The sequence below is a fragment of the Lysobacter enzymogenes genome (genome assembly GCF_017355525.1).
GTDB classification, from domain to species: Bacteria; Pseudomonadota; Gammaproteobacteria; order Xanthomonadales; family Xanthomonadaceae; genus Lysobacter; species Lysobacter enzymogenes_C.
On sequence record NZ_CP067395.1, the window covers coordinates 2,287,261 to 2,342,784 of the forward strand.

The 55,524-nt window shown below is 68.7% G+C and carries 55 protein-coding genes (2 of these 55 cut by a window edge); 18 read left to right on the top strand and 37 right to left on the bottom strand.

Translation table 11 applies throughout. From position 1 onward, the window contains the following. Positions 1-3,391 carry the 5' end (the start) of a CARDB domain-containing protein gene (locus JHW38_RS09440; protein ID WP_207525687.1) on the bottom strand. Its footprint begins 7,595 nt before the window's first position, so the window shows 3,391 of its 10,986 coding nt (coding positions 1-3,391); it begins with the start codon at positions 3,389-3,391; its stop codon lies beyond the left edge, outside the window. 1,087 nt (positions 3,392-4,478) lie between these two features. Between JHW38_RS09440 and JHW38_RS09445 the strand changes: the two genes are divergently transcribed. Continuing rightward, a complete protein-coding gene (locus JHW38_RS09445) occupies positions 4,479-5,477 on the top strand; it encodes a polyprenyl synthetase family protein (RefSeq protein ID WP_207525688.1) in 999 nt (332 codons plus the stop codon). A 226-nt stretch (positions 5,478-5,703) separates the two neighbouring features. On the opposite strand, the gene JHW38_RS09450 is transcribed toward JHW38_RS09445, so the two are convergent. The 4 genes from JHW38_RS09450 to JHW38_RS09465 all read right to left on the bottom strand — a co-directional run bounded on the left by JHW38_RS09450 (position 5,704) and on the right by JHW38_RS09465 (position 12,114). After that, on the bottom strand, positions 5,704-6,504 hold the full coding sequence (locus JHW38_RS09450; RefSeq protein ID WP_207525689.1) for a dienelactone hydrolase family protein: 801 nt from the start codon (positions 6,502-6,504) through the stop codon (positions 5,704-5,706). Positions 6,505-6,691: 187 nt separating this feature from the next. Continuing rightward, positions 6,692-8,104: a UDP-N-acetylmuramoyl-L-alanine--D-glutamate ligase gene (murD, locus tag JHW38_RS09455; protein ID WP_207525690.1), complete on the bottom strand. Its 1,413-nt coding sequence runs from the start codon at positions 8,102-8,104 to the stop codon at positions 6,692-6,694. Then, entirely contained in the window at positions 8,085-9,443 is a 1,359-nt protein-coding gene (murL, locus tag JHW38_RS09460; RefSeq protein WP_242691301.1) for a UDP-N-acetyl-alpha-D-muramoyl-L-alanyl-L-glutamate epimerase, read from the bottom strand. Before murL ends, murD begins: the two co-directional genes overlap by 20 nt. 70 nt (positions 9,444-9,513) lie before the next feature. After that, positions 9,514-12,114, bottom strand: a complete 2,601-nt coding sequence (locus JHW38_RS09465) for a bifunctional aspartate kinase/diaminopimelate decarboxylase (RefSeq protein ID WP_207525691.1) — start codon at positions 12,112-12,114, stop codon at positions 9,514-9,516. Between the two features lie 354 nt (positions 12,115-12,468). Here JHW38_RS09465 and JHW38_RS09470 point away from each other — a divergent pair, with 354 nt between their 5' ends. Next, entirely contained in the window at positions 12,469-13,350 is an 882-nt protein-coding gene (locus JHW38_RS09470; protein ID WP_207525692.1) for a PhzF family phenazine biosynthesis protein, read from the top strand. Positions 13,351-13,465: 115 nt separating this feature from the next. On the opposite strand, the gene JHW38_RS09475 is transcribed toward JHW38_RS09470, so the two are convergent. After that, positions 13,466-14,356, bottom strand: a complete 891-nt coding sequence (locus JHW38_RS09475) for a bile acid:sodium symporter family protein (protein ID WP_207525693.1) — start codon at positions 14,354-14,356, stop codon at positions 13,466-13,468. 140 nt (positions 14,357-14,496) lie between these two features. Here JHW38_RS09475 and JHW38_RS09480 point away from each other — a divergent pair, with 140 nt between their 5' ends. After that, a complete protein-coding gene (locus tag JHW38_RS09480; RefSeq protein WP_207525694.1) occupies positions 14,497-15,201 on the top strand; it encodes a Crp/Fnr family transcriptional regulator in 705 nt (234 codons plus the stop codon). 108 nt (positions 15,202-15,309) lie between these two features. Here the strand turns inward: JHW38_RS09480 and JHW38_RS09485 are convergent, their stop codons facing one another. Then, on the bottom strand, positions 15,310-17,655 hold the full coding sequence (locus tag JHW38_RS09485; RefSeq protein WP_207525695.1) for a TonB-dependent receptor: 2,346 nt from the start codon (positions 17,653-17,655) through the stop codon (positions 15,310-15,312). 391 nt (positions 17,656-18,046) lie between these two features. On the opposite strand from JHW38_RS09485, the gene JHW38_RS09490 reads away from it, so the two are divergent. The 4 genes from JHW38_RS09490 (at position 18,047) to JHW38_RS09505 (ending at position 24,956) form a co-directional block, all read left to right on the top strand. Beyond that, complete coding sequence (locus tag JHW38_RS09490; RefSeq protein WP_207525696.1) at positions 18,047-19,330, top strand: MFS transporter; 1,284 nt, start codon at positions 18,047-18,049, stop codon at positions 19,328-19,330. 54 nt (positions 19,331-19,384) lie between these two features. Beyond that, entirely contained in the window at positions 19,385-20,713 is a 1,329-nt protein-coding gene (locus JHW38_RS09495; protein ID WP_207525697.1) for a dicarboxylate/amino acid:cation symporter, read from the top strand. Between the two features lie 171 nt (positions 20,714-20,884). Then, the gene (locus JHW38_RS09500) at positions 20,885-22,096 is read left to right on the top strand and encodes an OprO/OprP family phosphate-selective porin (protein WP_207525698.1); all 1,212 of its coding nucleotides are present in this window, start codon (positions 20,885-20,887) and stop codon (positions 22,094-22,096) included. Positions 22,097-22,286: 190 nt separating this feature from the next. Next, on the top strand, positions 22,287-24,956 hold the full coding sequence (locus JHW38_RS09505; protein WP_207525699.1) for a hybrid sensor histidine kinase/response regulator: 2,670 nt from the start codon (positions 22,287-22,289) through the stop codon (positions 24,954-24,956). Positions 24,957-25,162: 206 nt separating this feature from the next. Here JHW38_RS09505 and JHW38_RS09510 read toward each other — a convergent pair whose 3' ends face one another. The 4 genes from JHW38_RS09510 to JHW38_RS09525 all read right to left on the bottom strand — a co-directional run bounded on the left by JHW38_RS09510 (position 25,163) and on the right by JHW38_RS09525 (position 28,694). After that, positions 25,163-25,837, bottom strand: coding sequence for a LuxR C-terminal-related transcriptional regulator (locus JHW38_RS09510; RefSeq protein WP_207525700.1), 675 nt, complete (start codon positions 25,835-25,837; stop codon positions 25,163-25,165). A gap of 160 nt (positions 25,838-25,997) precedes the next feature. Then, positions 25,998-26,984 (bottom strand): malate dehydrogenase, encoded by a 987-nt coding sequence (locus tag JHW38_RS09515; RefSeq protein ID WP_207525701.1) that lies wholly within the window; start codon positions 26,982-26,984, stop codon positions 25,998-26,000. A 72-nt stretch (positions 26,985-27,056) separates the two neighbouring features. Continuing rightward, on the bottom strand, positions 27,057-27,449 hold the full coding sequence (locus JHW38_RS09520; RefSeq protein WP_207525702.1) for a glutaredoxin family protein: 393 nt from the start codon (positions 27,447-27,449) through the stop codon (positions 27,057-27,059). A 39-nt stretch (positions 27,450-27,488) separates the two neighbouring features. After that, the gene (locus JHW38_RS09525; RefSeq protein WP_207525703.1) at positions 27,489-28,694 is read right to left on the bottom strand and encodes a pyridoxal phosphate-dependent aminotransferase; all 1,206 of its coding nucleotides are present in this window, start codon (positions 28,692-28,694) and stop codon (positions 27,489-27,491) included. 393 nt (positions 28,695-29,087) lie between these two features. Between JHW38_RS09525 and JHW38_RS09530 the strand changes: the two genes are divergently transcribed. The 3 genes from JHW38_RS09530 to JHW38_RS09540 are packed head-to-tail and all read left to right on the top strand — an operon-like array spanning position 29,088 to position 31,647. Then, a complete protein-coding gene (locus JHW38_RS09530; protein WP_207525704.1) occupies positions 29,088-29,840 on the top strand; it encodes a hypothetical protein in 753 nt (250 codons plus the stop codon). Continuing rightward, positions 29,837-31,072: a M48 family metallopeptidase gene (locus JHW38_RS09535; RefSeq protein ID WP_207525705.1), complete on the top strand. Its 1,236-nt coding sequence runs from the start codon at positions 29,837-29,839 to the stop codon at positions 31,070-31,072. The genes JHW38_RS09530 and JHW38_RS09535 overlap by 4 nt, the downstream gene beginning before the upstream one ends. After that, positions 31,069-31,647 carry a hypothetical protein gene (locus JHW38_RS09540; RefSeq protein ID WP_207525706.1) on the top strand — a complete coding sequence of 193 codons (579 nt, stop codon included), beginning with the start codon at positions 31,069-31,071 and terminating at the stop codon, positions 31,645-31,647. The genes JHW38_RS09535 and JHW38_RS09540 overlap by 4 nt, the downstream gene beginning before the upstream one ends. Before the next feature lie 192 nt (positions 31,648-31,839). On the opposite strand, the gene JHW38_RS09545 is transcribed toward JHW38_RS09540, so the two are convergent. Further along, the gene (locus JHW38_RS09545) at positions 31,840-32,346 is read right to left on the bottom strand and encodes a peptidylprolyl isomerase (RefSeq protein ID WP_207525707.1); all 507 of its coding nucleotides are present in this window, start codon (positions 32,344-32,346) and stop codon (positions 31,840-31,842) included. Positions 32,347-32,811: 465 nt separating this feature from the next. Between JHW38_RS09545 and typA the strand changes: the two genes are divergently transcribed. The 8 genes from typA to JHW38_RS09585 all read left to right on the top strand — a co-directional run bounded on the left by typA (position 32,812) and on the right by JHW38_RS09585 (position 41,258). Then, complete coding sequence (gene typA, locus JHW38_RS09550; protein ID WP_207525708.1) at positions 32,812-34,641, top strand: translational GTPase TypA; 1,830 nt, start codon at positions 32,812-32,814, stop codon at positions 34,639-34,641. Between the two features lie 443 nt (positions 34,642-35,084). Next, positions 35,085-35,558, top strand: a complete 474-nt coding sequence (locus JHW38_RS09555; protein ID WP_207525709.1) for a DUF2127 domain-containing protein — start codon at positions 35,085-35,087, stop codon at positions 35,556-35,558. Positions 35,559-35,869: 311 nt separating this feature from the next. Further along, positions 35,870-35,953 (top strand): pyrroloquinoline quinone precursor peptide PqqA, encoded by an 84-nt coding sequence (gene pqqA, locus JHW38_RS25910; RefSeq protein ID WP_206411203.1) that lies wholly within the window; start codon positions 35,870-35,872, stop codon positions 35,951-35,953. Between the two features lie 70 nt (positions 35,954-36,023). Continuing rightward, entirely contained in the window at positions 36,024-36,953 is a 930-nt protein-coding gene (gene pqqB / locus JHW38_RS09565; protein ID WP_207525710.1) for a pyrroloquinoline quinone biosynthesis protein PqqB, read from the top strand. Then, positions 36,950-37,735: a pyrroloquinoline-quinone synthase PqqC gene (gene pqqC, locus JHW38_RS09570; protein WP_207525711.1), complete on the top strand. Its 786-nt coding sequence runs from the start codon at positions 36,950-36,952 to the stop codon at positions 37,733-37,735. The genes pqqB and pqqC overlap by 4 nt, the downstream gene beginning before the upstream one ends. Further along, on the top strand, positions 37,732-38,031 hold the full coding sequence (gene pqqD / locus JHW38_RS09575) for a pyrroloquinoline quinone biosynthesis peptide chaperone PqqD (protein WP_207525712.1): 300 nt from the start codon (positions 37,732-37,734) through the stop codon (positions 38,029-38,031). Before pqqC ends, pqqD begins: the two co-directional genes overlap by 4 nt. Then, on the top strand, positions 38,028-39,140 hold the full coding sequence (gene pqqE / locus JHW38_RS09580; protein WP_207525713.1) for a pyrroloquinoline quinone biosynthesis protein PqqE: 1,113 nt from the start codon (positions 38,028-38,030) through the stop codon (positions 39,138-39,140). The genes pqqD and pqqE overlap by 4 nt, the downstream gene beginning before the upstream one ends. A 465-nt stretch (positions 39,141-39,605) precedes the next feature. After that, positions 39,606-41,258, top strand: a complete 1,653-nt coding sequence (locus JHW38_RS09585) for an amidase (RefSeq protein ID WP_207525714.1) — start codon at positions 39,606-39,608, stop codon at positions 41,256-41,258. Between the two features lie 46 nt (positions 41,259-41,304). Here JHW38_RS09585 and JHW38_RS09590 read toward each other — a convergent pair whose 3' ends face one another. The 25 genes from JHW38_RS09590 to rpsS form a co-directional block, all read right to left on the bottom strand. Beyond that, the gene (locus JHW38_RS09590) at positions 41,305-41,721 is read right to left on the bottom strand and encodes a hypothetical protein (RefSeq protein WP_242691303.1); all 417 of its coding nucleotides are present in this window, start codon (positions 41,719-41,721) and stop codon (positions 41,305-41,307) included. Positions 41,722-41,776: 55 nt separating this feature from the next. Then, a complete protein-coding gene (locus JHW38_RS09595) occupies positions 41,777-43,168 on the bottom strand; it encodes a class II 3-deoxy-7-phosphoheptulonate synthase (protein WP_207525716.1) in 1,392 nt (463 codons plus the stop codon). 79 nt (positions 43,169-43,247) lie between these two features. After that, positions 43,248-43,757, bottom strand: coding sequence for a disulfide bond formation protein B (locus JHW38_RS09600; RefSeq protein WP_207525717.1), 510 nt, complete (start codon positions 43,755-43,757; stop codon positions 43,248-43,250). A 365-nt stretch (positions 43,758-44,122) separates the two neighbouring features. Next, complete coding sequence (gene rplQ, locus JHW38_RS09605) at positions 44,123-44,497, bottom strand: 50S ribosomal protein L17 (protein ID WP_207525718.1); 375 nt, start codon at positions 44,495-44,497, stop codon at positions 44,123-44,125. Positions 44,498-44,704: 207 nt separating this feature from the next. Then, on the bottom strand, positions 44,705-45,703 hold the full coding sequence (locus JHW38_RS09610; protein ID WP_207525719.1) for a DNA-directed RNA polymerase subunit alpha: 999 nt from the start codon (positions 45,701-45,703) through the stop codon (positions 44,705-44,707). Between the two features lie 158 nt (positions 45,704-45,861). Continuing rightward, a complete protein-coding gene (rpsD, locus tag JHW38_RS09615; protein ID WP_074872160.1) occupies positions 45,862-46,491 on the bottom strand; it encodes a 30S ribosomal protein S4 in 630 nt (209 codons plus the stop codon). 14 nt (positions 46,492-46,505) lie between these two features. Then, positions 46,506-46,898 carry a 30S ribosomal protein S11 gene (rpsK, locus tag JHW38_RS09620; RefSeq protein ID WP_057948535.1) on the bottom strand — a complete coding sequence of 131 codons (393 nt, stop codon included), beginning with the start codon at positions 46,896-46,898 and terminating at the stop codon, positions 46,506-46,508. 13 nt (positions 46,899-46,911) lie between these two features. Next, positions 46,912-47,268 (bottom strand): 30S ribosomal protein S13, encoded by a 357-nt coding sequence (gene rpsM / locus JHW38_RS09625; protein WP_057948536.1) that lies wholly within the window; start codon positions 47,266-47,268, stop codon positions 46,912-46,914. A gap of 231 nt (positions 47,269-47,499) precedes the next feature. Continuing rightward, positions 47,500-48,873, bottom strand: coding sequence for a preprotein translocase subunit SecY (secY, locus tag JHW38_RS09630; RefSeq protein ID WP_207525720.1), 1,374 nt, complete (start codon positions 48,871-48,873; stop codon positions 47,500-47,502). A 7-nt stretch (positions 48,874-48,880) separates the two neighbouring features. Beyond that, a complete protein-coding gene (rplO, locus tag JHW38_RS09635; RefSeq protein ID WP_207526318.1) occupies positions 48,881-49,324 on the bottom strand; it encodes a 50S ribosomal protein L15 in 444 nt (147 codons plus the stop codon). Beyond that, entirely contained in the window at positions 49,324-49,521 is a 198-nt protein-coding gene (gene rpmD, locus JHW38_RS09640; protein ID WP_057948539.1) for a 50S ribosomal protein L30, read from the bottom strand. Before rpmD ends, rplO begins: the two co-directional genes overlap by 1 nt. Next, positions 49,514-50,053 (bottom strand): 30S ribosomal protein S5, encoded by a 540-nt coding sequence (rpsE, locus tag JHW38_RS09645; RefSeq protein WP_207525721.1) that lies wholly within the window; start codon positions 50,051-50,053, stop codon positions 49,514-49,516. The genes rpmD and rpsE overlap by 8 nt, the downstream gene beginning before the upstream one ends. A 209-nt stretch (positions 50,054-50,262) precedes the next feature. Beyond that, positions 50,263-50,616 carry a 50S ribosomal protein L18 gene (rplR, locus tag JHW38_RS09650; RefSeq protein WP_207525722.1) on the bottom strand — a complete coding sequence of 118 codons (354 nt, stop codon included), beginning with the start codon at positions 50,614-50,616 and terminating at the stop codon, positions 50,263-50,265. Between the two features lie 66 nt (positions 50,617-50,682). Continuing rightward, on the bottom strand, positions 50,683-51,210 hold the full coding sequence (gene rplF / locus JHW38_RS09655; protein WP_207525723.1) for a 50S ribosomal protein L6: 528 nt from the start codon (positions 51,208-51,210) through the stop codon (positions 50,683-50,685). A gap of 15 nt (positions 51,211-51,225) precedes the next feature. Further along, positions 51,226-51,624, bottom strand: coding sequence for a 30S ribosomal protein S8 (gene rpsH / locus JHW38_RS09660; RefSeq protein ID WP_040390006.1), 399 nt, complete (start codon positions 51,622-51,624; stop codon positions 51,226-51,228). 178 nt (positions 51,625-51,802) lie between these two features. Continuing rightward, positions 51,803-52,108, bottom strand: coding sequence for a 30S ribosomal protein S14 (gene rpsN, locus JHW38_RS09665; protein ID WP_207525724.1), 306 nt, complete (start codon positions 52,106-52,108; stop codon positions 51,803-51,805). A gap of 15 nt (positions 52,109-52,123) precedes the next feature. After that, the gene (rplE, locus tag JHW38_RS09670; protein WP_057948545.1) at positions 52,124-52,666 is read right to left on the bottom strand and encodes a 50S ribosomal protein L5; all 543 of its coding nucleotides are present in this window, start codon (positions 52,664-52,666) and stop codon (positions 52,124-52,126) included. Between the two features lie 11 nt (positions 52,667-52,677). Continuing rightward, on the bottom strand, positions 52,678-52,992 hold the full coding sequence (gene rplX, locus JHW38_RS09675) for a 50S ribosomal protein L24 (RefSeq protein WP_057948546.1): 315 nt from the start codon (positions 52,990-52,992) through the stop codon (positions 52,678-52,680). Positions 52,993-53,008: 16 nt separating this feature from the next. Beyond that, positions 53,009-53,377, bottom strand: coding sequence for a 50S ribosomal protein L14 (rplN, locus tag JHW38_RS09680; RefSeq protein WP_031373826.1), 369 nt, complete (start codon positions 53,375-53,377; stop codon positions 53,009-53,011). A gap of 14 nt (positions 53,378-53,391) precedes the next feature. Further along, positions 53,392-53,661 (bottom strand): 30S ribosomal protein S17, encoded by a 270-nt coding sequence (rpsQ, locus tag JHW38_RS09685; RefSeq protein ID WP_207525725.1) that lies wholly within the window; start codon positions 53,659-53,661, stop codon positions 53,392-53,394. Between the two features lie 9 nt (positions 53,662-53,670). Further along, positions 53,671-53,856 (bottom strand): 50S ribosomal protein L29, encoded by a 186-nt coding sequence (rpmC, locus tag JHW38_RS09690; protein WP_207525726.1) that lies wholly within the window; start codon positions 53,854-53,856, stop codon positions 53,671-53,673. Continuing rightward, a complete protein-coding gene (rplP, locus tag JHW38_RS09695) occupies positions 53,856-54,269 on the bottom strand; it encodes a 50S ribosomal protein L16 (protein ID WP_207525727.1) in 414 nt (137 codons plus the stop codon). Before rplP ends, rpmC begins: the two co-directional genes overlap by 1 nt. 6 nt (positions 54,270-54,275) lie before the next feature. Beyond that, positions 54,276-55,037, bottom strand: a complete 762-nt coding sequence (gene rpsC / locus JHW38_RS09700; RefSeq protein ID WP_207525728.1) for a 30S ribosomal protein S3 — start codon at positions 55,035-55,037, stop codon at positions 54,276-54,278. Positions 55,038-55,050: 13 nt separating this feature from the next. Further along, positions 55,051-55,386 carry a 50S ribosomal protein L22 gene (gene rplV / locus JHW38_RS09705; protein WP_055902442.1) on the bottom strand — a complete coding sequence of 112 codons (336 nt, stop codon included), beginning with the start codon at positions 55,384-55,386 and terminating at the stop codon, positions 55,051-55,053. Positions 55,387-55,396: 10 nt separating this feature from the next. Beyond that, positions 55,397-55,524 carry the 3' portion of a 30S ribosomal protein S19 gene (gene rpsS / locus JHW38_RS09710; protein ID WP_207525729.1) on the bottom strand. The gene runs 142 nt beyond the window's last position, so only the last 128 of its 270 coding nucleotides appear in the window; its start codon lies off the right edge, out of view; it ends in the stop codon at positions 55,397-55,399.

Consider the following 55,524-nt stretch of genomic DNA (forward strand, 5'->3'; position numbering starts at 1 on the left):
GGTCGCTCGTGGTCGAGGTCGCCGTCGCGGTGTTCGCGTACGGGCCGGTCGGCAGCACGGTCGCGACGATCTGCAGCGTCTCGCTCGCACCGTTGGCCAGCGCGCCCACCGCCCACACGCCGGTGCCGTTGTTGTACGTGCCCACGCTCGGCGTCGCCGAGACGAAGGTGTAGCCGGCCGGCAGCTGATCGTTGACGTTCACACCGGCCGCAGCGGACGGGCCGTTGTTGGTCAGCGTGATGGTGAAGGTGACGTTGGTGCCGACCGTCGGCGTCGCGCTCGACGCGGTCTTGACCACGGCCAGATCGGCCGAGGCCACCGGCACCGGCGTGTTGGTCGCGGTGTTGTTGCCCGGGGTCGGGTCGCTGGTCGGCGAGGTCGCCGTCGCGGTGTTCGCGTACGGGCCGGTCGGACGCACGGTCGCGACGATCTGCAAGGTCGCGTTGGCGCCGTTGGCCAGCGCGCCGACCGCCCAGGCGCCGGTTCCGGCGTTGTAGGTGCCCACGCTCGGCGTCGCCGAAACGAAGGTATAGCCCGCCGGCAGCGGATCGTTGACGACGACCGCCGCAGCCGCAGACGGACCGTTGTTCGCCACCGTCACGGTGAAGGTGACGTTGGTGCCGACCGTCGGCGTCGCGCTCGACGCGGTCTTGGTCACGGCCAGATCGGCCGAGGCCACCGGCACCGGCGTGCTGGTCGAGGTGTTGTTGCCCGGGGTCGGATCGCTGGTGGTCGAGGTCGCCGTCGCAGTGTTCGCGTACGGGCCGGTCGGCAGCACGGTCGCGACGATCTGCAACGTCTCGCTCGCGCCGTTGGCCAGCGCGCCCACCGCCCACACGCCGGTGCCGTTGTTGTACGTGCCCACGCTCGGCGTCGCCGAGACGAAGGTGTAACCGGCCGGCAGCTGATCGTTGACGTTCACGCCGGCCGCAGCGGACGGGCCGTTGTTGGTCAGCGTGATGGTGAAGGTCACATTGGTGCCGATCGCCGGCGTCGCGCTCGAGGCGGTCTTGACCACCGCCAGATCGGCCGAAGCCACCGGCACCGGCGTGTTGGTCGCGGTGTTGTTGCCCGGGGTCGGGTCGCTCGTGGTCGAAGTCGCCGTCGCAGTGTTCGCGTAGTTGCCCGTCGCCAGCACGGTCGCAGTGACCGTCAGGGTCGCGCTGGCGCCGTTGGCCAGCGCACCGACCGCCCACACGCCGGTGCCGGCGTTGTAGGTACCGGTGCTCGGGTTCGCCGAAACGAAGGTGTAGCCGCTCGGCAGCTGATCGTTGACGTTGACGCCGGCCGCCGCAGACGGGCCGTTGTTGGCGACGGTGATGGTGAAGGTGACGTTGGTGCCGACCGTCGGCGTCGCGCTCGATGCGGTCTTGGTCACGGCCAGATCGGCCGAGGCCACCGGCGTCGGCGTGCTGGTCGACGTGTTGTTGCCCGGGGTCGGGTCGCTCGTGGTCGAGGTCGCCGTCGCGGTGTTCGCGTACGGGCCGGTCGGCAGCACGGTCGCGACGATCTGCAGCGTCTCGCTCGCACCGTTGGCCAGCGCGCCCACCGCCCACACGCCGGTGCCGTTGTTGTACGTGCCCACGCTCGGCGTCGCCGAGACGAAGGTGTAGCCGGCCGGCAGCTGATCGTTGACGTTCACACCGGCCGCAGCGGACGGGCCGTTGTTGGTCAGCGTGATGGTGAAGGTGACGTTGGTGCCGACCGTCGGCGTCGCGCTCGACGCGGTCTTGACCACGGCCAGATCGGCCGAGGCCACCGGCACCGGCGTGTTGGTCGCGGTGTTGTTGCCCGGGGTCGGGTCGCTGGTCGGCGAGGTCGCCGTCGCGGTGTTCGCGTACGGGCCGGTCGGACGCACGGTCGCGACGATCTGCAAGGTCGCGTTGGCGCCGTTGGCCAGCGCGCCGACCGCCCAGGCGCCGGTTCCGGCGTTGTAGGTGCCCACGCTCGGCGTCGCCGAAACGAAGGTATAGCCCGCCGGCAGCGGATCGTTGACGACGACCGCCGCAGCCGCAGACGGACCGTTGTTCGCCACCGTCACGGTGAAGGTGACGTTGGTGCCGACCGTCGGCGTCGCGCTCGACGCGGTCTTGGTCACGGCCAGATCGGCCGAGGCCACCGGCACCGGCGTGCTGGTCGAGGTGTTGTTGCCCGGGGTCGGATCGCTGGTGGTCGAGGTCGCCGTCGCAGTGTTCGCGTACGGGCCGGTCGGCAGCACGGTCGCGACGATCTGCAACGTCTCGCTCGCGCCGTTGGCCAGCGCGCCCACCGCCCACACGCCGGTGCCGTTGTTGTACGTGCCCACGCTCGGCGTCGCCGAGACGAAGGTGTAACCGGCCGGCAGCTGATCGTTGACGTTCACGCCGGCCGCAGCGGACGGGCCGTTGTTGGTCAGCGTGATGGTGAAGGTCACATTGGTGCCGATCGCCGGCGTCGCGCTCGAGGCGGTCTTGACCACGGCCAGATCGGCCGAGGCCACCGGCACTGGCGTGCTGGTCGCGGTGTTGTTGCCCGGGGTCGGGTCGCTCGTGGTCGAGGTCGCCGTCGCGGTGTTCGCGTACGGGCCGGTCGGACGCACGGTGGCGACGATCTGCAGGGTCGCGTTGGCGCCGGAAGCCAGCGCACCCACCGCCCACACGCCGGTACCGTTGTTGTACGTGCCCACGCTCGGCGTCGCCGAGACGAAGGTGTAGCCCGCCGGCAGTTGGTCGTTGACGTTCACGCCCGCGGCCGCGGACGGGCCGTTGTTCGCCACCGTCACGGTGAAGGTGACGTTGGTGCCGACCGTCGGCGTCGCGTTGGACACCGTCTTGGTCACCGCCAGGTCGGCCGAGGCCACCGGCACCGGGGTGCTGGTAGCGCTGTTGTTGGCCGGGTTGGAGTCGGTCGAGGACGAGGTGGCGGTCGCGGTGTTGGCGTAAGGCCCAGTCGGGCGCACCGTGGCCACGATCTGCAGCGTGGCGTTGGCGCCGGTAGCCAGGGTGCCGACCGCCCAGGCGCCGGTGCCGTTGTTGTACGTGCCCACACTGGGCGTGGCGGAAACGAAGGTGTAGCCGGCCGGCAACGCATCGCTGACCACGGTGCTGATCGCCGCCGACGGGCCGTTGTTGGTCACGGTCACGGTGAAGGTGACGTTGGTGCCCACGGTCGGAGTCGCGTTCGAAACCGTCTTGGTCACGGCCAGATCCGACACCGCGGCCAGCGTGTTGCGGTCGGTCGACGAACACGTGCCGGTGCCACCGTTGAACACGCCGCCGTTGCTGGTGCACGCCGTATCGACGTTGGTCACGCCGCTCGGCGGCGCGATCGTGGCGGTGTTGTCCAGCTGCGCCGGGAAGGTCTGCGCGAACGCCGGCAACTGCGCCAAGGCCAGCGCGGCGGCGAACCACATCCTCATCCCATTGCGAGTTTTGCGCGGGCCGGCATCGGGAACGCGAGTGCGCGGCGGCTGACTGGACGGGAAAAGGATGTTGGCGATTTTCATGCGGTAGCCCAAACAGGAGTTCGGTAAGCGCCAGGACGCGCCGACGCCGCCTCGCGGCGCTGCGTCTGCGTGCGTCTTCCGGCTGGTCGACGTGCTTACTGCGGGTTTTTGCCTTGCAAATGCGGGTCGTGCGTTACGACGAATGCGAATGCCGCGGCGAACGCGAGCGCGCTCGAGCCTTGGCGGCCCTGCCCCCGACGCAACGCCGCGGCAAGCCGCGCGTGTGCGTCGAAGTCAGTCGGGCGTTGCCTGCCGGCGCGTCGGACGCATGCGTCTACGCGCCAGCCGGTACCGCTCGGCTGTCGATTTGCTTACGGCAGGAGCCGTTCGCCGCACGCCCCGTTCGGGCCACTGCGCGACGCTCGGAAGGAAACCGTCCAATAGACGGCAGAAGCAGCGATATCCGGACGGACACCGATGTTGGATCTCTGACACGTCATACGTGCCCCCCTTGCTTCCACCCCCCTGTGCGATCGGACGCGTCTGTGAGACCCGCCTTTTGCGCACCCCTGAGTGGAACCCCTACCGCCAATACGTGATTCGTACTGCCTTACAGGACAGGACCGCAAATATTGTGCCACTCGTCACATTGTTATTGCAATGTAGATCACAGCAACTACGAGATGGAAGAAGCACAAATTGCGCCCTTTTGGACCTGAAACTGACGCCTCGCGACAGTTTTTGACCCGCGTCCTGCGGCCATGCCGAACCGCCCGAACCGCATGCAAAGCAAGTCGAAAGAACGAACTAAAAGTGGTTTTTCGGGTCGAAATTAGCGAGTTGGACGCAGAAGTCTTGTGAAAGCTCGATGCGAACTTGATCGCAAAAAATCAATAAAAAAGCGTAAAAATCCTGTTCAGAGCGTTTTTAGTTCAGCCTGTTCAGCTAAAAGCCCTTCACAGGCGAGGGGCGTCCGGCTGCGCCGCTGCTCGCGGCGGGCTGAGATGCCCACCGCCCAAGCCCTATAATTTCCGTTTTCCAAAACCGACCGCCCATGCCTCCGAGCGCTACGACCTTGTCCGTCCCCGACCTGGCGAACATCCAATCCCTGGCCCGCGACGACATGGCGGCGGTCGACGCCCTGATCCGCCGCCGCCTGGCTTCGGACGTGGTGCTGATCAATCAGGTGGCCGAGTACATCGTCGGCGCCGGCGGCAAGCGCCTGCGGCCGATGCTGTTGCTGCTGGCGGCCGGCGCGCTCGGCCACCGCGGCCCGCAGGCGCACCAGCTCGCCGCGGTGATCGAGTTCATCCACACCGCCACCCTGCTGCACGACGACGTGGTCGACGAATCCGACCTGCGCCGCGGCCGCAAGACCGCCAACGCGGTGTGGGGCAACGCCGCCAGCGTGCTGGTCGGCGACTTCCTGTATTCGCGCAGCTTCCAGCTGATGGTCGAACTGGAACGGTTGGAGGTCATGAAGATCCTCGCCGACACCACCAACCGCATCGCCGAGGGCGAAGTGCTGCAGCTGCTGCACGTGCGCAACCCCGACACCGACGAGCCGGCCTACCTGCGCGTGATCGAGCGCAAGACCGCGGTGCTGTTCGCCGCCGCGACGCGTCTGGGCGCGCTGCTGGCCGGCGGCGACGAGCGGATGCAGCAGCGCCTGCACGATTACGGCATGGCGCTGGGCTACGCGTTCCAGATCGCCGACGACGTGCTCGACTACGCCTCCGACGCGCAGACGCTGGGCAAGAATCTCGGCGACGACCTGGCCGAGGGCAAGGCGACGCTGCCGCTGATCCACGCCATCGCCCACAGCGACGACGCCGTGCGCGCGCGCCTGCGCGCCGCGGTCGAGCACGGCGACAGCGATGCGATGCCCGAGGTGCTGGCCGCGATCCACGCCACCGGCGGCCTGGCCTACAGCCGCCGGCGCGCGCAGGACTACGCCGACGCGGCCGAGGCGGCGCTGGACGGGTTGGACGACAACGATTACGTGGCGGCGCTGCGCGGGTTGGCGCGGTATGCGGTGAGCCGCGATCACTGAGGATTGCGCGCGGATCGCGCGAAAGCATCGGGGCCGGAACGTTTCCTGCGCAGTCGCGGGAGGTTCCGGCCCCGATTCGTTTGTATCGCCGCGTTGTCGCGATCGCTGCCTGCAGGAGCGGCGCGAGCCGCGACCGCGACAAGGCAACTACGCCGAAACTCTCGCACTAGCTGCGTTGCCGCAGTCGCGGCTCGCGCCGCTCCTACAGGAAGATCGCCCGCATGCGTCAGTCGCGGGCGCCGAAACGTTCGACGAAGAACCCGCGCATCGCCGCGAACGAGCGCTTGGCCGCGCGAGCGTCGTAGCGGCAGTTGTCTTCGGGCGCGTTGCCGGCGTTCTCCGACTCGGCGAAGCAATGGCGCGCGCCGCTGTAGTTCACCAGCTGCCAGTCGGCGCCGGCCTCGTCCATTTCCTTTTCGAACGCGACCACGTCCTCGTTCGGCACCGACTTGTCGGCGGCGCCGTTGAGCACCAGCACCGGCGCGTTGACCTTGACCCCATTGGCCGGCAAGCGCGCCTTGAGCCCGCCGTGGAAGCTGACCACGCCGGCGAGGTTGGCGCCGGTGCGCGCCAGTTCCAGAACGCTGGAGCCGCCGAAACAAAAGCCCAGCGCGCCGATGCGAGCAGCGTCGAGCGGCGCGGTCTTGTCCTGTGCCTTCAACGCCGCCAGTGCCGCGCTGGCGCGCTGGCGCAGGCTCACGCCGCCGTCGGCGTAGACCTTGCCGACCGCGGCCTTGGCTTCGTCCTTGTTCTTCGGCCGCACGTCCTTGCCGTACATGTCGGCGACCAGCACCACGTAATCGTCGCCGGCGATTTCGCCGGCGCGCTTGATCGCGGTGTCGGTCACGCCCACCCAGTTCGGCACCATCAGCAGGCCCGGGCGCTTGATCGCGTTGACATCGTCGTAGACCAGCACGCCGCTGAAATTGTCGTCGCCGACTTTCCATTCCACCGGCCGGGTCTTGATCGCGGCGAAGGCGGGCGAGGCGCACAGGGCGAGCAGCAGGACGGCGGCGGGACGGCGCATGGCGGGGCTCCGGAAGGGTGTCGGCGCAGGGTAGCGCGGCCTGGGCAAACCGGTGTGACGGCCGCTGCGTCGGCGCGATGGGCTTCCTGTAGGAGCGGCGCGAGCCGCGACTGCGACAATGCAACTGCGGCGCAAGTTTCGTCGTAGTTGCGTTGTCGCAGTCGCGGCTCGCGCCGCTCCTGCAGGGTCAAGCGATGCCGATGCCGGCGATCGCGCTGATCGCTTCCGGGTCGAACCCCGCCAGCTCGGCGAAATGCCGGCCGCGGGCGACGTAATCGCGATACGGGCCGAAACTCGGCGCGCCCGGCGACAGCAGCACCACGCCGCCCTGAGCGCCGAGCGCGGCGCGCGCCTGCTGCATGGCGTCGGCGAGATCGCGCGCCGCGCTCAGGGCGAAACCGCCCTCGCCCGCCACCGCTTCGAGCAAGGCGTGGATGCGCGGCCCGTTCTCGCCCATCGTCACGATCGCCAGCGGCGCGCGCGTGCGCATCGCCTCGGCGAAGCCCTGCCAGTCGATGCCGCGGTCGTGGCCGCCGACCAACAGCGCGATGCGCCGCCCGGCATAGCAATCCAGCGCCGCCAGCGTGGCGTGCGGGGTGGTGCTGATCGAATCGTTGACGTAGGCGACGCCGTCGTTCTCGCCGATCGGCTGCAAGCGGTTCGGCAGCGGCCGGAAGCTCGCCGCCGCCGGCGCCAGCGGCGCGGCGTCGAGGCCGAGCGCTTCGATCGCGGTCAGCACCGCGCACAGATTGCCGCGGTTGTGCCGGCCCGGCAGCGGCAGCGACGCGGTGTCCATGACTTCGCGCTCGCCGCGCCACAGCGCGTCGCCGCGCAGATGCCAGCCGGCGGCGTCGCCGAACCAGCGGATCTCGCTGTCGGGCAGGCGCAGCGCCGACAGCACCGGATCGGCCGCGTTGAGCACGGCGATGCGCGGCCGCGCCTGGGTCAGCAGGCGCAGCTTGTCTTCGACGTAGCGCGCCTGCGAGCCGTGCCAGTCCAGATGTTCGGGATAGAGGTTCAGCGCCACCGCCACGTCGGGCCGCGCGCCGCTGACGCCGACGTCGCCGGTCTGGTAGCTCGACAGCTCGATCGCCCAGAACTGCGGCGGCTGCGGCGATTCCAGCGCGTCCAGCGCTTCCAGCAACGGCAGGCCGATGTTGCCGGCCAACGCGGTGCGGTGGCCGCCGGCGCGCAGCAGATGCGCCAGCAGCGAGGTGGTGGTGCTCTTGCCCTTGGTGCCGGTGACGCAGACGGTGCGGCCGCCGGCGCGCGTTGCGGCCTGCTCGCCGAACCACAGCGCGGTGCCGCCGATCAGGCGCGCGCCCTGCTCCGCCGCGGCCAGCGCTTCGGCGCGGTACGGGCTGATGCCGGGCGATTTGACGATCCATTCGAACCCGCCCAGGCGCTCGGCGGTCGCGGCGGTTTCCACCAGCAGGCGCGCATCGTGCAGGCCGCGCGCGTCGGCGGCCTCGTCGGGCGAACAGAACAGGGTCAGTTCGAGCTGCGGCAGGCGCGCGCGGATCGCGTGGTAGGCGGCGCGGCCTTCGCGGCCCCAGCCCCACAGCGCGACGCGCTTGCCGTCAAGCTGCGAGATACGCACGCAGACGCTCCCACAGCGCGGGCGGCACGCGGTGTTCGCCTTCCAGCGCCAACAGCGGCTCGATGCGCAGTTCCTCGCCGCTCAGCTGCGGACGGATCTCGCGGGCGAAGCGCTCGACCAGCGCGTCCTCGCGCCACTCGGCGCGCTCGGCCAGCGCCGCCATCGCCGCGCGCGATTCGCGGCCTTCGCCGACGCATTCGAACGGCTTGTGGTTGCGGTACTCCAGCAGCGCGTCGAAGCCGTCGGTCTGGGCCGGATCGTCGAGCAGGTTGCGGCCGAAGATCGACACCAACCGAGGCTTCGTCATGAACGGCGCCAACGCCAGGAACACGAAGTGGCATTTAGGACACACCCCGCACCACCGACTCGCCGGCCGCTCGCCGAGAATATGGAAATTGCGATTGCAGCTGCTGAAATGCGCGTCGTAGCGATCCCCGCGCGCGAACTGCCGCGCCACCGCCAGCTCGCTCAACGGCCGCAGCAGCGAGTAATAGCGCAGGTCCGCGGCCACGTGCTTCTGCAGGTACTCGCCGAACGCGCGCTCGCAATCCCAGCCCTTCGACCACTGGTGGTTCACCTCGCCGGTGCCCTCGATCATGCTGCCGTAGCTGGCCGAGCGCTCGTTGGAGAACACCACCTGGTCGACGCCGCGCAGCAGCGCGGCCAGGGCCATGATCGCCGAGTTCACCACCGTCACCGGGATGTGGCCGTTGTACGCGCCCTGGCGGTTGTACTCGAACAACTGCGGCGCCAGCGCGCGGCCGAGGTTCAGCGTGGGCAGGCCGGTGCGCGCGGCGCAGGCGGCGATCAGTTGCGAGCCGCCGATCCAGGTCACGGTCTGCTCGACTTCGAGCGCGCGCAGCGCTTCGATGCTGACCAGCGAGTCCTTGCCGCCGCCGATGGCGACGAGCGCGTGTTCGCTCAAGCCCAGCGCCGGCGCCGCCGGATCGGCCGCGGCCGCTACCGGGAACTTGATCTTGCCGTGCAGGTTCAAGCCGTTGCGATAAGCGAACTCGCCCAGGCCGTTGACGTAGATCAGCTCCAGCAAGGACGCAGTGTCGGCGTCGATGGCGTACGAGTCGATGCGGATCTGTTCCGGCACCGCCGCCTTGTAATAGCTGACGCCGGCGATCAAATGCAGCAGCCGCAGCATGCGTTCGACCGCGCCGGCGCGCTGAGCGTCCAGCGCGAACGGCGCGCCGGGCACGGTGACGGTTTCGACCAGTTCCGCACCGTCGTCGAAGGCGTAGACCAGTTCGGCCACGCCGCTGGCGGCGTCCAGGCCGCAGCGCACGAAACGGAAGGCGCGCACGGCGTCGCGTTGGAATTGATCGCTCACGGGTTCACTCTCGAAATCGAAACGGTCGCGCGCGGCGGGCGTTTGAGCGCCGCGGAGTTCGGGACGGCGCTCATCCGAGCACCTCCTCGACCGGCAGCGCGCGCAGGTTGTAGGTGTTGGCCATCGCCATGCCGTAGGCGCCGGCGTCGGCGACCAAGACGACGTCGCCTTCTTCGGTCGCCTTCGGCAGCAAGCGCGCGCGGCCGAGCACGTCGCTGCTCTCGCACACCGGCCCGACCACGTCGAACGCGGCGGTGTCGGCGTCGCCGAAGCGGCTGAGGTTGTGGATGCCGTGGTAGGCCTCGTACATGGCCGGACGCATCAACGCGTTCATGCCCGCATCGCAGCCGATCCGGCGCACGCCGTCCTTCTCGACCACTTGAGTGACCGACAGCAGCAGCACGCCGCATTCGGCGACCAGATAGCGGCCGGGCTCGATGATGAGGCCGTAGCGCGGGTACGCGGCCTTGATCTCGTCGAGGCCGGCGCGCCAGGCGTTGAGGTCGAACTCGCGCGCTTCCGGCGTGTACGCCACCGGCAGGCCGCCGCCGATGTCGATGGTCTCGATGGTGCCGACGCTGTCGGCCAGGCCGGCGAGGCTGGCGTAGACGCCGCGCCAGTGCTGCGGATCGTCGATGCCGCTGCCCAGGTGCGCGTGCAGGCCGCTGATGCGGATGCCGAGCTTGCGCGACTCCTCGACGAAGGCGTCGAAGCGCGCCAGCGGCAGGCCGAACTTGGCCGCGACGCCGCCGGTGCGGACTTTCTCGTGATGGCCTTCGCCGTGGCCGAGATCCAGGCGCAGCCACAGGGTGCGGCCGCGGAACACTTCGGGCCAACGCTTGAGCGCTTCGACGTTGTCGACGGTGACGATCACCCCGCGCGCCAGCGCCGCTTCGTACTCGTGGCGCGGGGCGAAGCTCGGGGTGAACAGCACGCGTTCGGGCGCCATGTGCGGCACGGCCTGGAACACCCGCTCGATTTCGGCCAGCGACACGCATTCCAGGCCGAAGCCTTCGCCGACGATGGCGCGCAGCACCGCCGGGTGCGAATTGGCCTTCATCGCGTAGAAGCAGCGGTCGACCGCGGCGGTGCCGATCAGGGCGCGGGCGCGTTCGCGCACCGTGGCCAGATCGTAGACGTAGCGCGGGGTGCCGGCTGCGGCCGTCGCCAGCAGGCGCGAACGCTGCGCCTGCCACCACGGCGCGCTGCGCTGCGGCTTGCCTTCGGAAATCTCGCGCCAGCTCGGGCCGAACACGCTGTCGTCGCGCACCGGCATGGCGCCGCCGCGGATCAGTTCGTGGTGCAGGTGCGGGAGCAAGCCGTCGGCGTCGGCTTCGTCGATGACGAAGGTCAGGTTCAGGTCGTTGGACGACTGCGAGATCAGGTGCACGCGCTCGCGCCCGAACGCCGCCCAGATGTCGGACAGCCGGTGCAGCAGCGAGCGCATGCCGCGGCCGACCAGGGTGATCGCCGCGCACGGCGCGATGACCTTGACCCGGCACACCTCGGCCAGATCGGCCGACAGCGCTTCGAGCACGTTGCTGTTGACCAAATTCTCGCTCGGATCCAGCGACACGGTGACGTTGGTTTCCGACGAACCGATCAAGTCGATGGAAAGCCCATGCCGCTTGAACCGCTCGAACACGTCGGCGAGGAAGCCGACCTGCTGCCACATGCCGATGCTTTCCATCGACACCAGCACGATGCCGTTGCGGCGGCTGATCGCCTTGACCCCGGGCACCGTGGCGGCGCTGGCGTCGATGCGGGTGCCGGGCAGGTCGAAGCGCTCGGTGTCGAGGATCGCCATCGGCACGCCGGCGTCGCGGCACGGCGCGATCGAGCGCGGGTGCAGGACCTTGGCGCCGGTGGTGGCGATTTCCTGCGCTTCGGCGTAGTCCAGCCGCGCCAGCAGGCGCGCATCGGGCACTTCGCGCGGGTTGGCGCTGAACATGCCGGGCACGTCGGTCCAGATTTCGACCCGCTGCGCCTTCAGCAGCGCGCCGAAGTAGGCGGCCGAGGTGTCGGAGCCGCCGCGGCCGAGAATCGCGGTGCCGCCGTCGCCGTGGCGGGCGATGAAGCCCTGGGTCAGCAGCATCTGCGTCGGCTGCGCGCTGAAGCGCTCGACGAAGCCGGGTTCGGCGTGGTGGCGGCAGTTCACCGACAGGCGCTGCGCCCACTCGCTGGCGTTCGGCAGCGACACCGCGTCGAGCCATTCGCGCGCGTCGCACCAACCGAAGTCGAGCCCCTGCGAGCGCAGGTAAGCGGCGCCCAAGGTCGACGACAACAGTTCGCCCTGCCCCAGCACTTCGGCCTGCCAGTCCAGCGCGCGGCTCGCCGCGCGCGGATCGGTTTCCAGCGCAACCAGTTTCGCCAGGCGCTCGCCGAGCACGCTGTCGGGATCCAGGCCGAGCTCGGCGCAGAAACCGCGGTGGCGTTCGACCAACCCGGCGAAACGCGCCGGAAGGCCGCCGTCCTCGCCGGCCGGCGCGTAGGCGATGGCCTGCAGCTCGTTGGTGACGCCCGACAGCGCGGAGACCACCACCAGCACGCGGCGGCCGTCTTCGCGCAGACGTTTTCCAGCCAGACGTCCGATCGTGTCCCAACGGTTGCGGCGGGATACCGAAGTACCGCCGAACTTGAGCACCACCCAGCCTGTCTGTTGCGTCTCCACGTCTTCCTCGGTTGTCGATTCCACTTGATGGGCCCGGCGCGCGGCCGGGGCAGGTCGATCCGCCCGCTGCGGCCGATGAACGGACGCGGCGGGATTCCACACTTGCGAGTCTTGCGTGCCTAAAATCACGTCCTTCGAATCGGGCTGCCGGTCGAAACCGCCGCCGGCAACGCCGGCGCCGGCCCGGCAGCCGGGCACGAATCAGCGATTCTAGTCCAACCCGAGCGTCGCCGAACCACTGGCGCGCAAGTCTGTCGCCACCCTGTCGAAACCGCGCCCGCGCACCGCCCCGCTCCCGCCTTTGGCCCCGCCCTTGTACGCCACCTGCACGGGCCTCATGGAACTCCCCTGGAAATGACGCAACGCCGCTATCTGCAACTGGACGTATTCGCCGACCGCCCCGGCGCCGGCAACCCGCTGGCCGTGGTGCTCGACGCCGAAGGCCTCGACGATGCCGCCATGCAGGCCATCGCCCGCTGGACCCGGCTGCCGGAAACCACCTTCGTATTTCCGCCGAGCCAGCCCGGCGCCAGCTACCGCATCCGCATGTTCAGCCCGCGCCGCGAAGTGCCGTTCGCCGGCCATCCCAGCGTCGGCACCGCCTGCGTGGTGCTCGAAGCCGGACTGGCCGCGCCGGTCGACGGCGTGCTGGTGCAAGAAGGCGTGGCCGGGCTGCTGCCGCTGGCGGTGTCCGGCGACGGCGAGGCGCGCACGATCGCGGTGCGCACGCCGCGCGCGCGCGTGGTCGAAACCGCACGCGCCGACGACCCGCGCCTGAGCGCGGCGTTGCGCGATCTGCCGTTGGGCGCGCTGCCGCCGGCGCTGATGGACGGCGGCCGCCGCTGGTGGCTGGCGCAGCTGCGCGACGAAGCCGCGCTGCGCGCGGCCCAGCCCGACTGGGCGGCGATCGGCCGTCTGGCCGAAAGCACCGAAACGATGGGCCTGTGCGCGTTCGCGCGCGCGGACGCCGGCCAGGACTACGACCTGGTCGTGCGCGCCTTCGTCGGCGCGCCGGCGCAGTTCGAGGACGCCGCCTCCGGCGCCGCCAACGCCACCCTGGCCGCGTGGCTCAAGCACAACGACGCCCTGCCCGGCCGCGACGGCCGCTACACCGTCAGCCAGGGCCGCGAAGTCGGCTTCGACGCGCGCCTGGAGCTGCGCGTGGACGGCGACGGCGAGGTCTGGTCCGGCGGGCGGGTCAGCAACGTGGTGCGCGGGCAGATCGACTGGCGCTGAGCGCGCCGCGCGGGCTGCGGCGGCCAACGCCGCCGTCGCCCGCGCCGATGCGGCTGTCGCTGCGCTGCGTCTGCCACGGCGCTTCGACCGCACCGCTCCACTCGCGGCGCCTCGCTCAGGCCGCTGCGGCCCGCGCCACCGCGCGCCGCCCCAGCCACGCCGCGACGAACGCCGGGACATACATCAACAGCCCATAGATCGCCGCCGGCACCGCGATCGCCGGCGAATTCAACAAGGTCAGCGCGATCACGATCGCCAGGGTGCTGTTCTGCACCCCGACTTCCATGCCGACCGTGATCGCATCGCGCAGCCCGAGCCGGCTGGCGCGCGCGAGCGCGAAGCCGCCGCCGATGGCCGCCGCGCCCATCGCCAGCGCAGCCGGGCCGAGTTCGCCGAGGCTCTGCGTCAACACCGTGCGCTGGGTGATGCAGATCGCCACGATCAGCAACAACAGCAGGCCCAGCGCGAACCGGCTCACCCACGGCTCGATGCGCAAAGCGAAGGCGGCGGCGTAGCGCCGCACCGCCATGCCGATCAACACCGGCGCCAGCACCAGCGCGGCCAGATGCAGCACGGTCTGCGCGAACGGCAGGCGGATGCTGCGCGCTTCGCCGCCGAACGCGCGCAAGGCCAGTTCGACCAGCAAAGGCACGCTGAGGAAGGTGACCAGCGCGCTGATGACCGTCAGCGTGACCGCCAGCGCGACGTTGCCGCGGGCCAGATACGTCAGCGCATTGGAGCTGCTGCCGCTGGGGCAGGCGGCGACCAGCACGAAGCCAACCGCGAATTCCAGCGCATGCGGCCCGCCCGAGCGCGCCACCAGCCAGGCGGTGGCGAAGCCGAGCGAAGGCAGCAGCAGGTAATGGCCGAGCAGGCCGACCGCGACCGGGCGCGGCTCGCGCGCGATGCGGCGGAAGTCCTCGCCGCGCAGGGTCAGGCCGATCCCGCACATGATGATGGCGATGGCCAGCGGCAGGCCGATCTTGAGCAACAGGCTGTCCTGCACGAACGTCTCCTTGCCGGCGGCGGTTCGGTCCGATCCTAGCCGCTGCCGCGCGGCCGCGCCCGAACGAGCGGACAGCGGCCGCGACCTGGGCCACAATCGGCCGAACCCGGCCCGCCGCCGCTGCCGCCGTCACCGTCCGCATGACCGAGCCCCTCCCCCTGCCCGCCGATCCGTGGCTGCGCGACCTCTCGCCGAAGCTGGTCGCGCACTTGCAGGCCATGTCGGTGCGGCGCCGGCTGCGCGACGGCGAATTGCTGTACGCGCGCGGCGACGCTGCCGAAGGGCTGTACGGCGTGGTGTCCGGACGCATCCGCCTGAGCGTGCCGACCGCGGGCGGGCGCGAGATGCTGATCGTGCAGTTCGAACCCGGCAGCTGGTTCGGCGAGGTGTCGATCTTCGACGGCCAGCCGCGCCCGCAGGACGCGCGCGCGTCCGGCGACAGCGAGATCCTGCTGCTGCCGCGCGCGCGTTTCCTGGCGTTGCTGGACCAGCATCCCGAGCTGTACCGCGGTTTCACCCGGCTGCTGTGCCGCAAGCTGCGCACCGCGCTGGAATACGTCGAGGACGCGCTGACCCTGCCGCTGGCCGCGCGGCTCGGCAAGCGTCTGCTGGAACTGGCCCGAGTCTACGGCGTCGACCGCGCCGAAGGCCGCCTGATCGACCTGCCACTGCCGCAGGACGACCTCGCCAACATGCTTGGCGCGACCCGGCAGAGCGTCAGCAAGCAGCTCAAATCCTGGGAACAGCGCGGCTGGATCGCGCTGCGATACCGGCACGTCGCGGTGCGCGACGCCGGCGCGCTGGAACGCGCGGTGGCGCGTTGGTCGCAGGGCGCGGCGGATTGAACGAAACTCGCAGCCGCTCGCTCCCTGTAGGAGCGACGCGAGTCGCGACCGCGAAACCACGCCGACGACGCAAGCGTGGTTCGCGGCCGCCCCCCGCTGCGCGCCCGATCAGAACCGCGCGTCGATCGTTAAAAACACCTGTCGCGGCGCATTGGCATGGAACGCATACGTCTTGCCCTGCGGATCCGACGCGCTGAACGCGGTCAGGTTGCTGGCGGTGCGCTTGTCGCTCAGGTTGGTCGCGTTGAGCGAAACCGACCACTGCCGCAGCGGGCCGACCGGTTCGAAGGTGTAGCGCAGCGCCGCGTCGAAGGTGGTGTAGCCGCCGAAGCCGTTGTCGTTGAGGTAGGTGTAGTACCGCTTGCCGGTGTACTTGCCGCTGACGCTGGCCAGCCACGCGCCGCGGCTGTAGCTGACTTCGCTGGAGAACATGGTGTCGGGCACGTCGACCACGCGCTTGCCGCTGGTCGGCACGGTCTTGCCGCCGTCGATGTAGTTGTCCTCGTAGGTCGACTTGTTCCACGACAGCGCGTTGTACCACTGCAGGCCGTCGACGGGCTTCCAGATGAAGACCAGTTCGCTGCCGTAGCTGTCGACCGAACCGACGTTAAAGAACTTGGTGATGCACTCCGGACGCGTGCCGGCCTCGATGCTAGAACACGGGTTCAGCGACAGCAGGCGGTTGTCGAAGCGCACCTTGTACACGCTCAGCGACGCCTGATAGGTCTCGCCGACCTGACGGTAGCCGGCTTCCAGCGTCTTCGACGATTCCGGCTTGAGGTCGGCCTTCTGCGCATCGAACGCGGCCTGGCCGATCGCCAGCGGGCCGCCGGCGCCGCCGCCGACGAAGGCGGCGACGTTCTCGGTGTAGGCGGCGAACAGCTCGCGGCCTTCGCCGAGCTTGTAGCCCAGGCCCAGCTGCGGCAGGAAATGGTCCTTGGTTTCCAGGCGGCCGGTCGCGTTGGGCACTTCCATCATCTTCGACGGCACCTGGGTCGCGCGCATGTCGACCTGGGTGCTCTTGGCGCCGACGTCCAAAGTCATGCGGCCGTCGAGCAGGCTCATCGTGTCCTGCAGATAGAACTGGCGGGTGGTGATGACGTACTTCTGGAAGAACAGGCGGCGGTCGGGATCGTTGAGGAAGCGGTCGTCGTCGACCGGTCCGTCGATGAAATAGAAATTGCGCTGCACGTCGTGGTGGTTGCGCTCGTACCAGAACCCGCCCTGGATGCGGTGGATGCCGAGTTCCCAGTTCAACGAGGCCATCGCGCCGGCGCGGTTGATGCCGTAGTTGGTGCTGCGGATCGAGATCGGGATTTCCTTGGCCGTGTTCGGGTACGACCAGTTGCCCGGCGACCACCAATGGCCCTGGCCGCGGTCGTCGTGGTAATAGGTCTGCGCGTTCAGGCGCAGGCCTTCGCCGAGGTTGAACTCGCCGGCCAGCGCGGCCAGATGGTCGGTGCGCAGCGCGCGGCTGGCGTAGTAGGCGTCGTCGATGGTCGCCGCCGGCGATTCGAACTTGCAGCGCCGGTCGCCGACCTTGTTCGCCGGCCACGGCTTCGGCGCGCAGTACGCGGCGTTGAGCGCGCGCTGCCAGTCCGGCTTGTACAGGTTCCAGTCCCAGTCCGCGCCGCGCGCGAGCAGGGCCTTGGACAGGTACGCATAGTTGGCCTGGCTGGTTTCGGCGCTGGAGACGAACGCGCTGAGGCGGTTGCCGTCGCCGAAGTTGTAGACCGCCTTGAGGTTGACCTGGCTCTGGTCCTGGTTGTCGTGCGGACGCGACCACATGTCGGCGTTGAGCAGCGAACCGGACAAATACATCGAGAAGCCGCCGTGGTCGCCGGTGTCCAGGCGCGCGTAGGTGCGGCGGGTGTTGTCGCTGCCGAAGGTCTGGGCCACGCGCAGGCCGAATTCGGCTTCCGGATCGGCCGAGAAGTACTGTAGGGTGCCGCCGAGGTTGCTGGTCGAGGCGGTGCCGAGCGAGCCGATGCCCGCGGCCAGTTCGGCGCCGGCGAGGTTCTCGCCGATCAGCGCGCGGCTGATGCCCAGGCCGTTGTAGTTGCCGTAGCTGTTGTCGCCGAGCGGAATGCCGTCGAGGGTGTAGCCGAGCAGACGCTGGTTGAAGCCGCGCAGGCTGATGGTCTGCGATTCCTCGTTGGCGCCGTAGGCGTCGTTGGACTGCACCGAGATGCCGGGCAGCTTGTTGAGGATCTTCTGCGGGCTGGTGCCGGCGACGGTCTTCTCGATGTCGGCGAGCTTGACCCGCTGCACCTGGCGGGTTTCGCCCAGGCCGATGACCGAAACCGCATCGAGCGTGGTGGCGTCGCGGGCCTCGCCGGCGGCGGCGGCATCGGCGGCGACGTCGGCCGCTTCGTTGGCGGCATGGGCGGGCGCGGCGGCCAGCGCGGCGGCGATCGCCAGCGTCAGCGCGGCGAGGGTGCAAGGGGACTTCATGGTCGATCTCCGGGGGAGCAGGGCAAAAATCCGCGCAAGCATGGGCAACGCAGATGACGCGCTGATGGCGGCGGGCCCGCCGCGGCGGCCGCGCGCGGCGCGGCTACGACCAATTGGCTAAGCCGCCGCGGCCCGCACGGACCGGCCGAAAACCCTTGTTTTGCGGCATGAACCGGCGATTTCGCGGCAGCGCGGCGTGCCCGCGGCCGGCCCTAACCCTAAGGTGCTATTGGCCCTCCCCGCCCCGCCGCCCACCATCGGCGCCGGGTGTGGGGACGCCCTTGCGCGCCATCGACGACGCGGCGCGCGCCGCCTACCCACCCCGATCTTCGCGACAGGAGCCGATGTGAGCGCCATTACGTCCGACCCAGCCCCCGCCACGGCGCCCGTCATGACCCCGGGCCAGCGCCTGAAGTCGATCTTCTCCGGCTCCGTCGGCAATCTGGTCGAGTACTACGACTGGTACGTCTACAGCGCGTTCTCGCTGTACTTCGCCCATGTGTTCTTCCCGTCCGGCGACCGCATCTCGCAGGCGCTCAACGCCGGCGCGATCTTCGCCGTCGGTTTCCTGATGCGCCCGCTCGGCGGCTGGGTGTTCGGCCGCTACGCCGACCGCCACGGCCGCCGCGCCGCGCTGATGCTGTCGGTGCTGCTGATGTGCGCCGGCTCGCTGATCATCACCTTCACTCCCGGCTACGACACCATCGGCGTGTTCGCGCCGGTGCTGCTGGTGCTGGCGCGGCTGATGCAGGGCCTCAGCGTCGGCGGCGAATACGGCAGCTCGGCGACGTATCTGAGCGAGATGTCCTCGCGCGAGAACCGCGGCTTCTGGTCGAGCTTCCTGTACGTGACCCTGATCCTGGGCCAGTTGCTGGCGCTGACGGTGCTGATCGTGCTGCAGCAGTTCGTGCTCAGCGAAGACCAGCTCAAGGCCTGGGGCTGGCGCATCCCGTTCGCGATCGGCGCGATCGCCGCGATCACCGCGCTGTACCTGCGCCGCAACATGCAGGAAACCGAGTCGTTCACCAAGCTCAAGAACAGCGATACGCCGGCCAAACGCGAAGGCTCGCTGAAGACGCTGATGCAGCACCCGCGCGCGGTGCTGACCGTGGTCGGCCTGACCATGGGCGGGACGCTGGCGTTCTACACCTACACCAACTACATGCTGAAGTTCCTCACCATCAGCACCGGCTTCGACAAGGAAACCGCCTCGCTGATCAACGCCGGCACCTTGTTCGTCTACATGCTGATGCAGCCGCTGGTCGGCGCGCTGTCCGACCGCATCGGCCGGCGCCCGATCCTGATCGCGTTCGGCGTGCTCGGCACCGTGCTGACCGTGCCGGTGATGCACTGGATCCGCGGCGCGCAGACGCCGATGGAAGCGTTCTGGCTGATCATGATCCTGCTCAGCGCGGTCAGCGGCTACACCGCGATCAACGCGGTGGTGAAGGCCGAACTGTTCCCGGTCGAGATCCGCGCGCTCGGCGTCGGCCTGCCGTACGCGCTGACCGTCGCCCTGTTCGGCGGCACCGCCGAGCCGGTGGCGCTGTGGTTCAAGAAGATCGGCATGGAAACCGGATTCTTCTGGTACGTCAGCGCCTGCATCCTGTGCTCGCTGCTGGTCTACGCGCTGATGCCCGACACCCGCAAGCATTCGGCGATCGACCGCGACTGAGCCCGGTCGCGCGCATCCCCTTCCTTTCGCTCACTCCTCGCTCCGGTGCACTCCATGAAAAAGTCCGGCTCGTACTTCTACCTCTGGGTGGTCGGCGCCATCATTCTCGGCGGCCTGATCGGGCATTTCTTCCCCGAGTTCGGAGTCAAGCTCAAGCCGCTCGGCGACGGTTTCATCGCGCTGATCAAGATGCTGATCGGCCCGATCATCTTCCTGACCGTGGTGCTCGGCATCGCCGGCGTCGCCGACGTCAAGAAGGTCGGACGCGTCGGGGTCAAGGCGATCCTGTACTTCGAAATCGTTTCGACCATCGCCCTGGTGATCGGCCTGGTGGTGGTCAACACGCTCAAGCCGGGCGCCGGCTTCAACGCCGATCCGGCCAAGCTCGACCCGGCGCTGGTGGCCAAGGCCACCGACTACGCGCACAAGGCCGAGCAGCAGAGCACGGTCGACTTCCTGCTGCACATCATCCCCAAGACCTTCACCGACGCCTTCACCGGCGATGGCAGCCTGCTGCAGGTGCTGCTGCTGGCGGTGCTGTTCGGCTTCTCTTTGCTGCACATGGGCAAGACCGGCGAGAAGGTCATGGACCTGCTGGAGCCGCTGTCGAAGGCGTTCTTCGGGATCATGAGCATGATCATGAAGCTGGCTCCGATCGGCGCCGGCGCGGCGATGGCGTTCACCATCGGCGAATTCGGCGTCGGCGCGCTCGGCCCGCTGATGAAGCTGATGGGCAGCTTCTACCTGACCTGCGCGCTGTTCGTGCTGATCGTGCTCGGCCTGATCGCGCGCTTCACCGGCTTCAGCATCGTCCGCTTCATCTACTACATCCGCGACGAACTGCTGCTGGTGCTGGGCACCTCGTCGTCGGAATCGGCGCTGGTGCCGCTGATGCGCAAGCTCGAGCGGCTCGGCTGCTCCAAGCCGGTGGTCGGCCTGGTCGTGCCCAGCGGTTATTCGTTCAACCTCGACGGCACCAACATTTACCTGACGATGGCGGCGATCTTCGTCGCCCAGGCGCTCGGCGTGGAGCTGACCCTGACCCAGGAAATCACCTTGCTGGCGGTGGCGATGCTGACCTCGAAGGGCGCCTCGGGCGTCACCGGCGCCGGCTTCATCACCCTCGCCGCGACCCTGCACGTGGTCCCGGCGGTGCCGGTCGCGGGTCTGGCGCTGATCCTCGGCATCGACCGCTTCATGAGCGAAGCGCGCGCGCTGACCAACATCATCGGCAACGGCGTGGCCACGGTGGTGGTCGCGCGTTGGGAGAACGAGCTCGACCGCGAACAGCTCAACCGCGAGCTGCTGAATCCGCCGAGCGCGACCGATCTCGACGTCGACCTGCCTTCCGACCATCACGGTCCGCTCGGCGAAAAGGCCTGAGCCGTCGCGCACCAGAGGTTTCGAACGAGCCGCTGCGACTGATCCGCTTCAACTGATCCATTGAGGCGGCCCCTCGGGCCGCCAGCCGACCCTTCCCTCGGCCGGACGCCACGCGCGCCCGGCACGGAGCCCTGCTGCCAGGACGGCGCCGACGAACCTGGAGCCCCAACCATGCGCAACGCCCGCTTCGCCTTCTCCGCCTTCGCCGCCTCCCCGCTCGCCCTCGCCCTGTACGCGCTGTCGCCGGCCGCGGCCGCCGCCAGCTTCGACGACTGGCCGACCAAGTACGCCTTCGCCGACGGCACCGAAATTTCCGCGACCGCCAACTGGGCCTACGACGTGGTCGACTTCGACGGCGACGGCTACGGCACCGCCGCGACCCGGCTCAAGGACGACGGCCATTACCGCCGCCGCGAGTTCGGCGTGAATCTCAAGAAGAAGGACGTCTACGACTTCACCGCGGTGTTCGACTTCGAATCCAAGCTGTGGCTCGACGTGGCGCTGCGCATGGAAACCAAGGCCTGGTTCGGCGCCGACTACGGCAAGGTCCGGGTCGGTTACTTCAAGACGCCGGTCAGCATGGAGAGCGTCGCCGCTTCGCGCACCGCCAGCATGATGGAACTGTCCGCCGCCTCGCAGGCGATCTTCGAAGGCCGCCGCACCGGCGTGGAGTGGTCGATCGAACGGCCGCGCTATGCGTTGAACGCAGGCTACTTCTTCGGCCACGACCTGCAGGGCGACAACCCCGGCACCACCGCCGCCGGGCGCGCGGTGTGGACGCCGGTCAAGGACAAGGACCGCGTGCTGCACCTGGGCCTGACCGGCTCGGTCGAGAATCCGCACGGCTTCCGCGACGGCCGCGGCGCCTACTTCGGCCCGGCCGCGCGCTTCCGCGCGCGTCCGCTCAACGGCCTGACCGGCGTGCGCCTGGTCGATTCGGGCAGCCTGCGCGAGACCGACAAGATCGTGCGCAACGGCCTGGAAGCGCTGTGGATCGACGGCCCGTGGTCGGTCCAGGCCGAATACCTGCGCGCCACCGCCGAACGCGACAACGGCCAGCGCGATTTCACCGCCGCCGGCTACTACGTCACCGGCAGTTGGGTCGTCACCGGCGAAACCCGCCCGTACAGCGGCAACAACGTCGCCAACATCAAGCCCGCGCACGGCTACGGCGCGGTCGAACTGCTGGCGCGCTACGGCCAGCTCGACCTCGACGACGGCGGCATCGCCGGCGGCAAGCAGCGCGACTGGACCGTCGGCGCGAACTGGTACCTCACCACCCACTTCAAGTTCCAGGCGAACTATGCGCATGTGAAGGCGGACAAGGGGCTGTTGGCGGCGGATCCGGATCTGGTCGAGGTGCGGGCGCAGGTGCAGTTTTGAGTGGAGCGGGGTTGGGGGTTGGGGAACTGGAGAAGCGTCTGGAGTGCCGAAGCGCGGCGCGCATCACGATCATCGCGATCGGCGCTCGTTCGCTTGACCGCCATCTCACCCCAGTCCCGCTAGTCTCCCCAAACCCCCGCGCCTCCCCAGTTCCCCAACCCCTAACCCCCAAATCCCGCTTCAACGCCCCATGCATCCCCCCCGCCGCCAACTGCAAACCGCCGCCTGGATCGCCCTGATCCTGGCCGGCATGCTACTGTCGGCGCTGGTCGCGGGACGCATCGCCTATTCGCAGGCGCTGCAACGTCAGGCCGGCGAGGCCAGCGCGCTGTTGGCGCAGCGCGCGCAGGTGATCGAGCAGCACATCGACCGCTACCGGATCATGCCGGCGGTGCTGTCGCTGGACCCGCAACTGCGCGCGACCCTCGCCAATCCCGGCGACACCGTGCAGCGCCAGCGCGCCAACGAGCGGCTGGTCCAGCTCAACTTCGCCAACCGCACCAGCACCCTGACCCTGATCGACCGCAACGGCACCGGGCTGGCCGCCAGCAACTGGGACCAGCCCAACAGCAACGTCGGCTATTCCTACGCGTTCCGCCCCTACTTCCAGCTGGCGATGGCGGCCGGCGCCGGCGAGTTCTACGCGATCGGCGTCACCACCGGCGTGCCCGGCCATTTCATCGCCCGCGCGGTGCGCGACGAACGCGGCGGCGCGATCGGCGCGGTCGCGGTCAAGGTCGAACTCGAAGACATCCGCTCGGACTGGAGCGAACGCGGCGACCTGGTCCTGCTCAGCGACAACCACGGCGTGGTGTTCCTGTCGGCGCAGCCGCTGTGGCGCTACCGCATGCTGCATCCGCTGTCGCCGGCGTGGCAGCGCGAGCTGCGCGACACCCGCCAGTACCAGAGCCAGCGCCTGCGCCCGGTCGCGTTCGACGTGCAGCGCGAAGTCGCCGGCGGCGCGCGCGTGGTGCGTCTGCGCGAGCCGCGCCTGCGCGAACCGATGCTGTGGCAGTCGCTGCATCTGGCGCGCGAGGACTGGACCTTGCACCTGCTGCGCGACGTCACCCCGAGCATCCGCACCGCCTGGATCGCGCGCGCGGTCGCCGCCGGCGCGTGGCTGCTCGCGGTCGCGGTGGCGCTGCTGCTGATCCAGCGCGGCCGCATCGCCGCGCTGCGCCTGCGCAGCCGGCAAGAGCTGGAGAAGATGGTCGAACACCACGCCGAAGCGCTGCGCAACGCGCAGGACGGGCTGGTGCACGCGGCGCGGCAGGCGAGCATGGGCGAAGGGCAGAGCCTCGAACATCTGCCCCAAGGCGTCAGCGTGGTGGATTCGCAGCTGCGCTTGGTCGCCTGGAACCAGCGCTACGGCGAGTTGTTCCGATATCCACCGGAGCTGTTGCAGGTCGGCCGGCCGATCGAAGACCTGATCCGCTTCAACGCCAAGCGCGGCCTGCTCGGCGCCGACCCGGAAGACGCGATCAAGCGCCGCCTCGACCATCTGCTGCGCGGCCAGCCGTACCTGCACGAACGCGAGCGGCCCGACGGCACGGTGATCGAGATCCGCGGCAACCCGATGCCCGACGGCGGCTTCGTCACCAGCTACGCCGACATCACCGCGTACAAACAGGCCGCGCGCGACCTGCGCACGCTGGCCGACAGCCTGGAGCGCGGGATCGAGCAGCGCACCAGCGACCTGCAAGCCGCCAAGGGCGAGGCCGAGCGCGCGAATCGCTCCAAGACCCGCTTCGTCGCCGCCGCGGTGCACGACCTGCTGCAACCGCTCAACGCCGCGCGCATGTACCTGTCGTCGCTGCGCCGGCGCGTCGACGACAACGAAGGGCGCGAGCTGGCCGATCACATCGAGGCGGCGCTGGCGGCGCAGGACGACATCCTGTCGAGCCTGCTCGACATCTCGCGCCTGGAATCGGGCGCGCTGGAAGTGCGGCGCGCGGCGCTGCCGCTGGCGCGGGTGTTCGCCGCGATCGACAGCCAGTTCCGCATCCTCGCCCAGGCGCGCGGGCTGCGCCTGCACGTGATCGCGACCCGCGCGGTGGTCGACAGCGACGAGGTGCTGCTGCGGCGGATCGTGCAGAACTTCGTTTCCAACGCGATGCAGTTCGCGCCGCGCGAGGGCCGCATCGTGCTCGGCGCGCGGCGCTTGCGCGACGGCGTGCGGATCGAGGTGTGGGACAGCGGTCCGGGCATTCCCGAGAACAAGCGCGAACTGATCTTCGAAGAATTCCAGCGCCTGGACACCGGCATCGACGCGCCGCAGCGCGGCGCCGGCCTGGGCCTGGCGATCGTGCGGCGGGTGGCGCGCCTGCTCGGCCATCGCGTCGCGGTGCGCTCGTGGCCGGGGCACGGCAGCGTGTTTTCGGTCGAGTTGCCGTATGCGACTGCGACGCCCGCGACGGCCGAACCGGCGCCGTCCGCGCCGCCGGCGGCGAGCCGCGCGAGCGCGACCGCCGATCCGGATTCGCCGCTGCGCGGCCGCAGCGTGTGGGTCATCGACGACGACCTGCATTCGCGCCAGGCCGCGCTGCACCTGCTCGGCGACTGGGGCTGCCAGGCCGACGGCGCCGCCAGTGCGGCCGAAGCGCTGACCCGCGCCGATGCGCAGGCGCCGCCGGATTTGCTGCTGCTGGATTACCGCCTCGGCGAAAGCACCGGCTTCGAGCTCGGCACGCAGCTGGAAGCGAAGTGGAAACGGCTGCCGCCGGTGGTGCTGATGTCGGCCGACGCCGACCCGACCCTGCGGCCGCGCGCGGCCGAACGCGACTGGCATTTCCTGCCCAAGCCGCTGAAACCGGCGGCGCTGCGCGCGCTGGCGTCGCGGTTGTTGGCGCATGGCGAATGAGGCGGGGTTGCGGCGCGATCTGAGGCTGCGCGGTCGCGGCTTGCGCCGCTCCTACAGTCGCTGCGTTGGGGCGGCGCGGTGGGTGCGTTGACGCGGTCGCGGCTTGCGCCGCTCCTACAGGGGGTTCGATGCCGCGGCGTGGCGACTGTAGGAGCGGCGCGAGCCGCGACCGCGCCAACGCAACGACGACGCAGGCATCGACGCCGCTACGCCAATCCGCCGACGCCGTCGTGCAGATCGCCGCCTTCGTCGTCCAACGCCAGCCCCTTCACCAACACCGCCGCCTGCGTGCGCGAATGGCAGCCGAGCTTGCGCAGGATCGCGGTGACATGGATCTTCACCGTGTTCTCCGCCAGCGACAGTTCGTAAGCGATCTGCTTGTTGAGCAACCCATCGGCCAGACGCAGCAACACCCGCATCTGCTGCGGCGTCAGCTGCGCCAGCCGGTCGGCCAGTTGCGCGTCGCCTTCGTCGCGTTCGGCCTGCTGCGGGGGGAACCATACGTTGCCGGCGAGCACCGCGCCGAGCGCTTCGCCGAGCACCGCCGCCGGCGCCGACTTGGGCACGAAGCCGGACGCGCCGAACTGCTGCGCGCGGCGGATCGTGCGCGGGTGTTCGTTGGAGGAGATGATCACCACCGGCAACTCGGGCCGCTCGCCGCGCGCGTACACCAGCGAGGAGAAGCCCATCGCGCCGGGCATCATCAGGTCGAGCATGGCCAGGTCGAACGCGTCGCTGCCGATCGCGGCTTCCAACGCGCTTTGGCTGGCGACTTCGACCACGTGCGCGTCCGGCGCGATCTCGCCCAACGCATAACGCAGCGCCGCCCGGAACATCGGGTGGTCGTCGGCGATCAGGATGCGCAAGGCGGGGTCGGCCATGAGGGGTCCCTGTGGAAAGCGGGTCCGATCCTACACGCTCCGCCGCGGGCCGGGGCGGCGGCTGCGCGGGCGGGCGGCCCTCGCCGCGCAACCCGCGGCACCGCAAAAACGAACGGGGCGGCCGAAGCCGCCCCGTTCATGCATCGCTGGCGCGAGCCGCTCAGCCCAGCAGGTGGGCGACGCCGGCGCGCTCTTCTTCGAGCTCGGCCAGGGTCTTGTCCATCGCCTTACGGCTGAACTCGTCGACGTCCAGGCCTTCCACGCGGGTGTATTCGCCGTTCGCGGTGATCACCGGCACGCCGTACATCACGCCTTCGGGAATGCCGTAGCTGCCGTCGGACGGCACGCCCATCGTCACCCACTTGCCGTCGCTGCCGAGCACCCAGTCGCGGATGTGGTCGATCGCGGCGTTGGCGGCCGAAGCGGCCGAGGACAGGCCGCGCGCTTCGATGATCGCCGCGCCGCGCTTGCCGACCTGCGGGATGAAGGTGTTGGCGTTCCAGTCGGCGTCGTTGATCTTGTCCTTCAACGAAGCGCCGCCGGCCTTGGCGAAGCGGTAGTCCGGATACATGGTCGGGCTGTGGTTGCCCCACACGATCAGGTTCTCGATGTCGCCCACGGCCACGCCGGCCTTGGCGGCGAGCTGGCTCAGCGCGCGGTTGTGGTCCAGGCGCAGCATCGCGGTGAAGTTCTTCGCCGGCAGGTCCGGCGCCGACTTCATCGCGATGTAGGCGTTGGTGTTGGCCGGGTTGCCGACCACCAGCACCTTGACGTTGCGCGAGGCGACCTTGTTCAGCGCGGCGCCCTGGGCGGTGAAGATCTTGGCGTTCTCCAGCAGCAGGTCCTTGCGCTCCATGCCCGGGCCGCGCGGACGCGCGCCGACCAGCAGGGCGATGTCGGCGTCCTTGAACGCGACTTCCGCGTCGTCGGTGCCGACGATGCCGGCCAGCAGCGGGAACGCGCAGTCTTCCAGTTCCATGATCACGCCCTTGAGCGCGGCCTGGGCCTTCTCCAGCGGCAGTTCCAGCAGCTGCAGGATCACCGGCTGGTCCTTGCCGAGCATTTCGCCGGAGGCGATGCGGAACAGCAGCGAGTAGCCGATCTGGCCGGCTGCGCCGGTGACGGCAACGCGGACGGGAGTCTTCATCGAGGTGTTTCCTTCGCTAGTGAACGTTGGGGCGGGCGCGGGCCCGCGAGTAGGTAAACAGGACGCGCGCGGTCACAGCCGGTAGCCGAGCGGCGCGAGCTTGTCCTTGATCTGATCGGGGTTGTAGCCGTAGACGATGTCCTGGCCGACGATGGTGACCGGCACGCCGCGCGCGCCGACCGCGGCCATCGCGCGCTGGCCCTGTTCGGTGTCGACGTCGATCAGGGTGTAGCGCACGTCGGCCAGTTCGAAGTCCTTGCGCAGCTTTTCGCAATAGCCGCACCACTGCGCCGCGAGCATGACGATGCGTTTGTCGCCGGTGCTGTGGCGCGGATCGTCCGGCGCGAGCTGCGGCGGACGCGGAGCGGACGCGTACTGCGCCCAGCCGCCGGACATCGCGAACTTGGCCCCGACCGCGCCCACGGCGAGCGCGGCCACGACGCACAACACGGTGCTTACGCGCATGACATCGCTCCTGGACGCGGGCGGGCGGCTTCGCCGGGCTCAGCCGAGCTCGGCGAAGAACTCCTGGAACCGCTGCAGGCCCGGGGCCAGCTGCGGGGTCGGGCAGGTGTAGCTGATGCGCAGCGAACGCGGCTCGCCGAACGCCGAGCCCGGCACGCAGGCCACGCCCTTGGTTTCCAACAGGGCGTTGCAGAAGTCCATGTCGTTGCCGATCTTGGTGCCGCTGGGCTGATGGGTCTTGCCGTAGGCGACGCTGATGTCGGGGAAGACGTAGAACGCGCCCTGCGGACGCGGGCAGATCACCCCCGGAATCGCCTCCATCACCGCCATGACCTGGTCGCGCTTGGCCTGGAATTCGGCGCACTTCTGGGTCGGCACGTCCTGCGGGCCCGACAGCGCGGCGACCGCGGCGGCGGTGACGATTTCCGGAATGTTGGTGATGTGGTTCGAGTTCATCGTGGTCAGGGCCTGGGCGACCGATTCCGGCCCGGCCATGAAGCCCACGCGCCAACCCGGCATGCCGTAGGTCTTGGACAGCGAGTCCAGGAAGATCACCCGGTCGCGCAGTTCGGGCCGCGCGTGCACGAAGTTGTGGTAGCCCAGGCCGTCGAACACCATGCGGTTGTAGATGTCGTCGGTGATGACCCAGGTGTCCGGGTACTTGGCGACCACATCGGCGAGCGCGTCGATCTCCTCCTTCGAATAGACCATGCCGGTCGGATTCGAGGGGTTGTTGAACAAGAACACCTTGGGCTTCTTCGCCAGCGCGGCGTCGAGCTGCTGCGGGGTGAGCTTGTAGTCCTGCGAGGCCGGGCACGGCAGCAGGTCGATCTTGGCGTTGACGATCTCGGCGATGTCGAGATAGCTGGTCCAGTACGGGGTCGGGAAGACGATGGTGTCGCCTTCGTCGAGCAGCGCCTCGGCGATGTTGTAGATGACGTGCTTGGCGCCGATGCCGGTGGCGCAGTTGACCCGGCCGTAGCCGGTCAGGCCGATCTTGCCCATGTGCTCGATGAACGCGTCCAGCAGCGCGTCGGCGCCGCGGTTGCTGCCGTACTGGCCGCTGTCTTTGGCCAGCGCTTCGCGCACGGCGGCGTAGACGTGCTCGCCGGGCAGGAAGTTGGGGACGCCGATGGAGAAGCTGATGATGTCGCGGCCTTCGGCCTTGAGCCGCTTGGCCTTTTCGGCAACCTGCATGATCGCGCTGGGCTTGGCGCGACCGATGCGCCGGGCGAGCTGGGGCATCGTGTAAACCTCGTGGGGTGATGTACGGCAGAGCGAGGATGGACGGCGCCGGAAGCAGCGGCGCGGCGCGCGGGCGCGCCGCGCGGCGGCTTGCGTAAAGCGCCGCGATTACCGCTGGTTCGAGCCGCAGAATGGTATCACAGCGGTCGCCGCGGACCGGCCCGCGCGCGGCCGCGGAGCGACCGCGCGGGCGCCGCCGGCCGTGCCCGGACGGACGGTCGGCTTTGCGCGATTCGGCTCTTGAAAACGCGACGGCGTTCGGGTTTAGTGTGCCGGCTCGAATCGCCCGCGGACGCAGGCAAGCAGCGGACGCGGGGGACGCGGCCGCCGCCGCTCGGGCCACTCAAGGATTCCAACTTTCGTCAGGGACATCGGCATCAGGGGGCCGATTCGATGAAACCATTCGCCAGCAAGCTGGCCGGCGCCGTCGTGGCGCTGGCGATCGCGTGCGCGCCGCTGTCGGCCGCCTACGCCCAGAACCGCACCGCCACCGACGCCCAGGGCCAAGCGCTCAAGGTCCAGGGCAGCGTGGTGCTGATCGAACCGGACATCGAGCTGAGCCTGGTCTCGGCCGGCGGGCTCGCCGAGCCGCGCAAGGAGTGGTCCGAGGCCGCGCGCAAGCTGTACCCGCAGGCCGTGCGCGAACTGCTGGCCGGCTCCAAGGCCGAGCGCCGCGACGATTACGACGTGCCCGACGACCTCGACCCGAATTCGCAAATGGGCCAGATCGTGCGCCTGAACCAGGCGGTGGCGCTGAGCATTTCCCAGTACAACCTCGGCGGCGCGCTGGCGACCAAGAAGGACGCCCACACCGGCAAGCCGCGCATGGACTGGAGCCTCGGCCCCGGCGTGGCCGGACTGCGCGAGGCCACCGGCGCCGACTACGCCCTGTTCACCTACATCCGCGACTCCTACGCCACCGGCGGTCGCACCGCGGTGCGGGTCCTGACCCTGCTCGCCGGCGCGGCGCTCGGCGCCTACATCGACGTCGGCGGCGGCTCGCAGGTCGGCGTGGCCACGCTGGTGGACCTGCGCACCGGCCAGGTGGTGTGGTTCAACCAGATGGTCAAGGGCAGCGGCGACCTGCGCGACGAAAAAGGCGCCAAGGGCACCGTCGCCAGCATGCTCAAGGGCATTCCGCTGTGAGCCGCGCGGCGCTGCGTCCGCCGCGCCGGTCCGCCCCCGCCCTGCTCCGCTTCGTCCCGCCGCGCCTGGCCTGCCTGCGCCTGGCGCTCGCCTGCGCGCTCGCCGCGCCGGCGCTGGCCTGCGCCGCCGCGCCGGTCGAGCCGATCCGGCCCGGCGAACGCCCCGCCGCCGGCAGCACCGAGGCCGAGCTGTGGTACGGCATGGAGCAGGCCGAGCGCGACATCAAGACCGCGCCGGCGCTGGTGCGCGACCCCGCCCTCAACGCCTACGTGCACGGCGTAGCCTGCAAGGTCGCCGGCGAGCATTGCGCCGACCTGCGCGTCTATATCGTCGACGTGCCGGTCTTCAACGCCTCGATGGCGCCCAACGGCGCGATGCTGGTGTTCACCGGCGCGCTGCTGCGGATGCAGGACGAATCCGAACTGGCGCTGGTGCTGGGCCACGAGTTCGCCCACTACCGCCAGCGCCACGGCCTGCAAGGCTGGACCAAGGCCAAGAGCACCACCGCGGTGATGGCGTCGATCGCGATCATCCCCAGCGTGGTCGCGCTGGCCGCCTCGCTCGGCGGGCTGGCCAGCGTCAGCAAGTTCTCGCGCGACATGGAGCGCGAGGCCGACCGGATCGGTTTCGACCGCGTGGTCGGCCTGGGCTACGACCCGCAGGCCGGCGCGCAGGTGTGGGGGCGGATGCTGCGCGAGGAAAAATCCAGCAAGCGCTCCAAGCCGTGGCCGGTGTTCGCCAGCCACCCCAACACCGCCGAACGCCTGGAAGACACCGCCGCCGCGGCCAAGGCCCACGCCGGCGCGCCCGGCGACGTCGGCCGCGCGCCGTACCAGGCGGCGATGCGGCCGTGGCTGGACCGCTGGCTGGCCGCGGAGCTGTCGCGGCGCACCTACGACACCTCGATCCAGGTCATCGCCGACCTGCGCGAGGAAGCACAGCGCGCCGGCGACCAAGGCAACCAGGGCCTGTACGGCTACTACCTCGCCGAAGCCTACCGTCGCCGCGGCAAGAACGACGACCGCCAGCGCAGCGCGCAACTGCTGAGCGAGGCCGTCGCCCACGCCGACGCGCCGCCCGCGGCCTGGCGCGAACAGGCCTACGCGCTGCGCGAACGCAAGGACGCGGCCGCGGCGATCGACGCGTTCCGCCGTTATCTCGCCGCCGCGCCCGACGCCGAAGAACGCCCCTTCATCGAAAAAACCATCGCCGAACTGGAGACCGCCCCGTGACTTTGCGCCTCAAGACTTTCGCCGCGGCCCTGGCGGTCCTCGCCCTGGCCGGCTGCGCCGCCAACACCCTGCAGCGCGCCGGCGCCTCGACCGTGTTCGACCTGCGCCTGGACAGCACCCTCGACTGGGCCCGGATCAAGGGCGCGCGCCAGGAAACCTGGACCATCGACGGCACCCGCCTCAACCAGTTGCGCATCTACTCCAACATCAAGCCCGGCGAGCATGTGTTCATGGCGCGCAAGGAAAAGGCGTCCAAGCCCGACGGCCCGTGGTTCCGCAGCGGCATGCGCCCGGACGAACTGCGCGACCTGGTGCTCGACGGCCTGCGCGAGGAAGGCGCGGTCAACCTCGACAGCGGCGAACTGCGCCCGCACCGCTTCGGCGCCGTCGACGGCCTGCGCTTCGACTTCGCGATGAGCAACGCCGACGGCCTGAACTACAAAGGCACCGTCGCGGCGGTGGAGCGCGAGGGCAAGCTGACCTCGCTGGTGTGGATGGCGCCGAGCGAGCACTACTACCGCCGCGACGCCGACGCGGTCGGGCGCATGCTCGACACGATGCAGTTCGTGCGCTGAGGCGCGCTGCCCCCGCCCGAAGACCGGTCGGGCCTTGCGGCCCGACGATCTGCGCGAAGGCCTTCGGGCCCGAAGCTCTCGACTCGGGCCGCCACGCCCCCGGCGCGATCCACGAGCCACGCCCAAAAAAAAGACGGCCTCGCGGCCGTCTTTTTCGTTCGCCCGCCGCGCAAGCGCGGCGACCGCGGATGCTTACGGACGCGCGTTCGCGTCCAGCACCTTGTTCCACTCGGCCACGCGCTCGGCCTTGGCGGCCAGCACCGCGGCGGTGTCGCCTTCGATCTTGACCGAGTTGAGCTTGTCGCCCTGCTGCACGGTGTCGACGATCTGCTGGCCTTCCAGCACCTTGCCGAACACGGTGTGCTTGCCGTCGAGCCAGTCGCAGACGATGTGGGTGATGAAGAACTGGCTGCCGTTGGTGCCCGGGCCGGCGTTGGCCATCGACAGCACGCCGCGCTCGTGGCCCAGGCCGTTGCGGGTCTCGTCTTCGAAGCGGTAGCCCGGGCCGCCGGTGCCGGTGCCCTGCGGGCAGCCGCCCTGGATCATGAAGTTCGGGATCACGCGGTGGAAGTTCAGGCCGTCGTAGAAGCCGCGCTGGGCCAGGTTGACGAAGTTGGCGACGGTCAGCGGCGCCTTCTCGGCGTTGAGTTCGACGCGGATCGGGCCGCGCGAGGTGTCGAAGGTGGCGATCAGGCTCATGCAACGTGCTCCAGATGGTGCGATGGGGATAGGTAAGGCGTCGCCGGCCGAGATGGCGACGGCGGGGGCAATCCACAAGGGTACCGAAGCGACGGTCCACGCGCCGCCCCCCGAAGCCCGGCAAAACCGGCCGCCCTGCCCGAAGCCCGGCCCAGCCGACCGCTCCAACCGCATCGAGGCTCCGGGCCCCTGCCGGCACCCGATTTTCGCGCCGGCTGGCGAGATTCCAGGCCGCGCCAGCCGCACCGGCGCGCCGGAAAGACCGCGTTTTACGCTGGATTCTGTCGGCTTCGCGGGCTCGCGGCCCGCGCCGCCCGTGCATGGCGAGCCCGAAACCGCGCCCTCCCCGTTCAGGCTCCTGAGCGTTCGAACAAAAATCCCCGCCCGCACAGGCGCTTGCCGCATTTGCCCCGTATAATGGCCGGCTTCCTTCCAACGTCTAGGCGCCTTACGGCGTCCTCCCGCATGTCCATCGAACGCCTGCGCAATATCGCCATCGTCGCTCACGTCGACCACGGCAAGACCACCCTCGTCGACTGCCTGCTGAAGCAGTCGGGCACCCTGTCCGAGCGCACGGTGCTGGCCGAGCGCGCGATGGACAGCAACGACCAGGAAAAGGAACGCGGCATCACCATCCTGGCCAAGAACACCGCCATCACCTGGCAGGGCAACCGCATCAACATCGTCGACACCCCGGGACACGCCGACTTCGGCGGCGAGGTCGAGCGCGTGCTGTCGATGGTCGACTCGGTGCTGATCCTGGTCGACGCGATGGACGGCCCGATGCCGCAGACCCGCTTCGTCACCCAGAAGGCCTTCGCGATGGGCTTCAAGCCGATCGTGGTGGTCAACAAGATCGACCGCCCCGGCGCGCGTCCTGACTGGGTCATCGACCAGGTGTTCGACCTGTTCGACAAGCTCGGCGCGACCAACGAGCAGCTCGACTTCCCGATCGTCTACGCCTCGGCCCTGCACGGCTACGCCAGCCTCGACGACGCCGCGCGCTCGGGCGACATGACCCCGCTGTACGAAGCGATCATGAAGCACGTGCCGCCGCCGGAAGTCGATCTCGACGGCCCGTTCCAGATGCGCATCAGCCAGCTCGACTACAGCAACTTCGTCGGCCTGATCGGCATCGGCCGCATCCAGCGCGGCAAGGTCCGCCGCAACATGCCGGTCAGCGTGGTCGACCGCGAAGGCAAGAAGCGCCAGGGCAAGGTGCTGCAGGTGCTCGGCTTCATGGGCCTGGAGCGCATCGAGGCCGAGGAAGCCGAGGCCGGCGACATCATCGCCATCTCCGGCGTCGCCGACCTGTCGATCTCCGACACCGTATGCGCGCTCGACGCGCCGGAAGCGCTGCCGGCGCTGACCGTCGACGAGCCGACCATCAGCATGACCTTCCAGGTCAACAACTCGCCGTTCGCCGGCAACAAGGACCTCAGCGGCGGCAAGTTCCTGACCAGCCGCCAGCTGCGCGAGCGCCTGGTCCGCGAGACCCTGCACAACGTCGCGCTGAAGGTCGAAGAAGGCTCCGACCCGGACAAGTTCCTGGTCTCGGGCCGCGGCGAACTGCACCTGTCGGTGCTGATCGAGAACATGCGCCGCGAAGGTTTCGAGCTGGCCGTGTCGCGTCCGGAAGTCATCGTCAAGGAAATCGACGGCAAGCTGATGGAGCCGGTCGAGCAGCTGGTGGTCGACATCGAGGAGCAGCACCAGGGCGGCGTCATGGAGAAGCTCGGCACGCGCAAGGCCCAGTTGAAGGACATGGTGTCCGACGGCAAGGGCCGCGTGCGCCTGGACTACATGATCCCGGCGCGCGGCCTGATCGGCTTCCAGAACGAGTTCCGCACCCTGACCCAGGGTTCGGGCCTGCTGTTCCACGTGTTCGACCACTACGGTCCGAAGGAACAGGGCGCGATCGCCAAGCGCATCAACGGCGTGATGATCGCCAATGCGCCGGGCACCACGCCGGCCTATTCGCTCGGCCCGCTGCAGGAGCGCGGCCGGCTGTTCGCCGCCGAAGGCGACAACGTGTATGAAGGCCAGCTGGTCGGCATCCACTCGAAGGACAACGACCTCACCGTCAACGCGATCAAGACCAAGCCGCTGACCAACATGCGCGCTTCGGGCAAGGACGATGCGATCCAGCTGAGCCCGGCGATCAAGTACACGCTGGAGCAGGCGCTGGACTTCATCGAGGACGACGAGCTGGTCGAAGTGACGCCGAAGGAAATCCGCCTGCGCAAGAAGTTCCTGACCGAAAGCGACCGCAAGCGCGCCTCGCGCGCCGCGTAAGCCGGAACCAATCGGGCAAGCCGAAACCAAACAGGGCGCCGCGAGGCGCCCTGTTTGTTTTGCGGGGTATGCCGCCGGACTCGGCCGGCGCATGGCCCGGCGCCGATCGCCGGCCGACGCGAAGCGCCCGCCGCAGCAAGCGCCTGAACGCCCTGCCCGCTTCATCGGCCGCGCCGACGCCGCGCCGGCTTGAACCGCGCCGCCGCCGCCCCAAGTCTTGCGATTCCGCCGCCGCGCTTCCGGCGCGGCGCGGGATCGCGGACACTGCCTCCGCCCGGCGCACCGCGTCCGGCGCAGGCCCGCCGCTCCCGCACGGCACGGCCGGAATCCCCGGCGCCCGATGAGGATCCAAGCCGCATGCGTCCGCTTCCCCCGCTCCGTCTGCCCGCTGCCGCAACGTCCCGATCGCGCGGCGCCGCGTCCGCGCCCGGCGCCGGTCCGCGATGAATCCGGCCGATCCGCACTACAACGCCGACCCCAAGGCCCATCCGGGCCTGCACGTCATCGCGATGGTCGAGTTGGTCAAGGGCCTGCTCGCCCTGTCCGCCGCCAGCGGCCTGGAACTGCTCGGCCCGGCCCCGCTGCAACGCTGGATCGAAGAACTGATCCGCCGCTTCCACCTCGACCCCGAGCACGGCTCGATGGCCTGGCTCGCGCACAGCATCAGCCCGGGCTCGGTGCATCTGGCCGCCGGCATCGTGTTCGCTTACGCCGCCTTGCACCTGTTCGAAGCCTGGGGCCTGTGGAAGGCCAAGGCCTGGGCCTCGTGGCTGGGTTGCGTCGGCGCCGCGCTGTACCTGCCGTTCGATATTTTCGCGATGGTCCGGCACCCGGGCTGGCTCGCCAGCGCCGTTCTCATAATCAACGTGATCGTGGTTTGGGTTCTCGCCCGCGACATTCTCAAGCGTCGCCATTGAGCGACGTGTCGGAGCACGCCTGTCGCCATTGATCGACGCGGCGGAGCGCGCCTGTCGCCCTCGAGCGATGCGCAACGGCGCGGCCGCCGCCGTCGCGCGGCGCGCGCGAACCATCCCGCACCGGCTTCGCGCTTTAACGGAACGCTTGCGCAAAGCGCGCGCATTCGTGGCGCGCTTCGCGTCCGTAGCGGCCTCCAATCACAGGCGTCGCGGCGCGCCCGGGTGTATCGTGGATCGGTCGCGGCGGCGCCTGCGCGCTCCGCGACTCGATCCGACTCCGACGAGTTCCATCCCCAGCAAGAGGAACGCTCATGAAGACCTGGTCCAAGCCTCAGATCGTCGAAATCCCGTGCGGCTGCGAAATCAACTCGTACTCCTCCGGCGACCTGTTCTGAGCATGCCCGCTTCCGCCGTCGCCACGCGCGCGCGGCCGCGCCCCGCACCGCGTCCTTCGGACGGCCGGTGATGCGCATCCTCGTGCTCGGAGCGGCGGCCGGAGGCGGCTTTCCGCAGTGGAACTGCAACACGCCCGGCAGCCGCCGGGCGTGGCGTCAACAGGACGGCGCCAAGCGCCGCAGCCAGGCCAGCATCGCGGTCAGCGCCGACGGCGAACGCTGGCTGCTGATCAACGCCTCGCCCGATTTCCGCCAGCAGGTGCTGGCGCTGCCTCCGCTGTGGCCGCAGCGCGGCCTGCGCCATTCGCCGATCGAGGCGGTGCTGCTCAGCAGCGGCGAGATCGACCACATCGCCGGCCTGCTGTCGATGCGCGAACGCCAGCGCTTCGACCTGTGGGCCAGCGCGCGCGTGCACGAGGTGCTGGCGCTGAATCCGATCTTCGATGCGCTGCATCCCGATTACGTGACGCGCAAGGCGCTGGCGCTCGATGCGCCGGTCGACATCGACGGCGTGGACGCGCCGCTCGGACTGCGCGTCACCGCGTTCGCGGTGCCCGGCAAGGTGCCGCTGTTCATGGAGTCGCGCAGCGAAAGCCTGCGCGGCGGCGACGAAGACACGCTTGGCCTGGAAGTCAGCGACGGCCGCGAACGCTTCTACTACATCCCCGGCTGCGCCGCGCTGACCCCGGCCTTGCGCGAGCGCCTGCGCGGCGCCGCGCTGGTGTTCTTCGACGGCACCTTGTGGCGCGACGACGAAATGCAGCGCGCCGGCGTCGGCAGCAAGACCGGCGCGCGCATGGGCCATATGAGCATCGCCGGCGGCAACGGCGACGACGACGCCGGCACCCTGGCCGCGTTCGCCGGCCTCGACGTGCGGCGCAAGCTGTTCATCCATCTCAACACCACCAACCCGGTCCTCGACGAAGCCTCGCCCGAGCGCGCGCAGGTGCGCGCGCTCGGCTGGGACGTCGCCGAGGACGGCATGGAACTGACGTTATGAACGCCGCAGCCGCCCCCGCGGCAACGCCCGCGCCGCCCGCGCGCGAGGCCGCGCTGTCGCCCGACGAACTCGAAGCGCGCCTGCGCGCGATCGGCGCCGAGCGCTACCACGACAAGCACCCCTTTCATGTGCTGCTGCACAGCGGCCGGCTCGACCGCGGCCAGGTCCAGGCCTGGGCGCTGAACCGGTTCGAGTACCAGCGCTGCATCCCGCTCAAGGACGCCGCCCTGCTCGCGCGCATCGAGGACCCGCAGCTGCGCCGGGTCTGGCGCCAGCGCATCGTCGACCACGACGGCGAACGCGAAGGCGACGGCGGCATCGCCCGCTGGCTGCGCCTGACCGACGCGCTCGGGCTGGATCGCGAACTGGTCGAATCCGGGCGCGCGCTGCTGCCGGCGACGCGCTTCGCGGTCCAGGCCTACATCCACTTCGTGCGCGAACGCAGCCTGCTCGAGGCCATCGCCTCGTCGCTGACCGAGCTGTTCGCGCCGACCATCATCGGCCAGCGCGTCGCCGGCATGCTGGCCAACTACGACTTCGTGTCCAAGGACGCGCTGTCCTACTTCGACTCGCGCCTCCACCAGGCGCCGCAGGACGCGAACTTCGCCCTCGACTACGTCAAGCGCCACGCCGCGGCCCGCGCGCAGCAGGAAGCGGTGCTGGCCGCGCTGCGCTTCAAGTGCGACGTGCTGTGGTCGATGCTCGACGCGCTGCATCTGGCCTATGTCGAACCGCGCCTGCCGCCGCCGGGCACGTTCCGCCCGCAGGAGCCGCGGCCATGACCGCCGCGGTCATCGATTCGGGCAGCGTGATGCGCTTTCCGGTCGGCGTGCGCCTGCAGCACGACCGCGCGCGCGAGCGCTGGGTGTTGCTGGCGCCGGAGCGGGTGCTGGAGCTCGACGAGATCGCGCACTCGGTGCTGACCCACGTCGACGGCCGCTCCGACGTGGAAGCGATCGTGGCCGCGCTGGCGCGCGAGTACGGCGCCGACGCCGGCGAGATCTACGGCGACGTCATCGACCTGTTCTCCACGCTGCTGGAGAAACGCATGCTGGCGTTCGCGCCGCAACTGTCGTGAACGCGCGTCCGTCCGAGTTCGCCGCCGCGCCCGCGCCGCCGCTGGCGGTGCTGCTGGAACTGACCCATCGCTGCCCGCTGGCCTGCCCGTACTGCTCAAACCCGCTGCAGTTGGTCGGCATGCGCCAGGAACTGGACACCGCGCAGTGGCTGCGCGTGCTCGAACAGGCGGCCGAACTCGGCGTGCTGCAAGCGCATTTCTCCGGCGGCGAGCCGACCTTGCGCCGCGATCTGGCCGAACTGCTGCGCCACGCCCGCGCCCACGGCCTGTACTGCAACCTCATCACCTCCGGCGTCGGCCTCAGCCGCGAGCGGCTGGTCGAACTGCAACAGGCGGGCCTCGACCACCTGCAACTGAGCCTGCAGGACAGCCGCGCCGACGGCGCCGACCGCATCGCCGGCTACGCGGGCGCGCACGCGCGCAAGCTGACCCTGGCGCGCTGGTGCGCCGAACTCGAGCTGCCGCTGACCCTCAATGCGGTGATCCACCGCCACAACGCCGAACGCGTCGGCGAAATGATCGAGCTGGCGCTGGAGCTCGGCGCCGGCCGGCTCGAAGTCGCGCACACCCAGTACTACGGCTGGGGCCTGAAGAACCGCGCCGCGCTGCTGCCGACGCGCGAACAGTTCGACGCGGTCAGCGCCGTGGTCGAGGCCGCGCGCGCGCGGCTGCGCGGGCAACTGACCATCGACTACGTCACCCCCGATTACTACGCGCGCCGGCCGAAGCCGTGCATGGGCGGCTGGGCGCAGCGCTTCCTCAACATCACCCCCGAAGGCAAGGTGCTGCCCTGCCACGCGGCCGAGACCATCGAAGGGTTGCAGTTCGACAACGTGATGGAACGCGGCCTCGGCGAGATCTGGCGCGATTCGGAAGCGTTCAACCGCTACCGCGGCACCGGCTGGATGCCGGAGCCCTGCCGCGGCTGCGAGCACCGCGAGCGCGACTGGGGCGGCTGCCGCTGCCAGGCGCTGGCGCTGAGCGGACGCGCCGACACGCTCGACCCCGTGTGCGAGAAATCGCCGGACCACGCCGGCCTGCGCGCGCTGACCGAGCGCGAATCGCAGGCGCCGGCGCCGGAGTTCGTGTACCGCCGTCCGGGCCGCTGATCCCGCATGGCCTCCCTGTAGGAGCGGCGCGAGCCGCGACCAACCGCAGCGGCGTACGCGAGCGTCTCTTTCCGAAGACCGAGGCGACAAGCGTTGGCTCCGGAAAAGCGATTGAGCATCGGTAGCTTCGGATGCTGCGCTTGTCGCGGCTCGCGCCGCTCCTACAGGTAGGCCATGCAGACTCGCCGTCCTCGCCCACCCTGCCGCACGCGTCGTCGAATCGCAGCTTGCGACGTCGGTGCGGCTGCGCAGTCGCGGCTCGCGCCGCTCCTACAGATGGCCAGTGAGCCCGTGCGAACTCACCGCCCCTCACCCACCGTGCCGCCCGCCACACCCGCACTGCGCACCCATCGCAACCCGCGACCGCCGATGCCGCGCAATCCTCCGTCCGCGCCGCGCCGCGCTTCCGCGCGCGGGCGCCGCAGGCATACTCGCCTCGCCCCTGACCTCGTCCCGGAACCGGCCATGCCCGCTCATCCCTTCGCGCCGCGCCCGACCGCGCTCGCCTGCGTCCTCGCCCTGGCCTGCGGCGCGCTCGCCGGTTGCGCCGGCGGCGCCGCTCCGCGCGCGCCGCAACCCATCGCCGCGGCCACCGCGCAGGCGCCGCGCGACTTCCTGCCGCGCGACCCGCTGCGCATCGCCGAGACCGACACCGCCACCCTCGCCGCGCGCATGGCCGGCGGCGAACTCAGCAGCGCGCGCCTGACCCAGGCCTACCTCGACCGCATCGCCGCGCTCGACGACGCCGGCCCGCAGCTCAACGCGGTGATCGAGCTCAATCCCAACGCCCTGGCCGAGGCGCGCGCGCTCGACGAGGAGCGCAAGGCCGGCCACGCGCGCGGGCCGCTGCACGGCATTCCGGTACTCATCAAGGACAACATCGACGCGGTGCCGATGGTCAATTCGGCCGGCTCGCTGGCGCTGGCCGCGCACCGGCCGAAACAGGACGCGCCGCTGGTCGCGGCGCTGCGCAAGGCCGGCGCGGTGATCCTCGGCAAGACCAACCTCAGCGAGTGGGCCAACTTCCGCTCCACCCGCTCGATCTCCGGTTGGAGCGGCCGCGGCGGCCTCACCCGCAATCCCTACGCGCTCGACCGCAGCGCCTGCGGTTCCAGCAGCGGCACCGGCGCCGCCGTCGCCGCCAGCCTGGCCGCGGTCGGCGTGGGCACCGAAACCGACGGCAGCATCCTGTGTCCGGCGGCGATGAACGGGCTGGTCGGGTTCAAGCCCAGCGTCGGCCTGGTCAGCCGCGCCGGCATCATTCCGATTTCGCACAGCCAGGACACCGCCGGCCCGATGGCGCGCAGCGTCGCCGACGCGGCGCAGTTGCTCAACGTTCTCGCCGCGGCCGAAGCCGGCAACGACGACGCCGCCCAGGCCGCGGCCGGCAAGCACGTCCAGGACTACGTCGCCGCGCTCGACCCCGACGCCCTGCACGGCGCGCGCCTGGGCCTGCTGCGCGACACCGGGATCAAGACCCATCCCGACCAGGACGCGGCGCTGCAACGCACGCTCAAGGCCGTGCGCGACGCCGGCGCCACCGTGGTCGAGGTGCGCCTGCCGCAGAAGTGGGGCGAGGCCGAGTTCGAGGTCATGCTGTACGAGTTCAAGGACGGCCTGCAGCGCTACCTGCGCGACAGCGACGCGCCGGTGAAGACGCTGGACGAGCTGATCGCGTTCAACCGCGCCAACGCCGCGCGCGAGATGCCGTTCTTCGGCCAGGAGCTGTTCGAACGCGCCGCCAAAAAAGGGCCGCTGACCGACGCCGCCTATCGCAAGGCCGCCGCGCAGGCGCGCGCGCTGGCCGGCGCGCAGGGCATCGACGCGCTGATGAAGAAGCACAAGCTCGACGCGCTGATCGCCCCGGCGACCGCGCCGGCGTTCATGGTCGACCCGGTCAACGGCGACGCCTTCGGCGGCGCCAGCTGGGGCGCGGCCGCGGTCGCCGGCTATCCGAGCCTGACCGTGCCGATGGGCGAAGCGCAGGGCTTGCCGGTCGGCCTGGTGTTCATGGGCCGGCGCTGGGACGACGCCAAGCTGCTTTCGCTCGGGTTCGCGTACGAGCAGATCACCCAAGCGCGCACGGCGCCGAAGTATCGGGTGACCTTGAGTCCGTAGGCGCGCGCGGCGATTGCGCCGCGAAGATCTGCGCCGTCTCCCGCGCTCAGCGGCGGCGCAGCGAGGGCCAGGCCTGGATCAGGCCGGCCAGATGGATCAGCCCGATCGCCAGACAGATTCCCGAACTCCACCACCAGAACGTCGCGCTGCGTCCGGGAAACGCCGCCATCACCGGCGCCACGGCCAGCCCGCGGGCCAGATACACCGCGGTGATCGCGCACAACGCCGTGCGCAGCAGCGGCAAGCGCCGCACCGCGCCGGCCGCGGAGAACGCGTACAGCGACCAAACCGCCAGCACCGCCGCGATGGCCAGCGTCAGCAACGTCGGATAAAGATGGCCGGCCGCGGCCGCGCGCGCCATCGGCTCGCCGGCGCCGAGCGCGCGATACCACGGCGCGCCGAACGCGATGCAGCCCAGATGCGCGAACGCGGCGAGCGCGCTGAGCGCGCCCGCCGCGATCAAGGTCCGATCGACGCGCCGGGGTTCCGGCGCGGCCGCGTCCGTGCGGCGCATCCGCTCAGGCCGGCGCCGCGATCTGCGCCTGCTTGCGCACGATCAGCATCGCCACTTCCAGCGCCTGCTCGTAGTTCAGGCGCGGATCGACCGTCGAGCGGTAGGCGCGTTCCAGATCGCTCTCGGTCAGCTCGCGCGCGCCGCCGAGGCACTCGGTCACGTCCTCGCCGGTCAGCTCCAGGTGCACGCCGCCGAGGCGGGTGCCGGCCGCGGCGTGCAGCTCGAAGCTCTGCTCGATCTCGGCGCGGATGTTGCGGAAGCGGCGGGTCTTGTAGCCGTTGCTGGTGCTCTCGGTGTTGCCGTGCATCGGGTCGCACACCCACAGCACGCGGCGGCCGTCGCGGCGCATCGCGTCGAGCAGCGGCGGCAGCTTGTCGGCGACCGTGCTCGCGCCCATGCGGTGGATGAAGGTCAGACGGCCCGGCTCGTCTTCCGGATTGAGCAGGTCGATCGTGCGCAGCAGCTGGTCCGGCGTCACCGACGGGCCGACCTTCAGCGCGATCGGATTGCGGATGCCGCGGAAGTACTCGGCGTGGGCGCCGTCGACCGCCGCGGTGCGCATGCCGATCCACGGGTAATGCGTGCTGAGGTTGAAGTGGCCCCAATGGCGCGGCACCTGCCGGGTCAGCGATTCCTCGTACGGCAGCAGCAGCGCTTCGTGCGAGGTGTAGAAGTCGACCCGGTTGAGGTTGTGCACTTCCGAGCCCGACAGCGTCTCCATGAAGCGCACCGCGTCGCCGATCGCGTTGACCATGCGCCGGTACTCGTCGGCCAGCGGCGAGTGGCCGACCCAGCTGAGGTTCCAGTACTCGGGATGGTGCAGGTCGGCGAAACCGCCGTCGATCAGCGCGCGCACGAAGTTCATCGTCATCGACGAACGCGCGTGCGCCTTGATCATGCGGCGCGGATCGGGCTTGCGCGCGAGCTCGGTGAAGGCCGGGCCGTTGACCATGTCGCCGCGGTAGCTCGGCAAGGTCACGCCGTCGATGGTCTCGGTATCGGCCGAACGCGGCTTGGCGTACTGCCCCGCGAAACGGCCGACCCGCACCACCGGCTTGCGCATGCCGTGCACCAGCACCAGGCTCATCTGCAGCAGCACCTTGAGCCGGTTGGAGATGACGTCGGAGGTGCACGAGTCGAAGCTCTCCGCGCAATCGCCGCCCTGCAGCAAAAATCGCTTGCCTTCCTGCGCTTCGGCCAGTTGCTGCTTGAGCGAAAGGATCTCCCACGAAGTCACCAACGGCGGCAGGTGGCGCAGTTCCGCCAGCGCGCTCTCGAGTTCGGCCTGGTCCGGATAATTCGGCAGCTGCAGTGCGGTGCGCTCGCGCCAGGAGGTCGGGCTCCAGTCGGCGGGAAGATTGACGGCACGGAGGTTGCTGCGATCGGAGGCGCTCATTTGCTTGGTTCCGTTGGGTGTCGCGGTGTGTGGGAGGTTGGGGTGGAAGGGATGGGTGGCGAAGCTTGCGGTGTTGCGGTTACTTGCTCGAACGCGGCCGGAATGCGGCGTAGGCCGCCCACAGCGCCAGCACGACGAAGCAGATCAGGCTCCAGGCCGGCATCGCCAGGCCGAGGAAGGTCCAGTCGACGTTGGCGCATTCGCCCGAACCGGTCATGACCTTGCGGATCACGCCGCTGATCGGCATCGCCCCGAGCATGTAGTCCAGGCCCGGGCCGCAGGCCGGCACCTGATCCGGCGGCAGGTGCTGCAGACGCACGTGGTTGCCGGCCACGGCGATGCCGGCGCCGGCGGCGATCAGGGCGAGCACGCCCCAGACCTTGCGGCCCAGCGGCTTGCCCGGCCCGTGGATCGCGCCGAGCAGGAACATCAACCCGAGCGCGGCGAACGCCACGCGCTGGAAGATGCACAACGGGCACGGCTCGAGATGTTGGTAGAACTGCAGGTACACGGCGTACGCGAGCAAGCCCGCGCAGGCCAGGAAGCCGAGCAGGAACTGGATCCGGAAGGAGGCTTTGAAAGGGTTCATGTACACACCATACGGGTCGGGGTCGGGTGGTGCCAATGTCCTATCGGCATGTGATGAGGCAACGCTGCGTCGCATCGCAGCCCCACATGGACTGCGTCGGCGGCGCGAAAGTTGCCGCGCTGCGACGATTCGTCCTCATGCCGATGGCGCTCCGATTCCTGCCTGCCCGAGTCCCCCCGTATCCGTCCGTCGAGCCTACCGCACTGCAACATTTACCGGGGTAACCGTTGCCGCAGTAACCGTCGCCGGAAAACAAAAACCCCGACCTCTCGGCCGGGGTTTTCGCTCGCCTGGGGCCCGACCGCTGCGCGGCCGAGACCCGATGTGCTGGCGGTCCGTCGCGCCGGTTGCGGCGCGGACGGGAATTACTCGGTCGCCGCTTCCGGACGATCGACCAGCTCGACATAGGCCATCGGCGCATTGTCGCCAGCGCGGAAACCGCACTTGAGGATGCGCAGGTAGCCGCCCGGACGGCTCGCGTAGCGCGGGCCCAGGGTGGTGAACAGGGTGCCGACGGCTTCCTTGTCGCGCAGGCGCGAGAAGGCGAGGCGGCGGTTGGCGACGCCGTCCTGCTTGGCCAGGGTGATCAGCGGCTCGGCGACGCGGCGCAGTTCCTTGGCCTTGGGCAGGGTGGTGCGGATGAGGCCGTGCTTGATCAGCGAGGCGGCCATGTTGGTGAACATGGCATCGCGGTGGGCGCTGGTACGGCTGAACTTACGACCGGCTTTCTGGTGACGCATGACGGTGATTCCTGTGAATGTTGGGACGGTTGGATTTCGCTGTCGCCATCCAGGCGTTGGAGCATTGGACTGCGGATGGTCCGAACCGGCCTTCCCTGACCGGCTGGCCGCGGACTTCGTGGTCCGTCGGCGGGTGTTGCGTTGACGCGTTTGCTGCTCTGACAGACGCGGGCCGCGCCTCGCGGCGCGGCCCGGTCGATGGCCTTATCAGCCCATCATGCCGTGCGAGGCGATGCCTGCCGGCGGCCAGTTTTCCAGCTTCATGCCGAGGGACAGGCCGCGCTGAGCCAGCACTTCCTTGATCTCGGTGAGCGACTTCTTGCCCAGGTTCGGGGTCTTGAGCAGCTCGACTTCGGTCTTCTGGATCAGATCGCCGACGTAGTAGATGCTCTCGGCCTTGAGGCAGTTGGCCGAACGCACGGTCAGCTCCAGATCGTCGATCGGGCGCAGCAGGATCGGATCGATGCCGCTGGTGGCCGGCTTCTGCGCGCCGCGGTCGCGGTGGGTGAAGTCGCCGAACACCGACAGCTGATCGGTGAGGATGTCGGCGGCGGTGCGCACGGCTTCCTCGGCGTCGATCGTGCCGTTGGTTTCGATGTCCAGGACCAGCTTGTCCAGGTCGGTGCGCTGCTCGACGCGCGCGGCTTCCACGGCGTAAGCGACGCGACGGACCGGCGAGAAGCTGGCGTCCAGCATCAGGCGGCCGATGGCGCGGGTTTCTTCGTCCGGACGACGGCGCGAGGCCGCCGGCTGGTAGCCGAAGCCGCGCTCGATCTTCAGACGCATGTTGATCGCCGTGTCCTTGGTCAGGTGGCAGATCACATGGTCGGTGTTGAGGATTTCGACGTTGTGGTCGGTCTTGATGTCGCCGGCGGTGACGATGCCGGGGCCCTGCTTGGCCAGCGACAGCGTCGAGGACTCGCCGGTGTGCATGCGGATGGCCACGTCCTTCAGGTTCAGCAGGACTTCCAGCACGTCCTCTTCCAGACCTTCGACCGTGGTGTACTCGTGCAGCACGCCGTCGATTTCGACTTCGGTGATGGCGAAACCCGGGATCGACGACAGCAGCACGCGGCGCAACGCGTTGCCGAGCGTGTGGCCGTAACCGCGCTCCAACGGCTCGATCACGACTTTGGCGCGATTGCCGGCGAGGCGTTCGATCTGCGGGCCACGCGGGCGCAGTACCTGGTTGGCGGTAACCGTCATGTTTCGGTGTCTCCAATGACCTTCGCCGGGGGGCGACGGAAGGCTTTAGCTCTTGGAGCCCCCTCGAATCGAGGGAGCGGCCGCCGCAGCTTGCGCCACGGCGGCCTGGGGTGCACAGCGCGCCGGATCCGCGGGGACCCGGCGCAGGGCTTGCACTATTACTTGCTGTACAACTCGACGATCAGCGCTTCGTTGATGTCGGCCGGCAGATCCGCGCGATCCGGAACCGCCTTGAACACGCCGCTGAACTTCTTGCTGTCGACTTCGACCCACGACGGCGACAGATCCATCTGCGAGGAGACGGTCAGCGATTCCTGCACGCGCAGCTGCTTCTGGGCGCGTTCGGACAGGGCGATGATGTCGCCGGCCTTGACCTGGTACGACGGCAGGTTGACCGACTTGCCGTTGACGGTGACGCCGCGGTGCGAGACCAGCTGGCGCGCGGCCGGGCGGGTCACCGCGAAGCCCATGCGGTAGACGACGTTGTCGAGGCGGGTTTCCAGGAACTGCAACAGGTTTTCACCGGTGTTGCCCTTCTTGGTCGAGGCCTTCTTGTAGTAGTTGCGGAACTGACGTTCCAGCAGACCGTAGATGCGCTTGACCTTCTGCTTCTCGCGCAGCTGGGTCGCATAGTCCGACAGCTTGCCCTTGCGGGCGGTCGGGCCGTGCTGGCCGGGCTTCTGCTCGAGCTTGCACTTGGAGTCGAGGGCGCGAGCCGACGACTTCAGGCCGAGGTCGGCGCCTTCGCGACGGGCGAGCTTACAGGTGGGACCGATATAACGAGCCATGTTCTTTCAGCTCCTCAGACGCGACGCTTCTTCGGCGGACGGCACCCGTTGTGCGGGATAGGCGTCACGTCGATGATGTTGATGATCTTGTAACCGACGTTGTTCAGCGAACGAACGGCGGATTCACGGCCCGGACCCGGACCCTTGATGCGCACTTCCAGCGACTTGACGCCGTAGTCGAGCGCAGCACGGCCGGCCTTTTCGGCGGCGACCTGGGCGGCGAACGGGGTGGACTTGCGCGAGCCGCGGAAACCCGCGCCACCCGAAGTCGCCCACGACAGCGCGTTGCCCTGACGGTCGGTGATCGTGATGATGGTGTTGTTGAAAGAAGCGTGGACGTGGGCGATGCCGTCGGTGACGACGCGCTTGATCTTCTTCTTGGTCTTGACTGCTGCCGGCTTGGCCATGGTCTAGGTCCCCTTACTTCTTGATGGCCTTGCGCGGACCCTTGCGGGTACGAGCATTGGTCCGGGTACGCTGACCACGCAGCGGCAGGCCGCGACGGTGACGCAGGCCGCGGTAGCAGCCCAGGTCCATCAGACGCTTGATGGCGATGCCGATTTCGCGGCGCAGATCGCCTTCGACCACGAACTTGCCGACTTCGGCGCGCAGGCGCTCGACTTCGGGTTCCGACAGGTCACGGATCTTGGTGCTCGAAGTCACGCCTGCGGTTTCGCAGATTTGCTTCGAACGGGTACGGCCGATGCCGTAGATGCTCTGGAGCCCAACCCAGACATGCTTCTGGGCAGGCAGATTGACGCCCGCAATACGCGCCATAACGCGATCTCCAACTGGTTTGGCGGCCGAGACGGATTAATCCCGGCGGAGTGAACTGGAAATTGTATCTAGGTCTCGGGTTAATAGGAAGCCCCGCGGCACCCGAAGGTGCCACGGCGCTCCGGCATGGGGAGTGTGCCCATGCTCCGGCGACGAGTCGGAACTGGCTGAACAGGCGATGCCCTGCCCCTCAGCCCCGCGCGCTACTCTGGCGCGCGTACTGGCTCTGACTCACCCGCGCGCGAGACCGCCGCGCGAGCCGCCCTTCAGGTTCGCTTTCTTCAACAGGCTTTCGTACTGATGCGACATCAGATGAGCCTGGATTTGAGCGATGAAATCCATCACCACGACCACGACGATCAGCAGCGAAGTGCCGCCGAAGTAGAACGAGGTGCCCAGTTGGGTACGCATGACCTCCGGGAGGAGGCAGACGATGACCAAATAAATCGCGCCGGCCGCGGTCAAGCGGGTCAGCACGCCGTCCACATAATCCGCCGTCGCCTTGCCCGGACGGATGCCCGGAATCAGCGCACCCGACTTCTTGAGGTTGTCGGCGGTTTCCTGCGAGTTGAACACCAGCGCCGTGTAGAAGAACGCGAAGCCGATGATCAGACCAGCATACAGGATCATGTGCACCGGCTCGCCCGGGGCCAGCCACTGGCTGAGCCGCGAGAGGAAACCGGAAAGACCCGAACCGCTGTTGCTCTGGGCGAACCAGGTGGCGGCGGTGGCGGGGAACATCACGATGCTCGACGCGAAGATCGCCGGGATCACGCCCGACATGTTGAGCTTCAGGGGCAGGAACGACGCCTGGTTCATATAGGCGTTGCGACCGCCCTGACGGCGCGCGTAGTTGACCGTGATCCGGCGCTGGCCGCGTTCGACGAAGACCACCAGATAGGTGAAGCCGAACACCAGCAGGATCACCACGATCGCCGCGATCGCGCTCATATCGCCGTTGCGGATCTGCTCGAACATGTGCAGGACCGCGGCCGGCAAGCCGGCGACGATGCCGGCGAAGATGATCAGCGATACGCCGTTGCCGACGCCACGCTCGGTGATCTGTTCGCCCAGCCACATCAGGAACATGGTGCCCGCGGTCAACGCGATCACCGCGGTCAGGATGAAGCCCATGCCCGGCGCGTACACCACCGGCACGCCATCGGGCGCCACGCTGGACTGCAGGCCGGCGGCGATGCCCCAGGCCTGGAACACCGCCAGCGGAATGGCGCCCATGCGCGACCACTGGTTGATCTTGCGCCGGCCCGACTCGCCTTCCTTCTGGATGGCCTTCAGGCTGGGCACGATCTGCACCAGCAACTGCACGATGATCGATGCCGAGATGTACGGCATGACATTGAGGGCGAACAGACTGAAGCGATGCAGGGCGCCGCCGGTGAACATGTTGAACATGTCCACGATGGTGCCCTGCTTGGTCTCCATGAACTTGACCATCGCTTCCGGGTTGATACCCGGCACCGGGATGTAGCTGCCGATGCGATAGACGATCAACGCGCCGATGACGAACAGCAGACGCTGACGCAACTCGGTGAACTTACCGAGCCCGCCGCCGATACCAGCCATTGCGTTGCCGCTGCGCGCCATTCGTCAGTTACTCCTCGATCTTGCCGCCGGCCGCTTCGACAGCGGCCTTGGCGCCGGCGGTAGCCAGCACGCCCTTGAGCACGAACTTCTTGGTCAGCTCGCCCTTCTTCACGATCTTGGCCTGCTTGGCCGTGCTCGGGACGAGCTTGGCGGCCTTCAGCGCGGCGAAATCGATCTCGCCGGCTTCCAGCTTGTCCAGCTGGTACAGCAGCACTTCGGCCGTGTCGTTCTTCAGCTTGGAGCGGAAGCCGATCTTCGGCAGACGACGCTGCATGGGCATCTGGCCGCCTTCGAAACCGGCCTTGATCTTGCCCTTGCCCGAGCGCGCGAACGAGCCCTTGTGGCCGCGACCGGCGGTCTTGCCCAGGCCGGAACCGATGCCGCGACCGACGCGGGTACGTTCCTGACGGGCGCCGTCGGCGGGCTTGAGAGTGTTGAGACGCATGGTGATTACTCCTCGACCTGGACGAGGTAGTGAACCTTGTTGATCAGGCCGCGAACCTGCGGGCTGTCCTTCAGTTCACGCACATCGTTGAGCTTGTTCAGGCCCAGCGCACGCACCGACAGGCGGTGACGCGACTGGGTGCCACGCAGACCCTTGACCAGACGCACCTTGACGGTGCCGGTACCGGCTTCGTTCTTAGCCATTGAGGAGATCCTCCACCTTCTTGCCGCGCTTCGCGGCGATCTTGGCCGGCGAATGCATGTCGGTGAGGCCCTTCAGCGTGGCGCGGACCAGGTTGATCGGGTTGCGCGAACCGGTGGCCTTGGCCAGCACGTTCTTGACGCCGACCGCTTCCAGCACGGCGCGCATCGCGCCGCCGGCGATCACGCCGGTACCTTCCGACGCCGGCTGCATGTAGACATGCGCCGCGCCGTGGCCCGACTTGACCGCGTGCCACAAGGTGCCGTTGTTGAGCTCGACGTTGTTCATCGCCTTGCGCGCGTATTCCATCGACTTCTGGATCGCGACCGGCACTTCGCGCGCCTTGCCGTAGCCGAAGCCGACCTTGCCGTTGCCGTCGCCCACCACCGTCAGCGCGGTGAAGGTGAACTGGCGACCGCCCTTGACGGTCTTGCTGACGCGGTTGACCGCGATCAGCTTCTCGATCATGCCGTCGTCGATTTCTTCGCGGTTGCGATCGCGATCGCGGCCCCGCGGGGCTCTGTCGTCTGCCATTTCGATAATCTCGTTGATTGAAGGAATTTGCGGCGTCGCCGCTTATGGTTGTGAAGTACTTCGGGTGCAGCGCCGGCCGTGGCAACCCGCGACCGGGCCCGACGCGATCCGCGTCGGCGGATGAAACTGTTCGTGTCCGAAGGCGTGGAGACGGATCCCCACGCTTTCAAGTCCGGATGCGGCCGCGCTGCGAAACAGCGCGCGCCGGATCAGAACTGCAGACCGCCTTCGCGCGCGGCGTCGGCCAGCGCCTTGATGCGGCCGTGGTAGCGGTAGCCCGAACGGTCGAACGCGACCTTTTCGATGCCGGCGGCCTTGGCGCGCTCGGCGATCATCTTGCCGACCTTGACGGCGGCATCGGCGTTCTTGCCGTTCTTCAGGCCTTCCTTGACGTCGGCCTGCACGGTCGAGGCGGTGGCCAGGACCTTGGAGCCGTCGGCGGTGAAGACCTGGGCGTACAGGTGCTGACCGGTGCGCAGCACGGTCAGGCGGGCGACGCCGAGGTTGCGGATGTGCGAGCGGGTCGACTTGGCGCGACGCAGGCGAGCGGTGTTCTTGTTCATGTTCTGATCTCCGAAAGCTGAAGACTTGGAATGTCGGGGCCGGCCCGGGGACCGGCGCCCTACCCGTTAAGCCTTCTTGGCTTCCTTGCGGATGATGACTTCGCCGGCGTACTTCACACCCTTGCCCTTATAGGGCTCCGGCGGACGGAAACCGCGAATCTTGGCGGCGACTTCGCCCACGCGCTGCTTGTCCGCGCCCTGGACCAGGATTTCGGTCTGGGTCGGAGCGGCGAGAGTGATGCCTTCCGGGGCCTGGAACACGACCGGGTGCGAGAAACCCAGCGACAGGCTGAGGTCCTTGCCCTGCATCGCGGCGCGGTAACCGACGCCGACCAGCTCGAGCTTGCGCTCGAAACCTTCCGACACGCCCTTGACCATGTTGGCCAGGATCGCGCGCAGGGTGCCGGTCAGCGGGATCAGCGCGGCGTCTTCGACGGCGAAGACCGCTTCGTTGTTCTCGATCTTGAGGTTGATCGCGGCGGGCTTGGCGATGGTCAGCGAGCCCTTCGGGCCCTTGGCGACGATCGACTCGGCCTGCACGTTGACTTCGACGCCCTTCGGCAGGGCGATCGGCTTCTTGGCAACTCGGGACATGGTTTCGTTACTCCCTTAGGCCACGAAGCACAGGACTTCACCGCCGACGCCCTGCTGGCGCGCCTGCGCATCGGTCATGATGCCCTTGGAGGTGGAGATGATGGCGACGCCCAGGCCGCCGAGGACCTTGGGCAGATCGGCCTTGCCGCGGTACTGGCGCAGGCCCGAGCGGGAGTAGCGCTGGAGGCGCTCGATCACCGGCTTGCCTTCGTAGTACTTCAGCGAGATTTCGAGTTCGGACTTGCCCGGGGCGACCTCGGTCACGCGGGAGTCCAGGATGTAACCCTCTTCCTTCAGCACGGCGGCGATGGCCACCTTCACCTTGGAAGACGGCATCTTCACCGTCTGCTTGCGCACAGCGGCCGCATTCTTGATGCGGACCAGCATGTCGGCGATGGGATCAGTCATGCTCATTGAATATCACCTATGAGTAGCACCGATATCCGCGGGATTGCGAATTTCAGTTGTCTTTGCAGCCTTACAACAACGCCAGCGCGGCCCGAAGGCCGCGCTGGGGACACGGGCCGAAGCCCGGGGAGCCGGCAACTATACCAGACTTTTTGGGCCTGGCCGGCTGCCGGCGCTGGATCGCTTACCAGCTGGCCTTGCGCAGGCCCGGCACATCGCCGCGCATGGTGGCTTCGCGCAGCTTGTTGCGGCCGAGGCCGAACTTCTGGTAGACGCCGCGCGAACGGCCGGTCAGGGCGCAACGGTTGCGCTGACGGCTCGGCGAGGAGTCGCGCGGCAGCTTCTGCAGCTTGACCACCGCGTCCATCTTGTCTTCGTACGAAGACGCGTCGCTGGCGATGATCTTCTTCAGCGAGTCGCGCTTGGCCGCGAACTTCTTCGCCAGCTTGGCCCGCTTGAGGTCGCGGTTGACCATGGAGGTCTTAGCCATTGTTCAATCCTAGCCTCAGTTACGGAACGGGAAGCGGAAGGCTTCGAGCAGGGCCTTGGCCTCGGCATCGGTCTTCGCGGTCGTGGTGATCGCGATGTCCATGCCGCGCAGGGCGTCGACCTGATCGAAGTCGATTTCCGGGAAGATGATCTGTTCCTTGACGCCCATGTTGTAGTTGCCGCGGCCGTCGAACGAACGGCCCGACACGCCGCGGAAGTCGCGGACGCGCGGCAGCGAGATGTTGATCAGGCGGTCCAGGAACTCGAACATCTTGGCGCGGCGCAGGGTGACCTTGGCGCCGATCGGCCAGCCGTCGCGGATCTTGAACGAAGCCACCGACACGCGGGACTTGGTCACGATCGGCTTCTGGCCGGCGATCTTGGTCATGTCCGCAACGGCATTTTCCAGGATCTTCTTGTTGGTGGCGGCTTCGCCCACGCCCATGTTCAGCGTGATCTTGACGAGGCGCGGCACTTCCATCGGGTTCTTGTAGCCGAACTTTTCGGTCAGCGCGGGAACCACTTCTTTCTTGTAAAACTCTTCGAGCCGGGTGGTCATCTCAGCATTCCTCAGGCGTCAACCGCCTCACCGCTGGAGCGGAACACACGCAGTTTGCGTCCATCCTCCAGCACCTTGAAACCGATGCGTTCGCCCTTGCCGGTGGCCGGGTTGAACAGCATGACGTTGGAAATGTGGATCGGCGCTTCGCGCTCCACCACGCCGCCCGGCTGGTTGGCCTGCGGATTCGGCTTGGTGTGGCGCTTGACGATGTTGATGTTCGACACGACGACCTTGTCGCCGAGCACGCGCACCACATCGCCCTTCTTGCCCTTGTCCTTGCCGGCGGTGACGATCACCTGATCGCCCTTCTTGATACGGTTCATGGTCTAGTTCCTCCGCTCAGAGCACTTCAGGCGCGAGCGAGACGATCTTCATGAACTTCTCCGAGCGCAGCTCGCGAGTCACGGGTCCGAAGATACGGGTGCCGATCGGCTCATGCTTGTTGTTGAGCAACACCGCAGCGTTGCCATCGAAGCGGATCAGCGAACCGTCCGGACGGCGCACGCCCTTGCGGGTGCGGACCACGACGGCGTCGTAGACGTCGCCCTTCTTGACCTTGCCGCGCGGAATCGCATCCTTCACGGTGACCTTGATGATGTCGCCAATGTGCGCGTAACGGCGCTTGGAGCCGCCGAGCACCTTGATGCACATCACTTCTTTAGCACCGGAGTTGTCGGCCACGCCGAGGTAGCTTTGCATCTGGATCATGGTTCAGCCTCCTCTTATTCGGCCACGCGGCTGACGATCTCAACCACGCTCCAGTTCTTGGTCTTGGACAGGGGAGCGATCTCCTTCACGCGCACGATGTCGCCTTCCTTGCAGGCGTTGTCGGCGTCGTGGGCGTGGAGCTTGGTCGAGCGACGGATGTACTTGCCGTACAGCGCGTGCTTGACCTGGCGCTCGACGAGCACGGTGACGGTCTTGTCCATCTTGTTGCTGACGACCCGGCCTTCAACCGTGCGGACAGCCTTCTCTGTGTTGTTGTCGGTCATGGCGGGTCCTTACTTCTTCTCGCCCAGCAGCATGTTGACGCGAGCGATCTCGCGACGCACGCGGCGGGCTTCATGGGTCTTGGCGAGCTGGCCCGTGGCCTTCTGCATGCGCAGGGCGAAGCCCTCCTTGTGCAGCTCGGCCAGATGAGCCTTCAGCTCGTCGGCGGACTTCCCGCGCAGTTGCTTGAGTTCCATTAGCGCACCGTCCGGGTAACGAAAGTGGTGGTCACCGAGAGCTTGGCGGCGGCCAGGCGGAACGCTTCGCGCGCCACGTCTTCGGCCACACCTTCGATCTCGTAAATCATGCGACCGGGCTGGATCTGCGCGACCCAGTACTCGACGTTGCCCTTACCGGAGCCCATTCGGACTTCGATCGGCTTCTTGGTGATCGGCTTGTCCGGGAACACGCGGATCCACATCTTGCCGCCGCGCTTGACGTAGCGGCTGATCGAGCGGCGGGCCGCTTCGATCTGGCGAGCGGTGAGCTGGCCGTGGGCGGTCGCCTTGAGGCCGTACTCGCCGAAGCTGACAGCGTTGCCGCTCCAGCTCAGGCCCTCGTTACGGCCCTTGTGTACCTTGCGGTACTTGGTTCGCTTGGGTTGCAGCATGGCGGATTACCTCTGTTCGCGGGCAGGACGGCCCGAGCGGTCGTTGCGATCGCCGCGGTCGCCGCGATCGCCGCGGTCGCCACGGTCACCACGCTCGTTGCGCGGCGAATCGTCCTGCTTCTCCTGGCCGACCTGAGCGAAATCGAACACTTCGCCCTTGTAGATCCAGGTCTTGATGCCGATGATGCCGTAGGTCGTCTTGGCTTCGGCGAAGCCGTAGTCGATGTCGGCGCGCAGGGTGTGCAGCGGCACGCGGCCTTCGCGGTACCACTCCGAACGCGCGATCTCGGCGCCGTTCAGACGGCCGGCGACGTTGACCTTGATGCCCAGCGCGCCGAGGCGCATCGCGTTGCCGACCGCGCGCTTCATCGCGCGGCGGAACATGATGCGGCGCTCGAGCTGCTGCGCGATCGATTCGGCGACCAGCTGCGCGTCGAGTTCCGGCTTGCGGACCTCGGTCACGTTGATGTGCGCCGGAACGCCCATCAGGTTGCTGACTTCCTTGCGCAGCTTCTCGATGTCCTCGCCGCGCTTGCCGATCACCACGCCCGGACGGGCGGTGTGGATCGTCACGCGGGCGTTGTTCGCCGGACGCTCGATGAAGATCTTCGAGATGCCGGCCTGAGCCAGCTTCTTGCGCAGCATGTCGCGAACCTTCAGGTCAGCCGCCAGGTACTCGGCGTACTGCTTCTTGTTGGCGAACCACTTGGAATTCCAATCCTTGGCGATGCCCAGGCGGATTCCGGTCGGATGAACTTTATGACCCATTGTCTACTCCGCCTTACTTGCCGGCGCCCACAACCACAGTGATGTGGCTGGTGCGCTTGAGGATGCGGGTGCCGCGGCCCTTCGCACGCGCCATGAAGCGCTTAAGTGCGGGACCCTCGTCAACCATGATGGTCTTGACCTTGAGATCGTCGACGTCGGCGCCCTGGTTGTTCTCGGCGTTGGCGATGGCGGACTCCACGACCTTGCGGATCAGTGCAGCAGCCTTCTTGTCCGAGAACTTCAGCAGGTTGACGGCGCGCTCGGCGGACAGACCGCGCACCTGGTCGGCGACCAGGCGGGCCTTCTGCGGGGAGATGCGCGCGGTGCGCAGGATTGCTTTCGCTTCCATGGTCATCTCCTTACTTGCCCGACTTCTTGTCGCCGCCATGACCCTTGAACGTCCGGGTCAGAGCGAATTCGCCAAGCTTGTGGCCGACCATGTTCTCGTTGACCAGCACCGGGATGTGGTTCTTGCCGTTGTGCACGG

Coding starts and splice junctions, on each gene's coding strand:
- rpsQ (WP_207525725.1), bottom strand. CDS start 53,661: ATGACCGACAACAACACAGAGAAGGCTGTCCGCACGGTTGAAGGCCGG.
- JHW38_RS09480 (WP_207525694.1), top strand. CDS start 14,497: ATGACCGAGCCCCTCCCCCTGCCCGCCGATCCGTGGCTGCGCGACCTC.
- typA (WP_207525708.1), top strand. CDS start 32,812: ATGTCCATCGAACGCCTGCGCAATATCGCCATCGTCGCTCACGTCGAC.
- rpsE (WP_207525721.1), bottom strand. CDS start 50,053: ATGGCAGACGACAGAGCCCCGCGGGGCCGCGATCGCGATCGCAACCGC.
- rplN (WP_031373826.1), bottom strand. CDS start 53,377: ATGATCCAGATGCAAAGCTACCTCGGCGTGGCCGACAACTCCGGTGCT.
- JHW38_RS09500 (WP_207525698.1), top strand. CDS start 20,885: ATGCGCAACGCCCGCTTCGCCTTCTCCGCCTTCGCCGCCTCCCCGCTC.
- rpsH (WP_040390006.1), bottom strand. CDS start 51,624: ATGAGCATGACTGATCCCATCGCCGACATGCTGGTCCGCATCAAGAAT.
- JHW38_RS09505 (WP_207525699.1), top strand. CDS start 22,287: ATGCATCCCCCCCGCCGCCAACTGCAAACCGCCGCCTGGATCGCCCTG.
- JHW38_RS09610 (WP_207525719.1), bottom strand. CDS start 45,703: ATGACGGTTACCGCCAACCAGGTACTGCGCCCGCGTGGCCCGCAGATC.
- JHW38_RS09510 (WP_207525700.1), bottom strand. CDS start 25,837: ATGGCCGACCCCGCCTTGCGCATCCTGATCGCCGACGACCACCCGATG.
- JHW38_RS09485 (WP_207525695.1), bottom strand. CDS start 17,655: ATGAAGTCCCCTTGCACCCTCGCCGCGCTGACGCTGGCGATCGCCGCC.
- pqqA (WP_206411203.1), top strand. CDS start 35,870: ATGAAGACCTGGTCCAAGCCTCAGATCGTCGAAATCCCGTGCGGCTGC.
- rpsN (WP_207525724.1), bottom strand. CDS start 52,108: ATGGCTAAGACCTCCATGGTCAACCGCGACCTCAAGCGGGCCAAGCTG.
- rpsD (WP_074872160.1), bottom strand. CDS start 46,491: ATGGCTCGTTATATCGGTCCCACCTGTAAGCTCGCCCGTCGCGAAGGC.
- rpsM (WP_057948536.1), bottom strand. CDS start 47,268: ATGGCGCGTATTGCGGGCGTCAATCTGCCTGCCCAGAAGCATGTCTGG.
- pqqC (WP_207525711.1), top strand. CDS start 36,950: ATGAACGCCGCAGCCGCCCCCGCGGCAACGCCCGCGCCGCCCGCGCGC.
- JHW38_RS09530 (WP_207525704.1), top strand. CDS start 29,088: ATGAAACCATTCGCCAGCAAGCTGGCCGGCGCCGTCGTGGCGCTGGCG.
- rplX (WP_057948546.1), bottom strand. CDS start 52,992: ATGAACCGTATCAAGAAGGGCGATCAGGTGATCGTCACCGCCGGCAAG.
- rpsK (WP_057948535.1), bottom strand. CDS start 46,898: ATGGCCAAGCCGGCAGCAGTCAAGACCAAGAAGAAGATCAAGCGCGTC.
- pqqB (WP_207525710.1), top strand. CDS start 36,024: ATGCGCATCCTCGTGCTCGGAGCGGCGGCCGGAGGCGGCTTTCCGCAG.
- rpmD (WP_057948539.1), bottom strand. CDS start 49,521: ATGGCTAAGAACGAAGCCGGTACCGGCACCGTCAAGGTGCGTCTGGTC.
- JHW38_RS09555 (WP_207525709.1), top strand. CDS start 35,085: ATGAATCCGGCCGATCCGCACTACAACGCCGACCCCAAGGCCCATCCG.
- rpsC (WP_207525728.1), bottom strand. CDS start 55,037: ATGGGTCATAAAGTTCATCCGACCGGAATCCGCCTGGGCATCGCCAAG.
- JHW38_RS09515 (WP_207525701.1), bottom strand. CDS start 26,984: ATGAAGACTCCCGTCCGCGTTGCCGTCACCGGCGCAGCCGGCCAGATC.
- rpmC (WP_207525726.1), bottom strand. CDS start 53,856: ATGGAACTCAAGCAACTGCGCGGGAAGTCCGCCGACGAGCTGAAGGCT.
- JHW38_RS09595 (WP_207525716.1), bottom strand. CDS start 43,168: ATGAGCGCCTCCGATCGCAGCAACCTCCGTGCCGTCAATCTTCCCGCC.
- JHW38_RS09585 (WP_207525714.1), top strand. CDS start 39,606: ATGCCCGCTCATCCCTTCGCGCCGCGCCCGACCGCGCTCGCCTGCGTC.
- JHW38_RS09470 (WP_207525692.1), top strand. CDS start 12,469: ATGACGCAACGCCGCTATCTGCAACTGGACGTATTCGCCGACCGCCCC.
- rplE (WP_057948545.1), bottom strand. CDS start 52,666: ATGACCACCCGGCTCGAAGAGTTTTACAAGAAAGAAGTGGTTCCCGCG.
- JHW38_RS09520 (WP_207525702.1), bottom strand. CDS start 27,449: ATGCGCGTAAGCACCGTGTTGTGCGTCGTGGCCGCGCTCGCCGTGGGC.
- rplR (WP_207525722.1), bottom strand. CDS start 50,616: ATGAACAAGAACACCGCTCGCCTGCGTCGCGCCAAGTCGACCCGCTCG.
- JHW38_RS09445 (WP_207525688.1), top strand. CDS start 4,479: ATGCCTCCGAGCGCTACGACCTTGTCCGTCCCCGACCTGGCGAACATC.
- pqqD (WP_207525712.1), top strand. CDS start 37,732: ATGACCGCCGCGGTCATCGATTCGGGCAGCGTGATGCGCTTTCCGGTC.
- JHW38_RS09545 (WP_207525707.1), bottom strand. CDS start 32,346: ATGAGCCTGATCGCCACCTTCGACACCTCGCGCGGCCCGATCCGCGTC.
- JHW38_RS09490 (WP_207525696.1), top strand. CDS start 18,047: ATGACCCCGGGCCAGCGCCTGAAGTCGATCTTCTCCGGCTCCGTCGGC.
- secY (WP_207525720.1), bottom strand. CDS start 48,873: ATGGCGCGCAGCGGCAACGCAATGGCTGGTATCGGCGGCGGGCTCGGT.
- JHW38_RS09525 (WP_207525703.1), bottom strand. CDS start 28,694: ATGCCCCAGCTCGCCCGGCGCATCGGTCGCGCCAAGCCCAGCGCGATC.
- rplP (WP_207525727.1), bottom strand. CDS start 54,269: ATGCTGCAACCCAAGCGAACCAAGTACCGCAAGGTACACAAGGGCCGT.
- rplQ (WP_207525718.1), bottom strand. CDS start 44,497: ATGCGTCACCAGAAAGCCGGTCGTAAGTTCAGCCGTACCAGCGCCCAC.
- JHW38_RS09600 (WP_207525717.1), bottom strand. CDS start 43,757: ATGAACCCTTTCAAAGCCTCCTTCCGGATCCAGTTCCTGCTCGGCTTC.
- rplF (WP_207525723.1), bottom strand. CDS start 51,210: ATGTCCCGAGTTGCCAAGAAGCCGATCGCCCTGCCGAAGGGCGTCGAA.
- rplV (WP_055902442.1), bottom strand. CDS start 55,386: ATGGAAGCGAAAGCAATCCTGCGCACCGCGCGCATCTCCCCGCAGAAG.
- JHW38_RS09495 (WP_207525697.1), top strand. CDS start 19,385: ATGAAAAAGTCCGGCTCGTACTTCTACCTCTGGGTGGTCGGCGCCATC.
- JHW38_RS09450 (WP_207525689.1), bottom strand. CDS start 6,504: ATGCGCCGTCCCGCCGCCGTCCTGCTGCTCGCCCTGTGCGCCTCGCCC.